This is a genomic window from Micromonospora sp. DSM 45708, from assembly GCF_039566955.1.
Classification (GTDB): Bacteria; Actinomycetota; Actinomycetes; order Mycobacteriales; family Micromonosporaceae; genus Micromonospora.
Genome location: NZ_CP154796.1, coordinates 3302822 through 3360492, shown reverse-complemented (window position 1 = coordinate 3360492; position 57671 = coordinate 3302822). Strand labels below are relative to the sequence as shown.

At 75.5% G+C, this 57671-nt stretch carries 30 protein-coding genes (1 of these 30 cut by a window edge); 20 read left to right on the top strand and 10 right to left on the bottom strand.

All coding sequences use genetic code 11. From position 1 onward, the window contains the following. Positions 1-161: 161 nt before the first annotated feature. The 5 genes from VKK44_RS14280 (at position 162) to VKK44_RS14260 (ending at position 4455) form a co-directional block, all read left to right on the top strand. Positions 162-1751 carry a DHA2 family efflux MFS transporter permease subunit gene (locus tag VKK44_RS14280; protein ID WP_343447453.1) on the top strand — a complete coding sequence of 530 codons (1590 nt, stop codon included), beginning with the start codon at positions 162-164 and terminating at the stop codon, positions 1749-1751. A gap of 135 nt (positions 1752-1886) precedes the next feature. Further along, on the top strand, positions 1887-2114 hold the full coding sequence (locus tag VKK44_RS14275; RefSeq protein WP_343447452.1) for a hypothetical protein: 228 nt from the start codon (positions 1887-1889) through the stop codon (positions 2112-2114). A 36-nt stretch (positions 2115-2150) separates the two neighbouring features. Continuing rightward, positions 2151-3233, top strand: a complete 1083-nt coding sequence (locus tag VKK44_RS14270) for a PIN domain-containing protein (protein ID WP_343447451.1) — start codon at positions 2151-2153, stop codon at positions 3231-3233. Positions 3234-3247: 14 nt separating this feature from the next. Continuing rightward, positions 3248-3721 (top strand): molybdenum cofactor biosysynthesis protein, encoded by a 474-nt coding sequence (locus VKK44_RS14265; protein WP_343447450.1) that lies wholly within the window; start codon positions 3248-3250, stop codon positions 3719-3721. A 167-nt stretch (positions 3722-3888) separates the two neighbouring features. Beyond that, complete coding sequence (locus tag VKK44_RS14260; protein WP_343447449.1) at positions 3889-4455, top strand: sigma-70 family RNA polymerase sigma factor; 567 nt, start codon at positions 3889-3891, stop codon at positions 4453-4455. A 118-nt stretch (positions 4456-4573) separates the two neighbouring features. On the opposite strand, the gene VKK44_RS14255 is transcribed toward VKK44_RS14260, so the two are convergent. After that, a complete protein-coding gene (locus tag VKK44_RS14255) occupies positions 4574-5311 on the bottom strand; it encodes a zf-HC2 domain-containing protein (RefSeq protein WP_343447448.1) in 738 nt (245 codons plus the stop codon). A gap of 473 nt (positions 5312-5784) precedes the next feature. Here VKK44_RS14255 and VKK44_RS14250 point away from each other — a divergent pair, with 473 nt between their 5' ends. Continuing rightward, complete coding sequence (locus tag VKK44_RS14250) at positions 5785-6429, top strand: dihydrofolate reductase family protein (RefSeq protein WP_343447447.1); 645 nt, start codon at positions 5785-5787, stop codon at positions 6427-6429. 241 nt (positions 6430-6670) lie between these two features. Further along, positions 6671-7927, top strand: a complete 1257-nt coding sequence (locus tag VKK44_RS14245) for a PP2C family protein-serine/threonine phosphatase (RefSeq protein WP_343447446.1) — start codon at positions 6671-6673, stop codon at positions 7925-7927. A gap of 1 nt (position 7928) precedes the next feature. On the opposite strand, the gene VKK44_RS14240 is transcribed toward VKK44_RS14245, so the two are convergent. Continuing rightward, on the bottom strand, positions 7929-8327 hold the full coding sequence (locus VKK44_RS14240; RefSeq protein WP_343447445.1) for an STAS domain-containing protein: 399 nt from the start codon (positions 8325-8327) through the stop codon (positions 7929-7931). A 161-nt stretch (positions 8328-8488) separates the two neighbouring features. Between VKK44_RS14240 and VKK44_RS14235 the strand changes: the two genes are divergently transcribed. Both VKK44_RS14235 and VKK44_RS14230 read left to right on the top strand, forming a co-directional pair. Next, entirely contained in the window at positions 8489-8905 is a 417-nt protein-coding gene (locus tag VKK44_RS14235; RefSeq protein ID WP_343447444.1) for an ATP-binding protein, read from the top strand. Positions 8906-8946: 41 nt separating this feature from the next. After that, positions 8947-9327, top strand: a complete 381-nt coding sequence (locus VKK44_RS14230; protein WP_343447443.1) for a VOC family protein — start codon at positions 8947-8949, stop codon at positions 9325-9327. Between the two features lies 1 nt (position 9328). On the opposite strand, the gene VKK44_RS14225 is transcribed toward VKK44_RS14230, so the two are convergent. From VKK44_RS14225 to VKK44_RS14205, 5 genes are all read right to left on the bottom strand, one after another. Next, positions 9329-10120, bottom strand: coding sequence for a shikimate dehydrogenase family protein (locus tag VKK44_RS14225; protein ID WP_343447774.1), 792 nt, complete (start codon positions 10118-10120; stop codon positions 9329-9331). After that, a complete protein-coding gene (locus tag VKK44_RS14220) occupies positions 10117-10689 on the bottom strand; it encodes an NADPH-dependent FMN reductase (RefSeq protein ID WP_343447442.1) in 573 nt (190 codons plus the stop codon). Before VKK44_RS14220 ends, VKK44_RS14225 begins: the two co-directional genes overlap by 4 nt. Beyond that, positions 10686-11663: an ROK family protein gene (locus tag VKK44_RS14215; RefSeq protein WP_343447441.1), complete on the bottom strand. Its 978-nt coding sequence runs from the start codon at positions 11661-11663 to the stop codon at positions 10686-10688. Before VKK44_RS14215 ends, VKK44_RS14220 begins: the two co-directional genes overlap by 4 nt. Positions 11664-11670: 7 nt before the next feature. Then, positions 11671-12024: a DoxX family protein gene (locus VKK44_RS14210; RefSeq protein ID WP_343447440.1), complete on the bottom strand. Its 354-nt coding sequence runs from the start codon at positions 12022-12024 to the stop codon at positions 11671-11673. Positions 12025-12087: 63 nt separating this feature from the next. Further along, positions 12088-12519, bottom strand: coding sequence for a type II 3-dehydroquinate dehydratase (locus VKK44_RS14205; RefSeq protein WP_343447439.1), 432 nt, complete (start codon positions 12517-12519; stop codon positions 12088-12090). A 182-nt stretch (positions 12520-12701) separates the two neighbouring features. Between VKK44_RS14205 and VKK44_RS14200 the strand changes: the two genes are divergently transcribed. From VKK44_RS14200 to VKK44_RS14180, 5 genes are all read left to right on the top strand, one after another. Further along, complete coding sequence (locus tag VKK44_RS14200) at positions 12702-13859, top strand: DegT/DnrJ/EryC1/StrS family aminotransferase (protein ID WP_343447438.1); 1158 nt, start codon at positions 12702-12704, stop codon at positions 13857-13859. Then, positions 13856-14977 carry a Gfo/Idh/MocA family protein gene (locus VKK44_RS14195; RefSeq protein WP_343447437.1) on the top strand — a complete coding sequence of 374 codons (1122 nt, stop codon included), beginning with the start codon at positions 13856-13858 and terminating at the stop codon, positions 14975-14977. The genes VKK44_RS14200 and VKK44_RS14195 overlap by 4 nt, the downstream gene beginning before the upstream one ends. A 34-nt stretch (positions 14978-15011) precedes the next feature. After that, entirely contained in the window at positions 15012-15701 is a 690-nt protein-coding gene (locus VKK44_RS14190; protein WP_343447436.1) for an HAD-IA family hydrolase, read from the top strand. A 134-nt stretch (positions 15702-15835) separates the two neighbouring features. After that, the gene (locus VKK44_RS14185; protein ID WP_343447435.1) at positions 15836-16975 is read left to right on the top strand and encodes a papain-like cysteine protease family protein; all 1140 of its coding nucleotides are present in this window, start codon (positions 15836-15838) and stop codon (positions 16973-16975) included. 9 nt (positions 16976-16984) lie between these two features. Beyond that, positions 16985-17560, top strand: coding sequence for a hypothetical protein (locus tag VKK44_RS14180; protein WP_343447434.1), 576 nt, complete (start codon positions 16985-16987; stop codon positions 17558-17560). 23 nt (positions 17561-17583) lie between these two features. Here VKK44_RS14180 and VKK44_RS14175 read toward each other — a convergent pair whose 3' ends face one another. Together VKK44_RS14175 and VKK44_RS14170 are read right to left on the bottom strand one after the other, a co-directional pair. Then, complete coding sequence (locus VKK44_RS14175; RefSeq protein WP_343447433.1) at positions 17584-18594, bottom strand: 3-dehydroquinate synthase family protein; 1011 nt, start codon at positions 18592-18594, stop codon at positions 17584-17586. Then, complete coding sequence (locus tag VKK44_RS14170) at positions 18591-19367, bottom strand: hypothetical protein (RefSeq protein ID WP_343447432.1); 777 nt, start codon at positions 19365-19367, stop codon at positions 18591-18593. The genes VKK44_RS14175 and VKK44_RS14170 overlap by 4 nt, the downstream gene beginning before the upstream one ends. Positions 19368-19551: 184 nt before the next feature. Here VKK44_RS14170 and VKK44_RS14165 point away from each other — a divergent pair, with 184 nt between their 5' ends. Genes VKK44_RS14165 through VKK44_RS14155 form a run of 3 tightly spaced genes read left to right on the top strand, consistent with a single transcriptional unit; the run spans position 19552 to position 36574 of the window. Then, positions 19552-34065 carry an SDR family NAD(P)-dependent oxidoreductase gene (locus VKK44_RS14165; RefSeq protein ID WP_343447431.1) on the top strand — a complete coding sequence of 4838 codons (14514 nt, stop codon included), beginning with the start codon at positions 19552-19554 and terminating at the stop codon, positions 34063-34065. Between the two features lie 29 nt (positions 34066-34094). Further along, on the top strand, positions 34095-35657 hold the full coding sequence (gene mhpA / locus VKK44_RS14160) for a bifunctional 3-(3-hydroxy-phenyl)propionate/3-hydroxycinnamic acid hydroxylase MhpA (protein WP_343447429.1): 1563 nt from the start codon (positions 34095-34097) through the stop codon (positions 35655-35657). A gap of 29 nt (positions 35658-35686) precedes the next feature. Beyond that, positions 35687-36574: a class I SAM-dependent methyltransferase gene (locus VKK44_RS14155; RefSeq protein WP_343447428.1), complete on the top strand. Its 888-nt coding sequence runs from the start codon at positions 35687-35689 to the stop codon at positions 36572-36574. A gap of 52 nt (positions 36575-36626) precedes the next feature. Here the strand turns inward: VKK44_RS14155 and VKK44_RS14150 are convergent, their stop codons facing one another. Beyond that, on the bottom strand, positions 36627-37382 hold the full coding sequence (locus VKK44_RS14150) for a thioesterase II family protein (RefSeq protein ID WP_343447427.1): 756 nt from the start codon (positions 37380-37382) through the stop codon (positions 36627-36629). A 230-nt stretch (positions 37383-37612) separates the two neighbouring features. Between VKK44_RS14150 and VKK44_RS14145 the strand changes: the two genes are divergently transcribed. The 3 genes in view from VKK44_RS14145 to VKK44_RS14135 are tightly spaced (at most 21 nt apart) and all read left to right on the top strand, a layout consistent with a single transcriptional unit that may run on beyond the window. Beyond that, complete coding sequence (locus tag VKK44_RS14145) at positions 37613-43048, top strand: SDR family NAD(P)-dependent oxidoreductase (RefSeq protein ID WP_458351643.1); 5436 nt, start codon at positions 37613-37615, stop codon at positions 43046-43048. A 21-nt stretch (positions 43049-43069) separates the two neighbouring features. Then, entirely contained in the window at positions 43070-56962 is a 13893-nt protein-coding gene (locus VKK44_RS14140; protein WP_343447424.1) for a type I polyketide synthase, read from the top strand. After that, positions 56959-57671: the 5' portion of a metallophosphoesterase family protein gene (locus VKK44_RS14135; protein WP_343447423.1), read on the top strand. The gene runs 169 nt beyond the window's last position; only the first 713 of its 882 coding nucleotides appear in the window; its start codon is at positions 56959-56961; the stop codon falls past the right edge of the window. Before VKK44_RS14140 ends, VKK44_RS14135 begins: the two co-directional genes overlap by 4 nt.

Genomic DNA, 57671 nt, shown 5'->3' with positions numbered 1-57671 from the left:
GGACGCACGGCCTTTCGCCCCTGGCAAAACCGGCCGCGCGATGTCGCACCCCGTGACTAGGCTCTCGTCCCGGACGTCGCCCACCGCACGTCCTCCCGCGCGTCCCATGACGCGCGGTGGCGCCACCGCCCTCGGACCGGACCGGAACCAGGAGACTGTCTGTGACCCAGCAATCCGTAGCGACATCGAACAAACTCGACGCCGCGGTGCTCAAGGTGGCCGGTGTCGTCGTGCTCGGCGCGGTCATGTCGATCCTCGACGTGACCGTCGTCAGCGTGGCCATCCCGACGTTCCAGCGCGAGTTCGACGCCTCCTACGCGCGTGTCGCCTGGACCATGACCGGCTACACCCTCGCGCTGGCCACGGTGATTCCGCTCAGCGGCTGGGCCGCGGACCGGTTCGGCACCAAACGGCTCTACATGGTGGCGCTGGCGTTGTTCACCATCGGCTCCGGGCTCTGCGCCACCGCCGACTCCATCGGCGAGCTGATCGCCTGGCGGGTGGTCCAGGGCCTCGGCGGCGGCATGCTCATGCCGCTCGGCATGACGATCATGACGCGGGCCGCCGGCCCGCACCGGATCGGCCGGTTGATGGCCGTGCTCGGCATCCCCATGCTGCTCGGCCCGATCGGCGGCCCGATCCTCGGCGGCTGGCTGATCGACACCGCGAGCTGGCACTGGATCTTCCTGATCAACGTGCCGATCGGTGTGGTCGCGCTCCTCTACGCCCAGCTCGCCCTGCCGAAGGACGCCCCCGAGCCCTCGGAGTCCTTCGACTTCCTCGGCATGCTGATGCTCTCGCCGGGCCTGGCCCTGTTCCTCTACGGCGTCTCCTCGCTGCCGGAGGCCGGCACGGTCGCCGACACCGAGGTCTGGCTGCCGATGGCGGCCGGCGCCGCGCTCGTGATCGCGTTCATCCGCTACTCGTTCCGGCCCCGGCACCCGCTGCTCGACCTGCGGCTGTTCCGCAACCGCAACCTGACCGTCGCCGCACTCACCCTGGTCGTGTTCATCATCGCGTTCATGGGCGCGGGCCTGCTGTTCCCGAGCTACTTCCTCCAGATCCGGGGCGAGAGCACGCTCAACGCCGGCCTGCTGATGGCGCCGCAGGGCATCGGCGCGATGCTCACCATGCCGATCGGCGGCATGCTCGCCGACCGGGTGCCGATCGGCCGGACGGCGCCCTTCTCGCTGGTGCTCATCGCGGCCGGGTTCTTCACCTTCACCCAGGTCGACACCGACACGTCCTACGTGCTGCTCTGCGGCTCGCTGTTCGTGATGGGCCTCGGCATGGGCGGCACCATGATGCCGATCATGACCTCGGCGCTGAAGACCCTGAACGCGGCCGAGGTGGCCCGCGGCTCGACGCTCGTCAACATCCTCCAGCAGATCGCCGGGTCGGTGGGCGCCGCGACGATGTCGGTGATCCTCACCAGCGAGCTGAACGGCTCCCGGTCGATCCCCGGCGTGACCGATCCGAGCACCGGCGCGCCGGTCACCGAAGCCCAGCTCGCCATCGCGGTGCAGCAGCAGCCCGAGCTGGCCCAGCAGTTCCCGGTGCCGCCGTCGCTGATCGAGCGCGGGCTCGACTTCGCGGCCAGCTCGTTCGCCACCACGTTCTGGGTCGCCTTCGGGCTGGCGGTGCTCACCTTCGTCCCGGCCGCCTTCCTGCCCCGCCGGCGGGAGCCGTCGCACCTGCTGCACGGCGAGCCGGGGGAGGAGCAGCGCCCGACGCCGGTGCCGATGCACTGATCCGCCCTGTCCCGTGGGGCCGGACGCCGACGGCGTCCGGCCCCACGGCGCTTCCGGTGGCCGATCCCGGATCGGCCACCGGCGGGCCGGGCAGCACCTAGGCTCGAACCCGGGAAACGGGGAGAGGTGGGCAGGGTGAGCGCAGGCGGCGGGGACCGGTCGGCGCGGCGGCGCACCCGGCTGCTGCTGGCGGGCCTGCTGGCCGTGGTCGGGCTGATCCTGCTGCTGCTCGGCCTCACCGTCGCCACCGGCACGGTCGCCGGGGTCGAGGTGGTGCTCGCGCTGGTGCTCCTGGTGGCCAGCTACGCCGTCCAGCGCGTCGCCCGCCGGCAGAGCGTCTACCGCGAAGACCGGCGGCGCTGACCGGCACGACGGTCCGACCCCGCTAGGCTGGCCGGCGTGGATCACGAAGACCGGATCGCGCTGTTCCTCGACTACGAGAACCTGGCGCTGGGCGTGCGCGACCATCACGGCGGTCGGTCGTTCGACCTCCGTCCGATCGCCGACGCCCTCGCCGAACGTGGCCGGGTGGTGGTGCGCCGGGCGTACGCCGACTGGTCGTACTTCGACGAGGACCGGCGGATGCTCACCCGGTCGCACGTCGAGCTGATCGAGATCCCGCAGCGGATGGGCTTCTCCCGCAAGAACGCGGCCGACATCAAGATGGCCGTGGACGCGGTCGAGCTGGCCTTCGAACGGGGCTACATCTCGACGTTCGTGATCTGCACCGGGGACAGCGACTTCACCCCGCTCGTGCACAAGCTGCGCGAACTCAACAAGCGGGTGATCGGCGTCGGGGTGGAGAAGTCGACCTCCGCGTTGCTGCCGCCGGCCTGCGACGAGTTCCTCTACTACGACCGCCTCGAAGGGGTGGACGTGCCGCCGCCCGTCGCCCGCCGGACGCGCCCGGCCCGGTCGGCCGGGCCGTCGGTGGCGGAGTCGCCGCCCGAACCGGTGGTGGAGACCGCGCCGGCCGAGGAGGAGTCGCCGCGCGACGTCGACACGCTCGCTGTCCTGCTCGTGCAGACCGTTGCCGGCGTGCAGGGCAGCGGCGGCGGCGAGGTGACCGCGTCGGGCCTGAAGCGCGCGCTCCTCCGCAAGGACCCCACGTTCAGCGAGTCCGACTACGGCTTCCGTACCTTCGGGGAGCTGCTGCGGCACCTGGCCGGGTCGAACGTGGTGGAGCTGGCCGCCGGCCCGGCCAAGGGTGACCCGGAGGTGTCGCTGCCCGAGCGGGGTGACCGGGAGGTCACGTTCGGGCTGCTCCGCGCCGTGGTGGCGGACCTCGCCGGCGAGGGCGGCGCGGTGGCGCTCTCCGGCCTGAAGGACCAGCTCCGGCGCGCCCGGCCGGACTTCAGCGAGAAGAAGCTCGGCTACCGCAGCTTCCTCCAGTTCTGCAAGGCGGCGGCCACCGACGGCGTGGTGGAGCTGCGGTGGAGCCCGGACGACGGCGACTACCTGCTCACCCCGCAGTCCTCCTGAGCACGGTCGTCGCCGTGCCGCGCATCGTCCAGTTGCTGGCCTCGCCGGTGCACCGCTACGTGGGCCGGCCGGCGGACGGGCCGGCCCCGGCGCCCCCCGGTGAGCTGGTCGAACAGGTGCGCCTCCGGGCCGGGCTGGGCATCGTCGGGGACCGCTACTTCGGTCGGCCGGCGCACCGCACCGCCAGCGTCACCCTGATCGCGCAGGAGTCGCTGCCGGCCGGCGCCGATCTCACCCAGCTCCGCCGCAACGTGCTGACCAGCGGCATCGCGGTGGACGAGCTGGTCGGTCAGGTGCTCACCCTGGACTCCGGCGACGGCCCGGTCCGCCTGCGGGTGCACCGGGCCGCGCCGCCGTGCGCCTGGCTGGACGTGGTGGTCGCGCCCGGCACCTGGAAGGCGCTGCGCCGCCGGGGCGGCGTCCGCTGCGCCCCGCTCACCGACGGCGTCCTGCGGGTCGGCCCGGTCACGGTCGCTGTCGGAGACTGACGGCACGTGGTCGGGAACTTTTCCCGCGCCCCGGCCGACCAACCTCGGGGTCACCCTGTCGTCGCAGTCGGTGGCCAGGTCACGGAGAGGACGCCAGGGATGAACCGAACGAGCCCCGCATCCGTACCGTCCGGCGTGACCGTGCCGGACCGGCGGGTGGGCCGCGGATGAGCCCGGACGCCGACGACGACCAGGTGACCCGGTGGGCGCGGCGGGCCGGCCGGGGCGACCAGCAGGCCGCCGCCGCGTTCGTCCGCGCGCTCCAGGGACCGGTGTGGCGGTTCCTCGTCCACCTGGCCGGGCCCGCCGAGGCCGACGACCTCGCGCAGGAGACGTTCCTGCGCGCGCTGCGCAGCCTGCCCGGGTTCGCCGGCCGGTCCTCGGCCCGGACCTGGGTCTTCACCATCGCCCGCCGGGTCGCCGTGGACCACGTACGGGCTGCGACCGTCCGCCCCCGGGTGGCCGCGCTGCCCGACTGGCAGACCGCCGCCGAGGCGGCCGGGGCGGTGACCGCCGGCGGGGACGACGGCGTGGCGCTACGCGGACTCATCGCCGGGCTCGCCCCGGACCGTCGGGAGGCGTTCGTCGCCACCCAGGTGCTCGGCCTCTCCTACGCCGAGGCGGCCGAGGTGTGCGGCTGCCCGGTCGGCACCATCCGGTCGCGGGTTGCCCGCGCCCGCGAGGACCTGGTCGCCGCCTGGGCCGGCGACACCCGGGGCCGCCGCGCCCGCTGAGCCACCCGGGCGACGACAGACCGAGCGCGGTGGCACCGGCCGGCCAGGGTGACCGGCCGGGCGCTCGCGGGTCAGGCGACCGCAGGCCCGCGCGGGGCACGGCCGGGCGCTCGCGGGGTCAGGCGGCGCGGCGGTCGCGGGCCTGCGCGGGGTACGGGCCCGGCGGCACCAGCCGCAGCGGCGTCGGCGCGGCCGGCTCCTCGGTCCGCAGCGTCCAGCGCGAGCCGGTCGACCGACCCCGTCCGGGCGGGGTGTCCCCGGGACGCCACCAGGGCCGGGACAGCACCAGCATCACCGCCCAGCCGACCAGCAGGAAGCCGTGGCTGACCAGCCGGGTCATCGCCACCTGCCCGGTGATCAGGTCGTTCACCGACAGCAGCACCAGCGTGGCGACGAACGCGCTGAGCATCGGCAACAGGCCGGACGGGGTGGACCGGCGCACCGCCACGTAGAGGAAACCGGCGCCCACCGCCACGTTCCACGCCGCCGACTCGTGCCACAGGTGCTGGCCGGAGGTGTGCGCGTGCGCGACCACCGCCTCCCGGCCGATCTGCGCCAGGCCCAGCACCAACTGCACCGCGCCGAGCAGGCCGAGCGCCGCGCGGAGCCCGAGCGCCACCCGCCGGCGTCGGCTCGGCCGGGGCGGCGGCGCGGCGGCCAGCACGGACGCCACCAGATCGGGCACCTGCGGGGCGAGACGGGTCCGGGCCCGGCGGGTGACCGCCGCGGCGGAGTCGAACCAGCCCCGGCAGCCGGCGCAGCCGGCCAGGTGCGCCTCGGCCGCCTCGCTCTCCGACCGGGACGCCTCACCGTCCAACTGGGCCGACAGGATCTCCCGCCACTGCTCACACGCCATGTAGGGATAGTCGTCCGGGCCGCCCGCCTGGTTCCCGGCGGGGTCCCGATCGGGTACGCGACTACCGGGGGTGGGCGCGGCTATGCGGCCCGGAACGGCGCCGGGGAGGGAGCGAGGTGACCCGCCCGTTCGTGAACTGGTCCGGGAGCCTCTCGTTCACCCCGGCGGAATGGGACGAACCGGCCGACGAGGACGAGGTCAGCGCGCTGGTCCGCCGGGCCGCGGCAGCCCGCTGACGCGGCTAACCTGAGCCGGTGACCTTCGACGCCACGCTCACGCCCGGGTGGCGGAGGCCGGGGTGCCGCTGTCGGTGGCCGGCCTGTACCCGTCGCTGCATCTCGACCTCGCCGACCCGGTTTGACGGCTGTGGTGTTCCACCGGCTGCTTTTCCCGGTCACCGGGAGCGATGAGTTCGGCGAGGGGCACCGGTCTACCTCCCCGACCGAGATGACCAGACGACCGGAGCACGGGCCATGGGACTGATCCACATCGAGCTGTTCGCCACCCTCGACCTCGTCGGGCAGTCGCCCGGCGGTCCCGAGGAGGACCCGGTGGGGTTCCCGTTCGGCGGCTGGCAGGCGCCGCTGCTGGACGAGGCCACCGGCGCGCAGGTCATGGCCGCGTACCAGGGCACGGACGCGTTGCTGCTCGGCCGGCGGACGTACGACATCTTCGCCGCCTACTGGCCGCACCAGGAGGGCGGCGAGGACAACGAGATCGCCACGCTGTTCAACCGCGTCCCGAAGTACGTGGCCTCCCGCGGTCGACCCGACCTGTCGTGGCAGGGGTCCACGATGCTCGGTCCGGACCTGGCGACGGCGGTACGCGAGGTCCGGGACCGGCACGAGCACGTGAAGGTGGTCGGCAGCCTGAACCTGGTGCAGACGCTGCTGCGCGAGAGGCTCTTCGACCGGATCGACCTCTGGGTGCACCCGATCGTGTTGGGCGTCGGCAAGAAGGTGTTCGACGGCGGCGCGGTGCCCACCAACGTCACGCTCATCGAACCGCCGGTCGCCAACCGGAAGGGCACCGTCTACCTGCGCTACGGGCTCGCCGACGGCACGCCGGGAACAGGTGACATGGGCGCGCCCGATCGCGGCTTTCGCCACGACGGCTGAGACGGAGGCCCGGGCTGTCGCGGGCGGCGCGTGACGGGTCGGGGACAGTGCAGCGCCGACGGTGCCGGTACGGTCCGGGGCATGGGTGCGATCAAGCCGTGGCACATCGCCACGCTGTGCTGTCTCCTCACGTCCGCCGCACTCGTCGGCGCCCTGGTGTGGTTCTTGGTGGTGCGTTCCGGTCGCCGCTAGACAACACCGGGATCGGTCCCGGCCGCCCGGGTCTCGTAGGCTCGGATTCGTGGACAGCAGTCGAGAGCCGATCCTGGCGCACATGCTGGAGGCGGCGGAGAACGCCTCACCGGTCGAGGCGGTCGAGGCGGTCACCCGGGAACTCGGCGCGGCCCTGGGGGCACGGAGCGTCACCTTCCTGATCGCGGACCTCAGCGGTCGGGCACTGGTCCGACTGGCCCACGTGCCGCTGGCCGGCGCCGGTGAGGGACGCCGGGACGGCCAGGAGGTCGCCACCGTGACGCCGTTCGACGGCGGCCCTGCCGAGCAGGCGTTACGCACCCAGACGGTGCAGGCCGTCGCGCGGTCCGACGGGTGGTCGGTGCTGGCGCCGGTGACCGATCGCGGTGAGGCGATCGGTCTGCTCGAGATGTTCCTGCCGGACGAGCCGGCCCCGCGCGCGTTGGCGGAGATCGCCCGCACCGCGCACGTGCTGGCGTTCGTGGTGATCGCCAACCGCCGGTACACCGACCTGTTCGAGTGGGGACAACGCACGACCCCGTTCACGCTGTCCGGGGAGATCCAACGTCGTCTGCTGCCCGGCTCGTTCACCTGCGAGGCCAGCGGCTTCACCCTGTCCGGCTGGCTGGAGCCCGCCGCGAGCATCGGCGGGGACACCTTCGACTACAGCGTGGCCCGTGACGTGCTGCACTTCAGCGTCACTGACGCGATGGGCCACGGGGTGACCAGCGCGCTGACGGCCACTCTGGGCGTGGGCAGCCTGCGCAACAGCCGCCGCCGGGGGGCCGGTCTGGTGGAGCAGGCGGTCGCCGCGAACATCGAGGTGGCCGACCACGCCACCGTTCGCGGCAGTTACCTCACCGCGGTCCTCGGCCGGCTCGACCTGCGTACCGGGGTGTGCACGCTGCTCAACGCCGGGCACGTGCCGCCGATGCTGGTTCGCGACGGGGACACGCGGACACTGTCGTCGCCGGCCAACTTTCCCCTGGGCATGTTCCCCGAGGCCGACTACCGCGCCGGTGAGGTCACGCTGGAACCGGGCGACCGCATGGTGGTGGTCACCGACGGCATGCGGGAGCGCAACGCGGCCGGCCTCGACCTGCCGGCCATCCTACGGTCGATCGCCGGCCTGCACCCGCGCGAGGCGGTCCGTGCGTTGGCCGACGCCGTGCTCGAGGTCAGCGGAGGGGCGCTGGCCGACGACGCCACGCTGTTCATCCTCGACTGGCACGGCGGGCACGACGAGGGTCGGCGGACCAGCGCCGGCGCCGACCAGGCCCGCGCCAGCAGCGGGTTGCCCGACTGACCTAGCGGCCGGTCGGGTCGTCGGTGGACGGCAGCGTGGCCTCGGCCTCCGCCACGTCGTCGTAGACCCGGATCGCCCGATCGACCGACGTGACCGCCAGGACGCTCCGCACCGGGGGTCGCACCGCGGCGAGGACCAACCGGCCCCCGGCCTCGCGCAACGCCTTGAACATCACCACCAGCGCGCCCAGCCCGCTGGAGTCCATGAATCCCACTCCGGCCAGATCCACCACCACCTGGCGGGTGCCGGCGTCGACGAGCCGTTGCAGCGCCTCGTGCAGCTGCGGGGACGTCGCCATGTCCAGTTCACCGCGCACCTCGAGCACGGTGCAACCCCGGCCGGGCCGGACCGACAACAGCAACCCCACGAAACCCTCCCGTACGCCGATGGTCCCGTTCACCCTATTCCGCCGGCCGGGGATCCGCCTCCGGGCGGCGTGGACCGGCCCGGCACCCGGAGCGCTCCCACCCCGGCGAGTTGAGGTAGTGTCGATCTCCGCCGGAGCATCCCGCCCGCGTGACGCCAGCAGTTCGGGGTCATGCCCGTCGGGGAAGGAGCCGGATGATGCGAATGCGCGTGACGCTGTCGCTCCCGGGTGAGCCGTCCTCCGTGACCCGTGCCCGCCAGGTGCTGGTGACCCTGCTGGGCCTCACCGACGCCACCGAGGACGCTCGCGGCCATCTCGCCCTGCTGATCACCGAGGCGTGCGCCAACGCGGTGCGGCACGGTGACACCCACAGCGCCGTCGACATCACGATCCGCATCGACGACGACGTCTGCCTGCTGGAGGTCGGCAATCGCGGCAGCACCCCCGACGGTGGCGTACTCACCGCCGGGCTTCCCGCCCCGCTCACCGTCGGCGGTCGCGGGCTGCCCCTGATCGCCGCGCTCGCCGACACGGTCGCCTTCGTCCCCGGGCCGTCGGACCAGGTGCTGATCCGCATCACGAAACACCTCACCGCGGCGGTTGCGGGATAACCCGGTGGCGTCCCGGGCGACCGTGGGTAAGAGTGGCGCGCATGGCATGTCGGATCAGTGAACTCGTGCTCGACTGCCGCGACCCCGAGGCGCTGGCGCGGTTCTGGTGCGAGGTCCTCGACTTCGTGGTGCTCGGCCGCGAGGGCGACGGCAGCATCGAGATCGGGCCGCGCGACGGGTTCGGCGGCCCGCAGCCGACGATCATCCTCAGCCCCACGGCCGAGCCGGAGCGGGCGAAACCCCGCCTGCACATCGACGTCAACGCCACCGACCGCGACCAGGACGCCGAACTCGAACGCCTGCTGAAGCTCGGGGCGCGCCCGGCCGACGTCGGCCAGACCGGCGAGGAGTCCTGGCACGTTCTCGCCGATCCCGAGGGCAACGAGTTCTGCCTGCTCAAGGCGCGTCTCGCGCCGCTGTAGGTCAGAGGCCGAAGAAGTCGAGGTAGCCGTCGATCTGGTGGGTCAGCATGGGCTCACCGGGATGCGCGGGCAGGCCCCGGTCGCGGGCGGCGCGCAGCAGCGTCGTCTCCGCCGGGGACATGATGATGTCCGCGACCACCGCCCGCGCCGGCAGCTCCGACACCGGGAACGGCGGCGGGTCGGTCGGGCGCAGCCCCACCGGCGTCGCGTTGACCGCGAGGTCGGCGTCGGCCAGTCGCGGCCGGGACGCCGCATGGACCCGGCCCGGGTACGCGGCCGACAGCCGTCCGCCGAGCGCGGCCAGCCGGGCCGGGTCGGTGTCGGCCAGGTGCAACGCGGCCACCCCGGCGTCGAGCAGGGCCACCGCGATGGCGCTGCCCGCGCCGCCGGCGCCCACCACGCAGACCCGCCGGCCACGCGGGTCGTGTCCGGCCGCGACCAGCCCGCGGACGAACCCGTCGCCGTCGAACGTGTCCGCCGACCAGGTGCCGTCCGCCTCGCGGCGCAGCGCGTTGACGCTGCCGGCCCGCCGGGCCCGGTCGGTGGCCCGGTCGGCGAGCTGGAGCAGGGCCGCCTTGTGCGGCACGGTGACCAGCATGCCGTGCAGGTTGCTCACCTGCCGTAGCCCGGCCACCACGTCCGGCAGCGCGGCGGCGGGCACGTGCACCGGCACCAGCACCGCGTCCGTGCCCCGCCGGGCCAGCACCGGGTTGAGCAGGCCGGGCGCGCGTACCTGCGCGATCGGGTCGCCGAGCAGCGCGTAGAGGCGGGTGGCGCCGCCGATCGCGGTCATCGCGCCGGCTGCGGGCGGCGCAGCGTCCGCAGCGCGCCCGCCCACGCCACCACCTCGTCGAGCATGGTGCCGACCGCTTCCCGCTGGTGCGGGCCGGGGCGGAAGTCGCGGAACGCCACGAAGTCGGTGTGCAGGGAGAGCGCCACCTGGGAACGGACCACCGGCACCGACACCTGCCCGAGCACCAGCCGCAGGTGCTCGGCGGCCCGGGTGCCGCCGTGCACCCCGTAGCCGACCAGCCCGGCCGGCTTGTGGTGCCACTCCTGGTAGAGCACGTCGATCGCGTCCTTGAGCATACCCGGGATCGAGTGGTTGTACTCCGGGGTGACGAAGACGAACGCGTCCAGCGCGCCGACGACCGCGCCCCACCGGCGGACCGCCGGCCGGCTCGACGGCGCCATCGACGGGGGCAGCGGCTCGGCGAAGTGGGGCAGCGGATGGTCCGCCAGGTCGACGAGTTCCGCGTCGACGTCCGTCCGCGCGGCGGCGATGTCGCACACCCAGCGCGCCACCGCGTCGGCCTTGCGGCCCGGGCGGGTGCTGCCGGCGACGACCCCGATCCTGATCATTGACTGGCCTCCCTGGTCGAGTTCCCGGTCCCGGCCGGGACCGGGGTGCTGGTCGGATGCGCGGCCGTGGACACGACCGGGACGCCCGCGAGGTCGCGGGCGAGGTGCAGCGCGCCGTGCAGCGAGGAGAGCCCGCCGAGCGCGGCGGCGGCGACCCGGGGCGCGGGCCGCCCCGGACGGCCGGCGGCGAGGTGCCCGACCAGTGGCACGAAACCGGGCAGGCCGGTGGCGAACCCGCCGCCGACGATCGCCAGGTCGGCGGCGAGCAGCTCGCCGAGGCTCACCACCGCGGCGGCCAGCGCGGCGCAGCTCGGTGCGATCGCCTCCACCGCCCACGGCCGGCCGTCGTCCAGCCCGGCGCGCAGCCGATGGTGGTCGACCGGCCCACCGCGGAGCCGGGCGGCGCGGCGCAGCGTGGCCGGCCCGGACGCGACCGCCTGGAGGCAGCCGGACCGTCCACAGTCGCACCGGTCCCCACCCAGGTCGACCACCATGTGCCCGACCTCGGCGGACGCGCCGGTCGGGGCGTTGCGCCCACCGAGCACGATCCCGCCGCCGACACCGGTGCCGACCCCGAGGTAGAGCACGTCGTCGCGGCCCGCGTGGCGGGCCTCGGCCAGCGCCGCCAGGTCGCCGTCGTCGGCGTACCCGGTCGGGGTGTCGGGGAACAGACGACGCAGCGTGCCGGCCAGGTCCAGGCCGACCCAGCTCGGCCGGCCGGGCCAGGCCACGACCGTGCCGGCCCGGTCGACGGTCGCCGGCATGGCCACGCCGACCGCGTCGACCGGACCGAATCCGACGCGCAGCGCGGCCACCTCGGCGGCCAGCACGGCCAGGTCGCCGGCCGGGTCCGCGCCGGCCGGCCAGATGACGATCCGCTCGTACGCGGGCCGGCCGGCCGCCTCGGCGCGCAGCGCGACCTTCGTGCCTCCGACGTCGACGCCCAGCAGCGCGGCGACCGGCCCGCCCGTCACGGCCGCCTCAGTGCTTCAGCAGGTGCAGGAACGCCAGCGCGGCCGAGGCGAACGCGAAGAACAGCGGCACCATGACCACCTTGCCGTCGTCCTTGGCGCGCAGGTGGTAGGCCACGGCGGCGATCAGCAGCACGGTGATCGCCACCGCGGCGACCACGCCGAGCTGCCAGAACTTCAGGCCCAGCAGCAGCCCGGCGACGCCGGCCAGCTCCAGCAGGCCGATGACGCGGGTCAGCCCGGCGGAGACGCCGAGGTGCGACATCCGCTGGCGCATCTGCGCGTTGCCGGTGAGCTTCTGCACGGCCAGCGGAATCAGGACGATGGCCAGCAGGATGGTGAGAACGATGATCGCGACGGTCACGGGGTTCCTCGGGGGTCGGGTCGTCGCGGCGGACGACCGGTACGGGTGCGACGGGGTGGACGGTCAGGGCACGGTCGCGACGAGCGCGCGGGCCGCCAGCCGGTAGCCGAGCGCGCCGAGGCCCACGATCACCCCCGCGGCCAGCGGGGCGAGCACCGAGTCGTGCCGGAAGCTCTCCCGGGCCCACACGTTGGACAGGTGGACCTCCAGCCACGGGTGGGGATAGTTGGCCAGCGCGTCGCGCAGGCTCCAACCGGCGATCATCAACGCGCCCGGGTTCACGATCGCGCCCACCGTCTCATAACTGTCCTGGATGGTACGGATCATCTCGCCCTCGCAGTCGTGCTGCCTCGCGACGACCCGCCACCCCCGCCCGGCGACCTCCTCGCCGACCGCCCGCTCGATGTCCGCCAGCGTGTCGGTGCCGTAGATCTCCGGTTCCCGTCTGCCGAGGATGCCCAGGTTCGGGCCGTTGAGCAGGAGCACCTCGGGCACGTTGCACCTCACCGGAGAAGGACGACGACAGGTCATCGGAGTATCGGCCCCGCCCCCGGCGCGGACCCCGCCGGCAGGGGGCGGTTAGGGGCGGCTAGGGGCCGTTAGGGGAGGTCAGCGCCGTGCCGGCTCGGTTAGCGTCCTGCCGGGCCGTTCCAATCTGGATCAGGGAGTGGGACATCATGAGTGATCTGTCGGCACCGGAGTTCCCCGAGTGGCCGCAGTTCGGCGACGAGGAACGGACCGGCCTCATCCGGGCCTTGGAGCAGGGCCAGTGGTGGCGCGTCGGAGGCAACGAGGTCGACACGTTCGAGGCCGAGTTCGCCGCGTACCACGGGTCGTCGCACGCGCTGGCCGTCACCAACGGCACGCACGCGCTGGAGGTGGCGCTGGAGGTCCTGGGCGTCGGACCGGGCACCGAGGTGATCGTCCCGGCCTTCACGTTCATCTCGTCGTCGCTGGCCGCGCAGCGCCTCGGCGCGGTGGCCGTGCCGGTCGACGTGGACCTGGACACCTACTGCGTCGATCCGGACGCGGTGGCCGCCGCCATCACCGACCGGACCCGGGTGGTGATGCCCGTGCACATGGCCGGGCAGTTCGCCGACATGGACGCGCTCGACAAGATCACCGCGGACGCCGGTGTCGCGCTGCTCCAGGACGCCGCGCACGCGCACGGCGCGCAGTGGCAGGGCAAGCGGGTCGGTGAACTCGGCTCGGTCGCCGCGTTCAGCTTCCAGAACGGCAAGCTGATGACCGCCGGCGAGGGCGGCGCGGTGCTCTTCCCCGACGAGGAGAGCTACGAGAAGGCGTTCCTGGTGCACAGCTGCGGCCGGCCCCGCACCGACCGCGACTACCTGCACCGCACCACCGGCTCGAACTACCGGATGAACGAGTTCAGCGCCGCCGTGCTGCGCGCCCAACTGTCCCGGCTGGACGGTCAGATCGCGGTGCGCGAGCAGCGCTGGCCGCTGCTGGCGAGCCTGCTCGCCGAGATCCCCGGCGTGGTGCCGCAGGGCCGCGACCCGCGCGGCGACCGCAACCCGCACTACATGGCCATGTTCCGGATCCCCGGCATCACGTCGGAACGCCGCCGGGTCGTGGTCGACGAGCTGATCGCCCGGGGCATCCCGGCGTTCGTCGCGTTCCGCGCCATCTACCGCTGCGACGGCTTCTGGCTGGCCGGCGCGCCGGACGAGACGGTCGAGCAGATCGCCGAGCGGTGCCCGAACGTCGAGCAGATCCACGCCGACTGCGTCTGGCTGCACCACCGCACGCTGCTCGGCACCGAGGAGCAGATGCACCAGATCGCCGCCGTGCTCGCCGACGTGCTGGCCGGATGACCGGGCCGCAGCCGGCCGCCGCGCCGGGGCGTACCGTCCGGGTCGCGGTGGCCGGTCTCGGCTGGGCCGGGCGGCAGATCTGGCTGCCCCGGCTCGCCGCGCACCAGCGGTTCACGGTGACCGCCGTGATCGACCCGGACGCCGCCGCCCGGGACCGGGCCCGCGCCGCGCACGGCGTGCCCGACGCGTACGCCGACGTGGCCGACCTGCCCACCGACGCCGCCGACCTGGTGGTGGTGGCGGTCCCCAACCACCTGCACGCCGCCGTCGCGGCCCGGCTGCTGCGCCGGGGCGTACCGGTGTTCCTGGAGAAGCCGGTCTGCCTCACCTCGGCCGAGGCCGACGAGCTGGCCGACGCCGAGCGCGCCGGCGGCGCGGTGCTGCTGGCCGGCAGCGCCGCCCGCTACCGCGCCGACGTGCGGGCCCTGCTGCGGGCCGTGGTCGACCTCGGGCCGGTCCGGCACGTCGACGTCGCCTGGGTACGCGCCCGGGGCGTGCCCGACGCCGGCGGCTGGTTCACCAGGCGGGTCCTCTCCGGCGGCGGCGCGCTCGTCGACCTGGGCTGGCACCTGCTCGACACGGTGCTGCCGCTGCTCGGCCCGGCGCCGATCGCGCACGCGGTGGGCAGCGTCTCCGACGACTTCGTCAACGACGGTGCCGCGCAGGCCGCCTGGCGCGGCACCGCCGGGCCCGGTGGACGCGGCGACGTCGAGGACACCGCCCGCGCGTTCCTGCTCACCGCCGACGGCGCGTCCGCCGCGCTGCACGCCTGCTGGGCGTCGCACGAGGCGACGGACCGCACCACCATCTCCGTGCACGGCACCCGCGGCTCGGCGACGCTGCGCTGCACGTTCGGGTTCAGCCCGAACCGGCTCGGCGCGCCGGAGCTGACCCGTACCCGCGACGGCGAGACGGTCGCCCTGCCGCTGGCCGCCGAGACCATCGGCGCCGAGTACGACCGGCAGCTCGACGCGCTGCCCGGCCTGCTCGCCGACCCGGCGAACCGGGGCGTGGCCGCCGCCGACGCCCGCCGCACCATCGACGCCATCGAACGCGTCTACCGCTGCGCCCGGCCCACCCCGCCGGTGCCCGCGCTGGCGGGAGCGCGCGACCGGTGAGAACCACCGGGCGACCTCACCTTCGGGAGCAGCCATGAGCCAGCCGCCGTCGACCGCCGGCGCCGCCGTCCTCGCCCCGCGTCCGGGCCCCATCCGGGCGGTCGTGTTCGACCTCGACGGCGTCGTGGTGGACAGCTCGGCGGTGATGCGCGAGGCGTTCAGCGTCGCGTACGCCGAGGTGGTGGGCGGCGGGCCGGCGCCGTTCGAGGAGTACAACCAGCACATGGGACGGTACTTCCCGGACATCATGCGGCTGATGGGACTGCCGCTGGAGATGGAGGCGCCGTTCGTCCGGGAGAGCTACCGGTTGGCGCACCGGGTGCCGCTGTTCCCCGGCGTCCGGGAGACGCTGGAGGCGCTGCACGAGCGCGGCGTCCGGATGGCGGTCGCCACCGGCAAGAGCGGTCCCCGCGCCCGGTCCCTGCTGGACCTGCTCGGCGTGCTCGCGCTCTTCGACCACGTGATCGGCTCGGACGAGGTGCCCCGCCCCAAGCCGGCGCCGGACATCGTGCTGCGCGCGTTGGAGCTGCTCGACATGCCGCCGGGCGCGGCCATGATGGTCGGTGACGCGATCACGGACCTGACCAGCGGCCGGGACGCCGGGGTGACCACGGTGGCCACCACCTGGCACGGCGGGGACGTGACCGCGTTGCTGGCCGCCGGCCCCGACCTGGTCGCGCACAAGCCCGAGGAACTGCTGACGCACTGCCCGGCGGCGCGCTGAGGCTCGGCCCGCAGCTTCCCTGTCGTCCGGGCATGCCGACCGTCGCGGCGGGTGTCAATGCCTTGCCGGAGTTCGTGTAAAAGATTTAATGCAAAAACACTCGCTTGTGCTGATCTTCGCATCGATCGATACTGATGACCGAACGTGAGGCCTCGCATACATCGAGTGAGCCCTCACCTCGTCGCCGTGTCGCCGTCCTCTGCCTCTGCGCCACGGATCTCGGCCTGCTCACGAGCAGTCTCAAGACGGAGAGGAGGGCGGATATGCCCTTGTCGTTGGCGGACCTCAAGAAAATCGGGGACACGCCCATCACGATCGAATCGACGACCTACCCCGAAGTGTGCCTGCGCATGGACGGGACCGGAGTGCCCACCACCATGGCGGGTGGCGGGACGGTCAACTGCAACTTCCGCGCCGCGGACCAGGAGAAATTCAAACTCCGTGATCACGGCAACGATACCTTCTCGATCGAGTCGATCGCTTTTCCCGGCGTATTCCTGCGAATGGTCGCCGCCGACGTCAACTCCCAGACCCCCACCGGTGGTGTGGTCAACTGCCAGCTCAACGCCGACGGCGGCGGTCACGAGACGTTCAAGTTCCGCGCCCAGGCCGATGGTTCCTACTCCATCGAGTCGCTCGGCTTTCCGAACGTCTTCCTGCGCATGACCGGCACCGGCGTGACGACTCACACGGCCCAGGGAGGTGGGAAGGTCGACTGCCACTTCAACGCCAACGGCGGCGCAGAAGAGAAGTTCAAAATCAGCATGGCCGCGCAAAGCCTCGACTTCTCCAACGCCCAGTTGCAGTCGCAGACCATGTGGTGCTGGGCGGCGAGCTCGGTCAACATCGCGAGGTTCTACAACCCGAACACCACCCAGACCCAGTGCGCCCAGGCCAACGCACAGTTCGGCCAGGACAAATGCTGCAACGCCGCCGACGCCGGTGGTGCGGCCTGTAACCGGGGATCCTGGCCGACCGATGCCCTGACGCGGATGCGCCACCTCAAGGAGGAGCTGTTTCGGGCACTGACGCCCGTGGAGGTCGCGGCCGAGTTGGCGAAGTCGCAACCGGTCGGGGTCGACACGCATTGGCGGAACGGCGGAGGCCACATCGTCGTGATCCGGGGACGGTGGGAGTCGGACGGCACCGAATGGCTGAGAATCCACGATCCCTGGGATGGGTTCGTGGACGTGACATTCGATAGCTTCGTGAACAACTACACCGCTGCCGGCGGGGTCTGGTCCCGCAGCTACCGGACCGTGCGTCAAGCATGAGGAGCTGAGATGCCACTACACGTTCCCGAGCCACCGCACGGCCAGGCCGACCAGGTGAAGTCGAAGCTTCACAGGTTCGCCGACGAGGGTAGATTCACCGGCAAGGCGTTACGCGGCGCCCGGAAAGAACAGCTCGACGTGTCCACCCCCCACCAGGTCTTCACGATGGGGCTCGACGACGTCCTCGCCGGGGGCGGTGTCGACCGGACGCAGCCCGCGGGTTGGCGCTATCTGATCGAGGACAGCGGGCAACCGATTGCCAGCGCCGAGACCTCGGCCGGCCCGGAGGGTACGCAGGAGGTGTCGAAGTTCACCGAGGGGCCGTTCGTGGCCGCCACCGACAAGGCCATGAAAATCGTCCGGAGGCTGCCCAAGCTGGCCGCCGCCGGCTTCGAGCTGCGGCTGTTGCGCATTCCCGCCGTGTACCAGATGGCACTGTGGCTGCACTCCGCGGAAGAAGACCTGCTGGTGCCGTTGGAACCGTCGCCCATCGGCAAGGAGGGCAAGGCCATGCCGGCGGGCGAGTTCTTCAGCGACCTGGCCGAGCTGGCACGCGCCACGTCCTTCCGGACCGAACCGAACTGATCGCGTCTCCGATCCCGTACCACCTACATCCCGGCAAGGGCGGCGCGGACCTCGGTCTCCGGCACGTCGGGGACCAGTTCCGGGCCGCCCCCGCCGTCCAGCACGAAGGTCAGGCCGGCGGTGGACTTCTTGTCGCGGCGCATGAACGCGATCAGCTCGTCGTGCGTCACCCCGGACGGCAACGCGGTGGCCAGGCCGTAGCCGGCGACCACCTCGTGGTGCTCGGCCACCCGCGCCGGAGTGATCCGACCGAGCCGGCCGGCCAGCCGCCCGGCGAACACCGTGCCCACGCCGACCGCCTCGCCGTGCCGCAGCCGGAAGTCGGTGGCCCGCTCCAACGCGTGACCGAGCGTGTGACCGTAGTTGAGGATGTGCCGCAGCCCGGCGTCGCGCTCGTCGGCGGCGACCACCCGGGCCTTGAGCGCCACGCACGCGGTGATCTGCTCGGTCACCGTCCGGCCGCGCAGGTCACCGGCGCCGATGAAGTGCGCGCGGGCGATCTCGCCGTAGCCGTTGCGCCGCTCCACCGCCGGCAGCGTGTCCAGGTAGTCGGTGTCGCAGAGCACCGCGCGCGGCTGCCAGTAGACGCCGACCAGGTTCTTGCCCTCCGGCAGGTTCACCGCCGTCTTGCCACCGACGCTGGCGTCCACCTGGGCCAGCAACGACGTCGGCAGGTGCAGCACCGCGACGCCCCGGTGGTAGAGGCCGGCGGCCAGGCCGACCACGTCGGTGGTGGTGCCGCCGCCGCAGGAGACCACCGCGTCGGCACGGGTCAACCCGAACTCGGCGAACGCCCGGCACAGCGCCTCCACGGTGGCCAGCGACTTGTCGTGCTCGCCGTCGCGGGCCGGCACCACCCGGTGCGGCACGCCCGGGTCGGGCGTCCACTCCGGCGGCCGGGCCGACACCACCACGACCCGGCGGGCCCCGACGCGCGCCACCTCCGCGGCCAGCCGGTGGCGCACACCGGGACCGACGAGCACCGGGTACGCGCGGTCACCCAGCGCCACGTCGACCCGTTCGACGGCGGTCATCCGACTCTCCCACCTGTTGCGGGGACGGTGTGCCCGGCCAGCCGCAACGCCAGCGCGGCCAGCGAGTCGACGGCCGGGTCGATGCCCCAGCGGCGGTGGCTGAGCTGGGCGTGTTCGGCGATCAGGAAACCGCGTGGCGCGGCCGGATGGTCCTCGGCGACCACCTCGGTCACCCGGTCCAGGTAACGGCGCCAGGCCGCCGACACCGGATCGTCGGCGAGCGGCAGGTCGGCGGCGGCCAACACGATCTTGTCGGCGCCGGCGTGCGCCTGCGCGGCGAGGTCCCGGCGCTGCGCCCCGGTCAGCACGCGACTGCGGTCCTGCCAGTGCAGGAACAGGAAGGACGCCCGGTCGCCGGCCGGCAACAGCCCGCACAGGTGCCGCAGGTGCGCCACCGCGAGCGGCAGCTCCAGCCCGGCCAGCCACGGCGGCTCCCCGCCGAGCAGGCCCAGCGCCACCTCGCTGCCGGCGTGGGCGAGCGGTCCGCCCCGGGCCGGGTCGCGCACCGCGTACGCCGGGGGCGCCGGCCGGGCCGACGGGCCGAGCCGGTCCCGTGCCAGGTCCAGCGCGGCGGACCCGGCGTGCAGGCCCAGCCGCAGCCGGGCCGGGCCGGGGGCGTCGAGCCGGTCGAAGAACCAGCAGCCGCCCGGGTCGGCGGCGCGCAGCTCGGCCACCAGCCCCGCCAGCACCGTGCCGACCAGCTCGGCCGCCCGCGCGTCGACGCATCCCGCGCCGGGCACGGCGAGGTCGGCGAACAACCAGGAGCGTTCCATGGCACCTCGACTGTCGGCGGTGGTACGCGGCGTCCTCGGGGCGTGCCCATCATCACCGCGCCGGCCCGCCGGAGAGCCCGCGCGCGGCCGGGAACCGGGGTCCGGTTAGGGGGCGACAGGGGTAGGTCACCGCCGGGCCGCTGGCCAGACTTGGGCCGTTACGGCGAAGGACGGATGTGCTGACATGCTTCGGAGTGACCTGGTCCAGCCGTTGCCCGAACTGCTCCGGGCCCACGCCGGCCGGCTGCCGGACCAGGTGGCGTTCCGCGACGCGGACCGGGCGGTGTCCTGGGCCGCGCTGGAGGCGGTCACCCGCCGGCTGGCCGGGCACCTGGTCGACGCGGGCGTCGGCCGGGGCGAGCGGGTCGCGTTCTGCCTGGGCAACCGGGTGGAGACGGTGGAGACCTGGCTGGCCGTGACCCGGGCCGCGGCGGTCGGCGTACCGCTGAACCCGCGCAGCACGGACGCCGAGCTGGCCCACCTGCTCGACGACTCCGGCGCGGTGCTGGTGGTCACCGACCCGCAGCACCTCGACCAGCTCCTGCGGCTGCGCGCGGACCGGCCCGACCTGCGCATCTGGGTGACCGGCGACGGGCCGTACCCGGAGCCGGCGACGGCCTGGCCGGCGCTGGTCGACGCGCCGCCGGCCGCCGACGCCCGCGACGACCTCGGCCTGGACGAGGTCGCCTGGATGCTCTACACCTCCGGCACCACCGGCCGGCCCAAGGGCGTGCTCTCCACCCAGCGCACCTGCCTCTGGTCGGTGGCCGCCTGCTACGTGCCGGTGCCCGGCCTGACCTCCGCCGACCGGGTGGTCTGGCCGCTGCCGCTGTTCCACAGCCTCTCCCACATCGGCTGCGTGCTGAGCGTGACCGCGGTCGGCGCGAGCGCCCGCCTGGTCGACGGCTTCGCCGCCGCCGACGTGCTGCGCGCGGTCGCCGAGGACGAGGCGACCGTGCTGGCCGGCGTGCCCGCCATGTACCACCACCTGGTCGACGCCGCGCGCGCCGACGGGTTCCGCGCGCCCGCGCTGCGGGTGTGCCTGGTCGGCGGCGCGATCACCACCGGCGAGCTGCGCCGCGCGTTCGAGGACGTCTTCGACGCGCCGCTGCTCGACGCGTACGGCAGCACCGAGACGTGCGGCTCGATCGCGGTGACCCGCCCGGACGAGCCCCGGGTCGAGGGCTCCTGCGGCCGGGCCGTGGACGGCGTGCAGGTGCGCCTGGTCAGCCCGGACACCGGCCGCGACGTGCCGACCGGCGACGAGGGCGAGGTGTGGGTACGTGGCCCGAGCGTCATGCTCGGCTACCACGGGCTGCCCGAGGCCACCGCGGCGGCGCTGCGCGACGGCTGGTACCGCACCGGCGACCTGGCCCGCCGCGACGCCGACGGGAACCTCTTCGTCACCGGCCGGCACCGGGAACTCGTCATCCGGGGCGGGGAGAAGGTGCACCCGGTCGAGGTGGAGGACGTGCTGCGCGCGGTGCCCGGCGTAGCCGACGTCGCGGTCACCGGCCGCCCGCACGAGGTGCTCGGCGAGGTGCCGGTCGCGTACGTGGTGCCCGCGCCGGAGGGCTTCGTGCCGGCCGCCGCGTACGCCGCCTGCCGCGAACGGCTCGCGTACCACAAGGTGCCGCAGGAGCTGTACGAGATCGACGCGGTGCCGCGTACCGCCTCCGGGAAGGTCACCCGGCGGCTGCTGGGGGAGATGCCGGCCCGGCTACGTGCGGTCAACGGCGCGCACCACGAGGCGCTGACGCGGCTCACCTGGCGTCCGCTGGAACCGGTCGACCGCGTCCCCGGCCGGCGCTGGGCGGTCGTCGGGCCACAGGCCGGGGCGGTCGCCGCCGCGCTGACCGCCGAGGGCGAGGACGTCCACACCGGCGCCCACTCCACCGACACCGGCGCGGACGTGCTGGTGCTGGCCGGCGTCGACCCGGCGGCGCTGCCCGGCTGGCTCGACGACGCCCGGCACGCCGCCGCCCGGGTGGTGGTGCTGACCACCGGCGCGGTGGACGCGTCCACCGCCGACACGCCCGACGACCCCGACCTGGTCCCGGCCGCCGCCGTCGCCTGGGCCCGGATGCGCTGCCGGCAGGCCGCCCGACCGGGCCGGACCGTGCTCGTCGACGCCGACGCCGACCCCGGCTCGGCCGCGTTGCTGCCGTCCGTGGTGGACGCCGGCGCCGCCCAGGTCGCGCTGCGCGCCGGCACCGCCCGGTACGCGGTGCCCGCGCCGGCCGCCGCGCCGGCAAGGGAACACGCCGCCACGGTGCTCGACCCGGCCGCGCCGGTGGTGCTGGCCGGCGCGGACACCGCCGAGCGGGCGGCGCTGGCCCGACACCTGACCGGCGCGTACGGGGCCCGGTCGCTGCGGCTGCTGCCGGTCGACGGCCCCACCACCGACGTCTCGACCCGGGACGGGGAACCGGTCGGCGCGGCCGTGCTGCGGGTCGCCGACGCCGACCTGACCGACCCGGACCGGACCGCCCGGCTGCTCGACCTCGCCGGCCGGCTGGACCGGGACACCCGGCACGCCGGCGCCACCGCGTACACCGTGCTGGTCCCCGCCGACCTGCTGCTCGGCGTCGCCGGACGGGAACCGGCGGCGGGCGCGGTCGCCGCGCTGCACGCGCTCGTCGCCCGCCGGCACGCGGCCGGGCTGCCGGCCCGGCTGATCGGCGTCACCGGACCGGCGCGGGCGGAGGCCGCCGCGTTCGACGCCGCGCACGACGGCGACGACCTGGTGCTGGTGGCCGGCCTGGCCGAGCGGGTGGCCGCCCACCCGGCCTGGCGCGGCCCGGCCCGGCCCGACGACGACGCGGACCTGCTGCGCCGCCGGCTCGCGGCGCTCACCACCGCCGACGGCGACCGCCTCCTGGCCGACCTGGTCCGTGCCGCCACCGCCGAGGTGGCCGGGCTGCCCGGCCCGGGCGCGGTCCGGCCCGGACGGGCGTTCACCGAACTCGGGTTCACCTCGGTCCGCGCGGTCGCGCTGCGCGACCGGCTGAACCGGGCCACCGGCGCCCGGCTCTCCGCCACCGCCGCGTTCGACCACCCGACGCCCGCCGCGCTCACCCGGCACCTGGCCACGCTGCTGCGCGGCGCCGGCCCGACCGACGCCGCCGCCCGGTCCGGTCCGGTCGCCGCCGACGACCCGGTGGCCATCGTCGCCATGGCGTGCCGGCTGCCCGGCGGCGTCACCGGCCCGGACGAGCTGTGGGAGCTGCTCGAATCCGGCGGCGAAGGGCTCACCGGCTTCCCCACCGACCGGGGCTGGGACCTGGCGCACCTGTTCGCCGACGACCCCGACCGGGCCGGCACCTCGTACGTGCGGGTGGGCGGGTTCCTGGCCGGTGCCGGGGACTTCGACGCCACCCTGTTCGCGATCAGCCCGCGCGAGGCGCTCGCCATGGACCCGCAGCAGCGGCTGCTGCTGGAGACGTCCTGGGAGCTGTTCGAGCGCGCCGGGATCGACCCGACCGGGCTGCGCGGCAGCGCCACCGGCGTGTTCACCGGCGTGATGCACCACGACTACGCGGCCAACGTCGGTCAGGCGCCGCCCGGCACCGAGGGCTACCTCGGTGTCGGCACCGCCGGCAGCGTGGTCTCCGGGCGGGTCGCGTACGCGCTGGGCCTGGAGGGGCCCGCGGTGACCGTGGACACCGCCTGCTCGTCGTCGCTTGTCGCGCTGCACCTGGCCGCGCAGGCGCTGCGCGCCGGGGACTGCGCGCTCGCGGTGGCCGGCGGCGTCGCGGTGATGGGCACCCCGCAGGCGTTCGTCGAGTTCAGCCGCCAGCGCGGACTCGCGCCGGACGGCCGGTGCAAGGCGTTCGCCGAGGCTGCCGACGGCACCGGCTGGTCCGAGGGCGTGGCCGTGCTGCTGCTGGAACGGCTCAGCGACGCCCGCCGCCACGGCCATCCGGTGCTGGCGCTGCTGCGCGCCAGCGCGGTCAACTCCGACGGTGCGTCCAACGGGCTCACCGCCCCCAACGGGCCGGCCCAGGAACGGGTCATCCGGCGGGCGCTGGCCACCGCCGGCCTCGGGCCGGGCGACGTGGACGCGGTCGAGGCGCACGGCACCGGCACCCGGCTCGGCGACCCGATCGAGGCGCAGGCGCTGCTCGCCACGTACGGGCAGGACCGCCCGGCGGACCGTCCGCTGCTGCTCGGCTCGCTCAAGTCGAACCTCGGACACACCCAGGCGGCGGCCGGCGCGGCCGGGGTGATGAAGATGGTGCTCGCGCTGCGCCACGGCACGCTGCCGCGCACGCTGCACGTGGACGCGCCGAGCCGCGAGGTCGACTGGTCGGCCGGCGCGGTCGAGCTGCTCACCGACGCCCGGCCGTGGCCCGACGTCGACCGGCCCCGCCGCGCCGGGATCTCCTCGTTCGGCATCAGCGGCACCAACGCCCACGTCGTCGTCGAGGCGGCCCCCGCCACGCCGACCCCACCGCCGGTCACCCGCGAGGCCCCGGCCGGCGTCGTGCCGTGGCTGCTGTCCGCGGCGAGCCGGGAGGGCCTGCGTGACCAGGCGGCCCGGCTGTTGAGCCGGCTCGACCGGATCGACGCCGACCCGGCCGACGTGGCGTACGCGCTGGCCACCACGCGGGCGGCGCTTGACCACCGGGCGGCGCTGCTGATCGGCGACCCGGCCGACGCCCGCGCCGGGTTGACGGCGCTGAGCCGCGGCGACACCGACCCGGCCGGCGTGCTCACCGGCCGCGTCTCCGACGGCCGGCTCGCCGTCCTCTTCGGCGGGCAGGGCGGACAGCGCGCCGGCATGGGCCGGGAGCTGCACGCGGCGTACCCGGTCTACGCGGAGGCGTTCGACGCCGCCGCCGCCGAACTGGACCGGCACCTCACCGGGCACCCGGTCGCCGACGTGGTCCTCGCCCCGGACGGCGACGCGCGGGCGGCGCTGCTCGACGAGACCCGCTACACCCAGCCGGCGCTGTTCGCCGTCGAGGTGGCGCTGCACCGGCTGCTCGAATCCTGGGGCGTCCGCCCGGACCTGCTGCTCGGCCACTCCATCGGCGAGATCGCCGCCGCGCACGTGGCCGGCGTGCTCACGCTCGCCGACGCCGCCGCGCTGGTCGCCGCGCGGGGCCGGCTCATGCAGGCGTTGCCGGCCGGCGGCGCGATGGTCGCGGTGGAGGCCGACGAGACCGAGGTGGCCCCGCACCTGACCGACCGGGTCGGGCTGGCCGCCGTGAACGGGCCGACCAGCGTGGTGCTCTCCGGCGACGCCGACGCGGTCGAGGCGGTCGCCGCGACGCTGCGCGCCGCCGGCCGCCGCACCAGCCGGCTGCGGGTGTCGCACGCGTTCCACTCGCCCCGGATGGCGCCGATGCTCGACGCGTTCCGGGAGGTCGCCGCCGGGCTGACCTACCGCGCGCCGCAACTGCCGGTGGTGTCCACGCTGACCGGCGCGCCTGTCGACGCGGCCCGGCTCACCTCGCCCGAGCACTGGGTGGCGCACGTCCGCGACACCGTGCGCTTCGCCGACGGCGTCCGCGCCCTGCACGCCGAGGGCGCCACCACGTTCCTGGAGATCGGCCCCGGCGGCGTGCTCACCGCGATGGCCGCCGACTGCCTCGCCGACGCCAGCGACGACCTGGCGTTCGTGCCCACGCTGCGCGCCGGCACACCCGAACCGGCGGCGCTGCTCACCGCCGCCGCCCGGCTGCACGTCCGGGGCGCGCCGGTGGACCGGGCCGCGCTGGCCGGCCCCGGCCCGCACGTGCCCGTCGCGCTGCCCACCTACGCGTTCCGGCACCGGCACTACTGGCTGCCCGCCACACCCGGCGCGCCGACCGGCGACGCCGGTCACCCGCTGCTCGCCGCCGTGCTGCCGGTCGCCGGCACCGGCCAGGTGCTCGCCACCGGACGGTTCACCGCCACCCGGCCGGCCACCCCGGACGGCACCGCGCCGCTGCTGCCCGCCGCCGCGCTGCTCGACGCGCTCGGCCACCTCGGGGAGCGCCTCGACACGCCGGTCCTGGCCGACCTGCGGATGCCGGCACCGGCCCCGCTGCCCGCCGGCCTCGCGGTCGACCTCCAGATCGACGTCGCCGCCCCGGACGCCGCCGGCCGCCGCGCCGCCCGCTGCCACGTCCGCGCCGGCGAGCACGAGCCGTGGCGGGCGGTCGCGGACGCGGTGCTCGCCCCGGTCGACCCGCTCGCCGGGCCCGGCGTACCGGCCCCGGCCTGGCCGCCGGCCGGCGCCCGCCCGGTCGAGGCGGCGCATCCGCTGCTGCGGGCCGCCTGGACCGCCGGGGACCGGCTGCACCTCGACGTACGGCTGCCCGACGACGCGGCCGACCCGGACGCCGAGCGGTACGGCGTGCACCCGGACGTGCTCGACGCCGCGCTGGGCCTGCTCCCACTGGCCGGGTTCGCCCCGCCGGCCGGGCCGGGGGAGCGGATCGTGCCCACCGACTGGACCGGTGTGCGCCGGCACGCCACCGGCGCGTACGCGTTGCGGGTCAGCCTCGCCCCGGCCGGCGCGGACGCGGTGACGCTGACCGCCGTCGACGACGCCGGTCGGCCGGTGCTCGACGTCGACCGGATCGCGCTGCGGGCCGTGACGCTGCCGTCGGCCGCCGCCGCACCGGCGCCGGAGACCGGCCCGGCCGGCCTCTACACGGTGGACTGGCGGCCCGCCCCGACCGGCCCGGTGCCCACCTGGACGCTCGCCGACGCGGTCCCGGCGACCGGGCCGCTGCCGCCGGTGCTGGTGCTGCGTCTGCCCGACGGCGATCCGGACACCAGCGTCGCGCAGCGCGCCGACGCGATCGGCCTGGACCTGCTCGGCGTGCTCCACCGCTGGCTCGACGACCCGCGCGCCGCCGACACCCGGCTGGCGGTGGCGGTCCGCGACGGCGACCCGGCGCACGCCCCGGCCGCCGGCCTGCTCCGGGTGGCCCGCGCCGAGCACCCCGACCGGTTCCTGCTGCTGCACCTGGACACCCTCGACGACGCCACGGTCCGCGCCGCGCTGGCCGCCGCCGACGACGAACCCGAGGTCGCGGTCCGCGACGGCCGCGCGCTGCTGCCCCGGCTCCGCCCGGCCACCGAGCCCGACGCCGCCGCCCGACCCGCGCTGGCCGGCGGCGCGGTGCTGCTCACCGGCGGCACCGGCGGCATCGGCCGGCACGTCGCGGTCCACCTCGCGCAGGCGTACGGCGTGCGGGAGCTGGTGCTGCTCAGCCGCACCGGCCGGCCCGCAGCGTGGACCGACGAGCTGGCGGCGACCGGCGTCGACGTCCGGGTGGTCGCCGCCGACGTGGCCGACCGGGACGCGCTCGCCGCCGTGCTGGCCCCGCTCGCCGACCGGCTGGTGGCCGTCGTGCACGCCGCCGGCGCCACCGACGACGCGCTGCTCACCGACCTCGACCCGGACCGCTGGGCCGGGGCGCTGCGGGCCAAGGTGCACGGCGCCTGGCACCTGCACGAGCTGACCGCCGGCCTCGACCTGGCCGCGTTCGTGCTGTTCTCCTCCGCCTCGGCCACGTTCGGCAGCCCCGGCCAGGGCAACTACGCCGCCGGCAACGCGTTCCTCGACGCGCTCGCCGCGCACCGGCGCGCCCTCGGGCTGCCCGGCACCGCGCTCGCCTGGGGCCTGTGGGCCGAGACCGACGGGATGGCCGGCCGACTCACCGCCGCCGACCTGGCCCGGCTCGCCCGCACCGGCACCCGTCCGCTGGACGCCGCCGCCGGGCTGGCGCTGTTCGACGCCGCGCTGCGCGCCGAGCCGGCGACGCTGGTGCCGATCGGCCTGGACCTGGCCGCCGTCCGCGCCACCGGGGAGGTGCCGGCGCTGCTACGGGCGCTGCTGCCGCCGGCCCCGCGCCGGGCCGTCGTCGCCGAGCCCGGCACCGGCGCCGGCACCGGCTTCGCCGACCGCCTGGCCGGCCTCGGGGAGCCGGACCGGGCCGCGCTCCTGCTCGACCTGGTCCGCACCCGCTGCGCCACGGTCGTCGGGCACGCCGGGCCGGAACAGATCGAGCCGCGCCGGCCGTTCAAGGAACTCGGCTTCGACTCGCTGATGGCGGTGGAGCTGAGCAACCGGCTCTCCGCCGCCACCGGCGTCCGGCTCGCCCCGCACGCCGTTTTCAACCACCCCACCCCGGAGCTGCTCGCCGCGCACCTGCACGCGCGGCTGCTCGGCACCGCCGCCACCGAGGTCGCCGACGCCGCCACCGTCGCGCTGGACGAGCCGGTCGCGATCGTCGCGATGGCCTGCCGGTTCCCCGGCGGAATCGGCTCCCCGGAGGAGCTGTGGCGGCTGCTCGACGCCGGCGGCGAGGTCATCGGCGACCTGCCCACCGACCGGGGCTGGCCGCTGGCCGACCTGTACGACCCGGAGCCCGGCACGCCCGGCCGCACCTACACCCGGGCCGGCGGCTTCCTCACCGGCCTCGCCGACTTCGACGCCGCGTTCTTCGGCATCAGCCCGCGCGAGGCGCTCGCCATGGACCCGCAGCACCGGCTGCTGCTGGAAACCTCGTGGGAGGCGCTCGAACGGGCCGGCATCGACCCGGACACGCTGCGCGGCAGCCGTACCGGCGTGTTCGCCGGCACCCACGGCCAGGACTACGCCGACCGGATCGCCCCCGGCGCCACCGCCGACGACGGTGAGACCGTCGCCGACGAGGGGCACCTGCTCACCGGCACCGCCGCCAGCGTGCTCTCCGGGCGGGTCGCGTACGCGTTGGGGCTGGAGGGGCCGGCGGTCACCGTGGACACCGCCTGCTCCGCGTCCCTGGTGGCGCTGCACCTGGCCGCCCAGGCGCTGCGTCAGGGCGACTGCGACCTGGCGCTCGCCGGTGGCGTGTCGGTGCTGTCCAGCCCGGCCGGGCTGACCGGGTTCAGCCGCCAGCGCGGGCTCGCCCCGGACGGCCGCTGCAAGGCGTTCGCCGAGGACGCCGACGGGTTCGGCATGTCCGAGGGCGTCGGCGTGCTGGTGGTGGAACGGCTCTCCGACGCCCGCCGGCGCGGCCACCCGGTGCTGGCCGTGGTCCGCGGCTCGGCGGTCAACTCCGACGGCGCGTCCAACGGGCTGACCGCCCCCAACGGGCCGTCCCAGGAACGCGTGATCCGGGCCGCGCTGGCCGCCGCCGGGCTCGACCCGGCCGACGTGGACGCGGTCGAGGCGCACGGCACCGGCACGCCCCTCGGCGACCCGATCGAGGCCGAGGCCATCCTCGCCACCTACGGCCGCCGCCCCGACGGCGTCCCGCCGCTGCTGCTCGGCTCCGTGAAGTCGAACCTCGGCCACACCCAGGCCGCGGCCGGCGTCGCCGGGATGCTCAAGGTCATCCTCGCCATGCGGCACGGCCGGCTGCCCCGCACGCTGCACGCCGCGCACCGCACCAGCCGCGTCGACTGGGCGGCCGGCGCGGTCGACCTGCTCACCGAGGCCCGGCCGTGGCCGCGTACCGACCGGCCGGCCCGCGCCGGCGTCTCCTCGTTCGGCATCAGCGGCACCAACGCGCACGTGGTGGTCGAGGCCGTGCCGGCCGAGCCGGCCGTCGACGCCGCGCCGCCGGCCGGGCCGGCGGCGTTGCCGTGGCTGCTCTCCGCGCGTACCCCGGAGGCGTTGGCCGGGCAGGCCCGCCGGCTGCGGGACCACCTCGCCGACCGGCCCGAGCAGCCACCGCTGGACGTGGCCTGGTCACTGGCCACCACCCGGGCCGGCTTCGACCACCGGGCCGTGCTGGTCGGCGGCCCGGCCGAGATCGCCGCCGGCCTGGACGCGCTCGCCGCCGGCGAGCCCGCCACCGACCTGGTACGCGGCGACGTCACCGCCACCGGCAAGGTGGTGTTCGTCTTCCCCGGACAGGGTTCCCAGTGGGCCGGCATGGCGCTGGACCTGCTCGACGAGGCGCCCGTGTTCGCCGAGCGGATGGCCGCCTGCGACGCCGCGCTGCGGCCCTGGCTGGGCCATCCGCTGCGGGACCTGCTGCGCCAGGCGCCCGGCACGCCCGACGCCGAGCGGGCCGACGTGGTGCAGCCGCTGCTCTTCGCGGTGATGGTGTCGCTGGCCGAGCTGTGGCGCTCGTACGGCGTCCAGCCCGCCGCCGTGGTCGGCCACTCGCAGGGCGAGATCGCCGCCGCCTGCGTGGCCGGCGTGCTCTCCCTGCCGGACGCCGCCCGGCTGGTGGCGTTGCGTGCCCGCGCGTTGCGCAAGCTGGCCGGCGCCGGGGTGATGGCCGCCGTGCCGCTGCCCGTCGGCACGGTCCGCGAGCGGATCGCCCGGTACGGCGACCGGCTCGCCGTGGCCGCGGTCAACGGTCCGGCGAACGTGGTGGTCTCCGGCGAGCCGGACGCGGTCGACGCGTTCGCCGCCGAACTGGAGACCGACCGGATACGGCTGCGCCGGCTCGCGATCGACTACGCCTCCCACTCCCCGCAGGTGGAGCGCATCCGCGCCGAACTGGCCGAGGCCGTCGCCGGCGTCACGCCCGGACCGGCGGCGGTGCCGCTCTACTCGACCACCGACCTGTGCTGGCTCGGCGGCGAGGAGATGGACCCGGACTACTGGTACCGCAACCTGCGCCAGCCGGTCGAACTGGCCGACGCGGTGCGCGCGCTGACCACCGAGGGGCACCTCACGTACGTCGAGTGCAGCCCGCACCCGGTGCTCACGCCCGGCATCGAGCAGACGCTCCAGGAGCACGACCACCCGGCGGTGGTGGTCGGCTCGGTGCAGCGCGGCCGGGGTGACCGGGCCCGGTTCCTGCTCTCCGTGGCCGCGCTACACGTGCGCGGCGTGCCGGTGGACTGGCAGCCGGTGCTGGCCGGCGGACGCCGGGTCGACCTGCCCACGTACGCGTTCGCGCACCGCCGCTACTGGCCCCGCCCGGTCACCGGGACCGCCGACGTGGGCGCGGCCGGGTTGGCCGCCGCCGGGCACCCGCTGCTCGGCGCGTCCGTGCCGCTGGCCGACGGCCGGGGACACCTGTTCACCGGCCGGCTCTCGGTCGCCGAGCAGCCCTGGCTGGCCGACCACCGGGTCGCCGGCCGGGTGCTGGTGCCCGGCACCGGGCTGGTCGAGCTGTGCCTGCGCGCCGGCGACGAGGTCGGCTGCCCGGCCCTCGACGAGTTGGTCATCGAGGCGCCGCTGACGCTGCCCGAGGACGCCGCGACCCAGGTGCAGGTCGCGGTCGGCCCGGCCGCCGACGACGGCCGCCGGCCGGTCACCGTGCACTCCCGGCCCGCCGCCGGCCCGGCCGACGCGCCGTGGACCCGGCACGGCAGCGGCACGCTCTCCGCCGCCGAACCCACCCCGGCGACGCCGGCCGGGCCGCCGCCGGACGCCCGCGCCGTCGACCTGACCGGCTTCTACGACCGCCTGGTCGACGAGGGGTACGGCTACGGCCCGGCGTTCCAGGGCCTGCGCGCGGTCCGGACCGGCGACGACGAGGTGTACGCCGAGGTGGAGCTGCCGGCCGGCCCGCGCGCCGACGCCGACCGGTACGCGCTGCACCCGGCGCTGCTCGACGCCGCGCTGCACGCCGCGCACTTCGGTGGTCTCGCCGACGCCGGCGGTGACCGGATCCTGCTGCCGTTCGCCTGGAACGGGCTCACCCTGCACGCCACCGGCGCCACCACGCTGCGGGTACGGCTGCGCCGGGTCGGCCCGCACGCGTTCGCGTTGTCCGCCACCGACCCGGCCGGCGTGCCGGTGGTCGAGGCGGCGTCGCTGGCCATGCGTCCGATCTCCCGCGCCGAGCTGGGCGCCCGCGACGACGCGGTCACCGACGCGCTGTTCCACCTGACCTGGCAGCCGCTGCCGACCTCGCCGCCGTCGACGCCGGCCCGGATCGCGGTGCTCGCCGCCCCGAGCACCGACGCCACCGACCCGTCCGCCGTGGCCGACCTGCCCGGTCCGGCCGACCTGTCGCGCCACGCCGACGGGTCCGCCGCGTCCGACCTGCCGCACCACGCGGACCTGGCCGCGCTGGCCGCCGCGGTCGACGCCGGCGCCCCGCCGCCGGACGCGGTGCTCGCGCCGCTCACCGCCGGCACCGGTGCGCACCGGACGACCGGCCCCGCCGCCCCGGACCGGGCGCGAAAGTTCACCGGTGACGCGCTCGCGCTGGTGCAGCGCTGGCTGACCGAGCCGCGCTGGGCCGAGACGCGGCTGGTGCTGCTCACCTCCGGCGCGGTCGGTGTGCACGGGCCCGGCGAGGTCGACGACCCGGACGCCGCCGCCGCGTGGGGCCTGGTCCGCTCCGCCCAGTCCGAACACCCGGACCGGTTCGTGCTGCTCGACGCCGACACCGGGCCCGACGCGGCCACCCTGACCGCCGTGCTCGCCGCCGACGAGCCGCAGGTGGCGCTGCGCGACGGCGGCGCGTACGTGCCCCGGCTGGCCCGCCGCGCCGACGCGCCCACGCTCGCCCCGCCCGCCGACGCGACCGCCTGGCGGCTGGACGTGCCCCGGCGGGGCAGCCTCGACCACCTGGCGCTGGTGCCCACCGACGCGGCCGACGCGCCGCTCGGCGCATCCGACGTGCGGGTCCGGGTCCGCGCCGCCGGCCTGAACTTCCGCGACGTGCTCAACGCGCTCGGCCTCTACCCGGGCGACCCCGGCCCACCCGGCGGGGAGGCCGCCGGAGTCGTCGTCGAGGTCGGCGCCGAGGTCACCGACCTGCGCCCCGGCGACCGGGTGCTCGGCGTGTTCACCGGCTGCTTCGGCCCGGTCGCGGTCACCGACCGGCGGCTGCTCGCGCCGGTGCCGGACGGTTGGACGTTCGCGCAGGCCGCGACCGTGCCGGTGGTGTTCCTCACCGCCTGGCGGGGACTGGTCGGGCTGGGCCGGCTGCGGGCCGGGGAATCCGTGCTGGTGCACGCCGGCGCCGGTGGCGTCGGCATGGCCGCGGTGCAGATCGCCCGCCACCTGGGCGCGGAGGTCTTCGCCACCGCCAGCGAAGGCAAGTGGCCCGCGCTGCGGGAGCTGGGCGTGCCCGCCGACCACCTGGCGTCGTCCCGGACGCTCGACTTCGAGGCGCGTTTCCTCGACGTCACCGGCGGTCGGGGCGTGGACGTCGTGCTCGACTCGCTGGCCCGCGAGTTCGTCGACGCGTCGCTGCGGCTGCTGCCGCGCGGCGGCCGGTTCCTGGAGATGGGCAAGACCGACCTGCGTGACCCGGCCCGGGTCGCCGCCGACCACCCCGGCGTCGACTACCAGGCGTACGACCTGACGCAGGTGGCGCCGGACGAGATCCAGCGGATGCTCACCGAGCTGCTGGCGCTGTTCGCCACCGGCGCGCTGCGCCCGCTGCCGGTGCGGGCCTGGGACGTCCGGCAGGCCCCGGACGCGTTCCGCTACGTCAGCCAGGCCCGGCACGTCGGCAAGGTGGTGCTCACCATGCCCGAGACGTGGGACCCGGACGGCACGGTGCTGCTCACCGGCGGCACCGGCCTGCTGGGCGGCCTGGTGGCCCGCCGGCTCGTCACCGGGCACGGCGTCCGGCACCTGCTGCTGACCAGCCGGGGCGGCCCGGACGCGCCCGGCGCGGCCGAGTTGACCGCCGAGCTGACCGCGCTCGGCGCCACCGTCGCCGTCGCCGCCGCCGACGTCGCCGACCGGGACGCGGTGGCGCGACTGCTGACCGCCGTGCCGCAGGCGCATCCGCTCACCGCCGTGGTGCACCTGGCCGGCGTGTTGGACGACGGGGTGGTCACAGCGCTCACCCCGGAACGCCTCGACACCGTGTTCCGCCCCAAGGTCGACGCCGCCCGTCACCTCGACGAGCTGACCCGCCACCTCGACCTCGCCGGATTCGTGCTGTTCTCCTCCGGCGCCGGCGTGTTCGGCGTGCCCGGCCAGGGCAACTACGCCGCCGCCAACGCCTGGCTGGACGCGCTGGCCCGGCGGCGGCGCGGCGCCGGACTGCCCGCCCGCGCGTACGCCTGGGGGCTGTGGGCGCAGGCCAGCACGCTGACCGCCGGCGTGGACCGGGCCGGCACCACCCGGGACGGGCAGCTCGCGATCCCGTCCGACCTGGGCATGGCGCTGTTCGACGCCGGCCTCGCCGCACCGGAGGAACACCTGGTGCCGACCCGCGTCGACCGGGCCGCGCTGGCCGGCCGGCCGCACGTGCCGGCGCTGATGCGTGGCCTGGTCCGCGTCGACCGGCCGAAGGCCCGCGCCGCCACCACCGGCGGCGGCGACCTGGCCGGGCGGCTGCGCGCGCTCACCGGCGCGGAACAGTCCGCGCTCCTGCTCGACCTGGTCCGGGCCACCGCCGCGGCGGTGCTCGGCCACGGCAGCCCGGACGCCATCCGGGAGGGGCAGGCGTTCCACGAGCTGGGCTTCGACTCGCTGACCGCGGTCGAGCTGCGCAACCGGCTCACCGAGGCCACCGGGGAACGGCTGCCGGCCACCGCCGTCTTCGACTACCCGGACCCGGCGGCGCTGGCCGGGTACCTGCGTTCCCGGCTGGTGCCCGACGGCGCGCAGGCCGCCCCGGCGGTGCTGGCCGAGCTGGAACGCCTGGAACGGGCCCTCGCCGAGACCACCGTCGAGGCGGAGCTGCACACCCAGGTGGCGGCGCGGCTGGAGGTGCTGGTCGCCAAGTGGCGCACCATGCGCGGCGCCTCCGCCACCGACGACGACCTGGACCTCGACCGGGCCAGCGACGACGAGATCTTCAGCCTGATCGACACGGAACTCGGGCTGTGACGGCCCAGGCGGACCAACGAGGGACGGCGATGACCGACGTACTGATCGTGGGCTACGGCCCGGTGGGCCAGGTGGCCGCGATCCTGCTGGCGCAGCGCGGCTTCACGGTGCGGGTGCTGGAGAAGTGGACCACCCCGTACAGCATGCCGCGCGCCGTCTCCTACGACGGCGAGGCCAGCCGGATCCTCGCCGCCTGCGGCGTCGCCGACCGGCTCGGCGACGTGACCGAACTGTCCGGCGAGTACACCTGGAAGAACGGCTTCGGCCGCACGCTGCTGCACGTGCGCGCCGCGCCGGACGGCCCGTCCGGCTGGCCCGACTCCACGTCGTTCTACCAGCCCGGCGTGGAGGAGCGGCTGGCCGAACGCGGCGCGGAGCTGCCCGGCGTGCGGGTGCAGCGGGGCGTCGAGGTGACCGGCCTGACCGACCACGGCGACCGGGTCGAGGTGACCGCCGTGGACGGCGACGGCGACCAGCACACCTACACCGCGTCCTGGGTGCTCGGCTGCGACGGCGCGAACAGCTTCGTCCGGGGCTGGCTCGGCTCAGGCGTCACCGACCTGGACTTCACCCACGACTGGCTGGTCTGCGACGTGGTGCTGCACACCCCGCGCGAGTTCACCCCCAACAACCTCCAGATCTGCGACCCGGCGCGCCCGCGTACCGCCGTCTCCGCCGGGCCGCACCACCGGCGGTGGGAGTTCATGCGGGTGCCGGGGGAGACGCTGGAGGAGTTCCGCACCGAGGCCAGCGCCTGGCGGCTGCTCGGCCTGTTCGACATCACCCCGGACAACGCCCGGCTGGACCGGTACGGCGTCTACACCACCCAGGCGTGCTCCGCCGACCTGTGGCGGCGCGGCCGGGTGTTCCTGGCCGGCGACGCCGCGCACGTCATGCCGCCCTTCCTCGGGCAGGGCATGAGTTCCGGCTTCCGCGACGTGGTCAACCTGGCGTGGAAGCTCGACCTGGTACGCCGGGGCCGGGCCGGGGAGGCGCTGCTCGACACGTACCAGGTGGAACGGCGGGCGCACGTGCAGCACGCGATCCGGATGTCGATGGACTCCGGCGCGGTGATCTGCGAGACCGACCAGAAGAAGGCCGCCGGTCGGGACTCGGTGATGCTGGCCGCGCTGCGCCGGCGTACCCAGCAGCGGCACGTCCGCTCGCTGCGCGAGGCGATCGTCGACGGGGTGCTGCACCGCGCCGACGACCAGACGCCCACCCCGCGCGCCGGCGAGCCCGCGCCGCAGGGCCGGGTGACCGTCGACGGGCGCACCGGCGGCTTCGACGACGTGGTGGGCGTCGGCTTCGCGCTGCTCACCCGGGAACCCGCCACGCTGGACGCCGACGCGGTCGCGTTCCTCGACGACCTCGGCGCGTACCGGCTGGTGGTGCGGCCGGCGGACGACGGCGCGGCGGCGGGCGAGCTGGCCGACCTCGACGGCGTCTACTCGACCTGGCTGGGCGGCGCGGACGCCGCGCTGATCCGGCCGGACTTCTACCTCTTCGGGGTGGCCGCCGGCCCCGACGCCGCCGCCACCCTGGTGGCCGACCTGCGCCGGCAGGTCTCCGCCCCCGCCCTGCAACCCTGACCACCCCTGCGCAGCCCTGAGGAGCTGACATGTTGGAGAACCTCCGCACCCTCGGCCGGGTCATCCGGACCATGACCACCAAGGACCCGGTGACCCGGGTCCGCCGGTTCTACGAGATCCAGTCGCCGGACGTCGAGTTCGCGGCCCGCACCTCCCGCTACATGAACGTCGGCTACTGGGAGGAGGGCGTCACCAGCATCGACGTGGCCGGCCAGGCGCTGGCCGACAAGCTCGCCGACGCCGCCGGGTTCAAGCCCGACGACACCGTGGTCGACGTCGGCTTCGGCTACGGCGACCAGGACTTCGCCTGGCTGCGGGACCGCCGGGTGGCGAAGGTGCACGGCATCAACGTGACGCCGCGGCACGTCGAGCACGCCCAGGAGCGGGCCCGCCGCGAGGGCCTGGCCGACCGGGCCGACTTCCAGCTCGGCACCGCCACCGCGCTGCCGTTCCCGGACGCCAGCGTGGACCGGGTGGTGGCGCTGGAGTCGGCGTTCCACTTCCACCCGCGCAGCGCGTTCTTCGCCGAGGCGTTCCGGGTGCTGCGGCCGGGCGGCACGCTGGCCACCGCCGACATCATTCCGCTGAGCAACGACACCGCGCGCATGTCGCTCAACTCCGGCCCGCTCAGCTTCGTCAAGTTCAGCCTGCCTGACGAGAACTGGCACGACCGTAAGACCTACGGCGAGCAGCTCGCCGCCGCCGGCTTCGGCGCCGTGGAGGTGCACTCCATCGCGGACCGCACCTGGGAGGGCTGGCGCCGGTTCCAGTCCGCCCGCCCGTCCGACCCGGCGTTCCGCGCCGCCGCCGACGGCAGCGCGGTCAAGGGAATGGCGAACCACTGGCGCGACACCGAGCTGATCAAGAAGGAGCTGGGTCTGCTCGACTACGTCATCGCGGTGGCGCAGAAGCCGTGAACCGCCGCGGTCCCCGCCGCCCGGACCGGGCGGCGGGGACCGGCGTGGCGACTCAGCGGACCGCCGTGCCGGTCAACGCACCCGAGAGGGTACGCAGGATCGCCGGCTGGTGGGACGCCAGGAAGAAGTGCCCGCCCGGGAAGACGTGCAGGTCGAACGCGCCGGTGGTGTGCTCCGACCACGCCCTCGCCTCGTCCACAGTGGTCTTCGGGTCGGCGTCCCCGGTGAACACCGTGACCGGGCAGCTCAGCTTCGGCCCCGGCGCGTATCGGTAGGTCTCCGCCGCCCGGTAGTCGCTGCGGATCGCCGGCAACGCGGCACGCAGCATGTCCGGGTCGCCGAGCACCGCCGAGTTGGGGCCGCTGAGCTTCTTCACGTCGGCCAGCAGGCCCTCGTCGTCGAGCAGGTGCACCGTCTCGTCCCGGTGGCACGACGGGGCCCGGCGGCCGGACGGGAACAGGTGCGCAACCGGCCCGCCCTCCGCCTCGAGCAGCCTCGCCACCTCGAAGCCCAGCGTCGCGCCCATGCTGTGCCCGAAGAACGCCAACGGTCGGTCCCGCCAGGGCCGCAGCACGTCGGCCAACTGCCGGGCCAGCTCCCCGATGCTCGGCACGCAGGGCTCGTGCCGGCGGTCCTGCCGGCCCGGGTACTGGATGCTGAGCACCTCCACCGCCGGTGACAGCGCCCGGGACACCGGGAAGAAGAAGCTCGCGGAGCCCCCGGCGTGCGGCAGGCACACCAGCCGGGGGGCACCGTCCGGGGCCGGATGGAACCGGCGAACCCACAGGCCGTTGTCGTGGTCGGTCATCGTCACGCGGTCCTTCCGGCGGTGGCGCCCGCGACCCGGGCGCCAGGGCGGTCCACCGGACGGTAACCGCGTCGCCGCCGGCCCGGCCACCCCCTAGCCCGCCGGGCGTACGGGTTAGGGGTTGTCGCAGCTCAGCGCGACGCCATAGCTTCCCCGCAGAGGGGACCCGTGGCTCCCGGATGACGCGTGCGCGCCGGACAACGGCAGGTCCCCGCCGACCGAGGGTCAGGTTGATGGACACCGAAGAGAAGCTCCGGGAGTATCTGAAGAGGGTCACCACCGACCTGCGGCGGACCCGGCAACGGCTCCGCGACGTGGAGGACTCCGCCCGCCAGCCGATCGCCGTGGTCGGCATGGCGTGCCGCTTTCCCGGCGGGATCACCTCGCCGGACGTGCTGTGGGACCTGGTGGCGGCCGGCGGGGACGCGATCGGCCCGTTCCCCGACGACCGGGGCTGGGACCTCGCCACGCTCTACGACCCGGACCGGGAACGCCCCGGCACGTCCTGCGTGCGCGACGGCGGCTTCCTCACCGACGCCGCCGGCTTCGACCCGGCGTTCTTCGGCGTCTCGCCGCGCGAGGCCCTCGCCATGGATCCGCAGCAGCGGCTGCTGCTGGAGGTGTCCTGGGAGGCGTTCGAGTCCGCCGGTGTCGACCCCACCGGGCTGCGCGGCGGACGCGTCGGCGTGTTCGCCGGCCTGACCCACGCCGACTACGCGGCCGGTGCCGCCGACGTGCCCGACGGGGTCGCCGACTACCTCGGGCTGGGCAGCGCCGGCAGCGTCAGCTCCGGCCGGGTGTCGTACGCGTTCGGGTTCGAAGGGCCGGCCGTCACGGTCGACACCGCCTGCTCCTCGTCGCTCGTGGCGCTGCACCTGGCCGTGCAGTCGCTGCGCGCCGGTGAGTCCGACCTGGCCCTGGCGGGCGGCGTGACCGTGTTGCCGACCCCGTCGATTTTCGTGGACTTCACCCGGCAGAACAACCTGTCCCGGGGCGCCCGCTGCCGGGCGTTCGCCGACGCCGCCGACGGCACCGCGCTCGGCGAGGGCATCGGCGTGCTCCTGGTCGAGCGTCTCGCCGACGCCCACCGGCTCGGCCACCGGGTCCTCGCCGTGGTGCGGGGTTCGGCGGTGAACCAGGACGGGGCGTCGAACGGGTTGACCGCGCCGAACGGTCCGTCGCAGCAGCGGGTGATCCGGGCGGCGCTGGCGGACGCCCGGTTGTCCGCCGCGGAGGTGGACGTGGTGGAGGCGCACGGCACGGGCACCACGTTGGGTGACCCGATCGAGGCGCAGGCGTTGCTGGCCACGTACGGGCAGGAGCGGGAGCAGCCGCTGCTGCTGGGGTCGATCAAGTCGAACATCGGCCACACCCAGACCGCCGCCGGCGTGGCCGGGGTGATCAAGATGGTGCAGGCGATGCGGCACGGCACGGTGCCGGCCACGCTGCACGTGGACGCGCCGTCGACCAAGGTGGACTGGACGGCCGGCGCGGTCGAGCTGGCCACGTCGGCGCGGGACTGGCCGGCCGCCGACCGGCCCCGCCGCGCGGCGGTGTCGTCGTTCAGCATCTCCGGCACCAACGCCCACGTGATCCTGGAAGCGCCCACCCCGGCCGAGGACGAGCCGCCGGCCATCCTCGACGCGGCGACGTTGCCGGTGCTGCCGTGGCTGGTGTCGGGGCGGTCGCCGGACGCGCTGGCGGGTCAGGCGGCGCGGCTGCTCGACCACGTGCGCGGGCACGCCGACCTGTCGCCGGCCGACGTCGGCTTCTCGTCGGCGACCACGAGGGCCGCGTTGGCGCACCGGGCCGTGGTGGTCGGCACGGACCGCGACGCGCTGCTGGCCGGCTTGGCCGCGCTGGCCGAGGGCGGTGCGGCTCCCGGACTGGTGACCGGTGAGGTGGGTTCGGGTCGGCGGGTGGTGTTGTTCACCGGTCAGGGTGCGCAGCGCGCCGGTATGGGTCGGGAGTTGTATGCGGCGTTTCCGGTGTTCGCGGACGTGTTCGACCGGGTGTGTGCCGGGTTCGTGGGCCGGTTGGACCGTTCGTTGCGGGACGTGGTGTTCGACGGCGGTGACCTGGTGGACCGGACGGTCTACGCGCAGGCGGGGCTGTTCGCGGTGGAGGTGGCGTTGTGGGAGTTGCTGTCGTCGTGGGGGGTGCGGGCGGACTATCTGGCGGGGCATTCGATTGGTGAGGTGACGGCCGCCCATGTGGCGGGTGTCCTGTCGTTGGCGGATGCGTGCGTTTTGGTGGCGGCGCGTGGGTCGTTGATGCAGGCGTTGCCGGCTGGTGGCGGGATGTTGGCGGTGGGCGCGTCGGAGGCCCAGGTTCGGGAGTTGGCGGCTGGTGTGGATGTGGCGGCGGTGAATGGTCCGTCGTCGGTGGTGCTGTCCGGGTCGGTGGAGGATCTGGAGCGGATCGCGGGGGAGTGCACCGCCGAGGGTTGGCGGGTGAAGCGGTTGACGGTCAGTCACGCGTTCCACTCGCGGTTGATGGAGCCGATGCTGGCGGACTTCCGGGCCGCGATCAGTGGTCTGGACTGGCGGGCCCCGCGTGTGCCGATCGTGTCGAACCTGACCGGTCGGCTCGCCGACCCCGCCGAGATCGCGGGTCCGGACTACTGGGTGCGGCACGTCCGCGACGCGGTGCGGTTCGCCGACGGGGTGGCCACGCTGCACGAGTTGGGTGTGGGCACGTTCCTGGAGGTCGGCCCGGACGCCACCCTGACGGCGATGGCCGCCGACACCCCGGCCGACCGGCCCGTGCACCACATTCCGGCGTTGCGGCGCGACCAGGACGAGGTCACCGCGCTCACCACGGCGGTAGCTCGGCTGCACGTGGCCGGCACACCGGTGGACTGGGCGGCCTGGTTCACCCGGGACGGGCGGCGGCCGGCCACCGTCGACCTGCCCACCTACGCGTTCCAGCACCAGCGGTACTGGATCGACGCCCGCACCGCCGGCCACGACGCCGCCGGCCTGGGCGCCCGCGACGCCGGTCACCCGCTGCTCGACACCGCGCTCGCCACCGCCGCCGGTGACGTCCGCGTCCACGGCGGCCGGCTGTCCGCGCGTACCCAACCCTGGCTCGCCCACCACGTCGTCCGCGGCCGGATCGTCGTGCCCGGCACCGCGCTGGTCGAAATGGCGCTGCACGCCGGCGCGCAGGCCGGCTGCGACACCGTCGAGGAACTGACGCTCGCCGCGCCGCTCGTCCTGCCCGACGACGGGGCCCGCACGCTCCAACTCCAGCTCGCCGCGCCCGACGAGCACGGCCGACGCCGGATCACCGTCCACTCCCGCCCCGCCGACGACCCGCACGCCGACTGGACCGCCCACGCCGACGGGGTCCTCGCCCCCGGCGCGGACGAGACCGCCGAGCCGCTGACCGCCTGGCCACCGCCCGGCGGCGTCGCCGTGCCGGTCGAACCGATCTACACCCGGCTCCGCGACCTCGGCGTCGCCCACGGGCCCACGTTCCGCGGGCTGCGCGCCGCCTGGCGTACGCCCGACGGGGTCTTCGCGGAGGTGGAACTGCCCGACGGCACCGCCACCACCGGCTACGCGCTGCACCCGGCGCTGCTCGACGCCGCGCTGCACGTCGTCGGCCTCGCCGACGACCCCGCCGCCGACGACGCCGGCGCCCGGCTGCCCTGGGCCTGGAGCGGCGTCACGCTCACCGCCGAGGGCGCCACCCACCTGCGGGTACGGCTCACCCGCAGCGGCCCGGCCAGCACGCTCACGCTCGCCGACGCGGCCGGCGCGCCGGTGGCCCGCATCGACGCGCTGGTGTCCCGCCCGCTCGCCGCCGACCAGCTCGACCCCGGCACCGCCGAACTGCCCCTCTACGACCTGCGCTGGAACCCGGTGCCGCTGCCGGCCCGACCGGCCACCGGAATCGCGCCGCTCGACCCGGGGACCGGCCTCGCCGGGACCGCCGACGACGCCCGGCTGGTGCTCGTCCCCGCCGGGCACACCGCGCCCGACGACCCGCTCGCCGGCACCCGCAGCCGGCTCGCCGACACGCTCACCCTGATCCAGGACTGGCTGGCCGACGACCGGTACGCCGGCCGGCGGCTCGTCGTGCTCACCCGGGGCGCGGTACCCGTCGACGGTGACGTCACCGACCTGGCCGGCGCCGCCGTCTGGGGGCTGGTCCGCGCGGCGCAGCTCGAACACCCCGGCCGTTTCGTCCTCGCAGACCTGGCCGGTGACGACGACACCGACCTGCTCGCCCGCGCGCTCGCCACCGACGAACCCCAGTTCGCGCTCCGCGCCGGCCGGCTGCTCGTCCCGCGCCTCGCCCCGGCCGAACCCGACCCGACCGGCGCCGTGGACCTCGTCCCCGACGGCACCGTGCTGATCACCGGCGCGACCGGCGCGCTCGGCGGCGTCGTCACCCGCCACCTCGTCACCCACCACAAGATCCGGCACCTGCTGCTGGTCAGCCGGCACGGCGCCGACGCCCCCGGCGCGGCCGACCTGCTCGCCGACCTCACCCGCCTCGGCGCGCGGGTCAGCCTCACCGCCGCCGACGTGGCCGACCGCGAGCAGGTCGCCGGGCTGCTCGCCGCCGTGCCCGCCGAACACCCGCTCGCCGGCGTGGTGCACGCCGCCGGCGCGCTCGACGACGCCGTGGTCACCGCGCTCACGCCGGACCGCACCGACGCGGTGCTGCGCCCCAAGGCCGACGCCGCCTGGCACCTGCACGACCTCACCCGCCATCTCGACCTGCCCATGTTCGTGCTGTTCTCCTCGATCGCCGGGCCGCTCGGCGCCCCCGGGCAGGGCAACTACGCGGCGGCGAACGCGTTCCTCGACGGCCTCGCCCACCACCGCCGCGCCGCCGGGCTCGCCGCCACGTCACTGGCCTGGGGACCCTGGGCGGAAACCGGCGGCATGACCCGCGACCTGGGCACCGCCGGCCGGGACCGGCTCGCCCGCCAGGGCATCGTCCCGCTCACCACCGACCGGGCGCTGGCCCTCTTCGACGCCAGCCGGCGCGGCCGGCAGCCGCTGCTGCTCCCGGTCCACCTCGACCTGGCGGCGCTGCGGGCCCGCACCGGCCGCGACGAGCTGCCGGCGTCGCTGCACGGCCTCGCCGGTGGGCCCGCGCGCCGCGCCGCCGCGACGACCACCGGCGGCCTCGCCGACCGGCTCGCCGGGGCGTCCGCCGAGGACCGGGCGCGCCTGGTCGCCGAGCTGGTCACCGGCCAGGTCGCCGACGTGCTCGGGTACGCCTCACCGGCCGCCGTCGGACCCGACCGCTCCTTCACCGAACTCGGCTTCGACTCGCTCACCGCCGTCGACCTGCGCAACCGGCTCACCACGCGGACCGGGCTCACGCTGCCCGCCACACTGGTCTTCGACCACCCCACCCCGGCCGCGCTGACCGGGCACCTGCTGGCCCGGCTCGGCCCGGCCGCGACCGCGCCCACCGTCCTCGACGAGCTGGACCGCCTCGAAGCCGCGTTCGCCGCCACCGGAGCCGACACGCTCGCCGAACTGACCGCCGACGACGAGACCCGTACCGCCGTCGCGGCCCGGCTCCGCGCCCTGCTCGCCCGCTGGGACGGCGACGGCGGCGACGTGGCCGCCAGCCTCGACGACGCCAGCGACGACGAACTGTTCGACTTCATCGACAGCCGCTTCGGCCGGTCCTGACCCGCGACAGGTGAATTCCCGATGGCGAACGAAGCCAAGCTCCGTGAGTACCTCAAGCGCGTCACCGCCGACCTGCACGAGACCAGCGAACGGCTGAGGGCCGCCGACGCCAAGGACCACGAACCGATCGCCATCATCGGAATGAGCTGCCGCTACCCGGGCGGCGTCCGCTCACCCGAGCAGTTGTGGGAACTGGTCGCCGCCGGCGGCGACGGCATCACCGGCTTCCCCACCGACCGGGGCTGGGACACCGAGCGGGCGTACGACCCGACCGGGGAGCGGCGGGGCAGCACGTACGCCCGCGAAGGCGGCTTCCTGCACGACGCCGGGAACTTCGACCCGGAGCTGTTCACCATCTCCCCGTACGAGGCGCTGGCCATGGACCCGCAGCAGCGGCTCATGCTGGAGGCGTCCTGGACGGCGATCGAGGACGCCCGGATCGACCCGCTGTCGTTACGCGGAAACCGGGTCGGTGTCTTCGCCGGCATGATGTACCACAACTACGCGGCCGGGCTCGACGACGTGCCCGACACGGTCGACGGGTTCATCGGCGGCGGCACCGCCAGCAGCGTGCTCTCCGGCCGGGTCGCCTACACGCTCGGCCTGGAGGGCCCGGCGCTCACCGTCGACACCGCCTGCTCGTCGTCGCTCGTCGCGCTGCACCTGGCCGTGCAGTCGCTGCGCTCCGGCGAATCCGCGTTGGCCCTCGCGGGCGGCGTCACCGTGATGACCACGCTGGAGACGTTCGTCGACTTCAGCCGGCAACGCGGCCTCGCCCCGGACGGCCGGTGCAAGTCGTTCGCCGACAGCGCCGACGGCACCGGCTGGTCCGAGGGCGTCGGCGTGCTGCTGCTGGAACGCCTCTCCGACGCCCGCCGCCACGGCCACCGCGTGCTCGCCGTGGTGCGCGGCTCGGCGGTGAACCAGGACGGCGCGTCGAACGGGTTGACCGCGCCGAACGGGCCCGCCCAGCAGCGGGTGATCCGGGCGGCCCTCGCCTCGGCGCGGCTGTCACCTGTCGAGGTGGACGTGGTGGAGGCACACGGCACCGGCACCACGCTCGGTGACCCGATCGAGGCGCAGGCGCTGCTCGCCACGTACGGGCAGGAGCGGTCCACGCCGCTGCTGCTCGGCTCGGTGAAGTCGAACCTGGGCCACACCCAGGCCGCCGCCGGCGTCGCCGGCATCATCAAGATGGTCCTCGCCATGCGGCACGGACTCGTGCCGCGCACGATCCACGTCGACGCCCCCTCGTCCCACGTCGACTGGTCGGCGGGCGCGGTGGAGCTGACCACGTCGGCGCGGCCCTGGCCGGCGGTGGACCGGCCGCGTCGGGCGGCGGTGTCGTCGTTCGGCATCTCCGGCACCAACGCCCATGTGATCATCGAGGCGCCGGAGCCCGAGCCGGCGCCGGAGGCGCTGCCGGACGGGCCGGCGCCGACCACCCCGTGGGTGCTGTCGGCACGCTCGGCGGAAGCCCTCGCCGGCCAGGCCGCGCGGCTGGCCGATCACCTGCGGGCGCACGGCGAGCTGTCCCCGGCCGACGTGGGCTGGTCGCTCGCGACGACCCGCGCCGCCCTGGAACACCGCGCGGTGGTGCTCGGCGCGGACCGGGAGTCGCTGCTCACCGGCTTGTCCGCGCTGGCCGAGCGCGGAGCGGCGTCCGGTGTGGTGACCGGGGAGGCGTCGCCGGGTCGGCGGGCGGTGCTGTTCACCGGTCAGGGCGCGCAGCGCACCGGCATGGGCCGGGAGTTGCACGGGGCGTTCCCGGTGTTCGCGGACGCGTTCGACAGGGTGTGCGCCGGGTTCGAGGGTCGCCTCGATCGTTCGTTGCGGGAGGTGGTGTTCGACGGCGGCGACCTGCTGGATCGGACCGTCTACACGCAGGCCGGGTTGTTCGCGGTCGAGGTGGCGTTGTGGGAGCTGCTGTCGTCGTGGGGCGTGACCGCCGACTTCCTCGCCGGCCACTCGATCGGTGAGGTGACCGCCGCGTATGTGGCGGGGGTGTTGTCGCTTGAGGACGCGTGTGCCCTGGTGGCGGCGCGCGGGTCGTTGATGCAGGCGTTGCCGGCCGGTGGCGGGATGCTGGCGGTGGGCGCGTCGGAGGCCCAGGTCCGGGAGTTGGCCGTCGACGTGGATGTGGCGGCGGTGAACGGTCCGTCGTCGGTGGTGCTGTCCGGGTCGGTGGCCGATCTGGACCGGCTGGTGCGGGAGTGCGGGCAGCGGGGTTGGCGGGTCAAGCGGTTGACGGTCAGCCACGCGTTCCACTCCCGGCTGATGGAGCCGATGCTGGCCGACTTCCGGGCCGCGATCGCCGGCTTGGACTGGCGGGCCCCGCGTGTGCCGATCGTGTCGAATCTGACCGGTCGACTCGCTGATCCCACCGAGATCGCCGGTCCGGACTACTGGGTGCGGCACGTCCGGGAGGCGGTCCGGTTCGCCGACGGCATCGCCACGCTGCACGAGCTGGGCGTGAGCACGTTGCTGGAGGTGGGGCCGGACGCGACGTTGACGGCGATGGCCGCCGACACCCCGGTCGACCGTCCCGTGCACCACATCCCGGCGTCGCGCCGGGACCAGGGTGAGGCCGGCGCGCTCACCACGGCACTGGCCCGGCTGCACGTGACCGGCACCCGGGTCGACTGGGCGGCCTGGTTCAGCCGGGACGGGCGGCGGCCGGCCACCGTAGACCTGCCCACCTACGCGTTCCAGCACCGGCGGTACTGGCTCGACGCCCGCACCCGCCACCACGGCGGCGACCCCGACGACGACACGGCGTTCTGGCAGGTGATCGAGAACGAGGACGTGGACGGCCTCGCCGCCGCGCTCGCCGTCGACCCCGACACGCCGCTCGCCGACGTGCTGCCGGCGCTCTCCGCGTGGCGACGCCGCCGGGAGAGCGAAGCCACGCTCGACTCCTGGCACTACCGGGTCACCTGGCAACCACTGCCGGACCCCACCGGCCCCGACGTCGGTGACCTGCTCCTCGTCGTACCGGCCGAGGCGGACGGGCCGGGCCGGCGCTGGGCCGACGCGCTGACCGGGCCCGGCGTCCGGGTCCTGACCGTGCCGGCCGACCGGGGTCGCGCCGACCTCGCCCGGGAACTGCGCACGTCGCCGGCCGGGACCGTGCTGTCACTGCTCGGCCTGGCCGCCGGCACCCACCCGGACAGCGTCTCCGTGCCGGCCGGGCTCGCCGGCACGGTCACGCTCGCCCAGGCGCTCGGCGACACCGGCAGCACCGCCCGGCTCTGGGTCGCCACCCGCGACGCCGTCGCCGTCGACCCCACCGACCCGGCCGTCGACCCCGACCAGGCGCTGCTCTGGGGACTCGGCGGCGCGCTGCGCGCCGAACACCCGTACCGCTGGGGTGGCCTCGTCGACCTGCCGCCGATGCCCGACCCGCGTGCCGTACCCCGGTTGCGCCGGCTGCTCGGCGGCGAGCCGGCCGAGGACCAGGTGGCGGTACGCGCGGCCGGCGCGTACGCCCGACGGTTGGTCCGGGACGCCCGACCCGGCGTCGCGGCGCGGAGCTGGACCCCGCGCGGCACCGCGCTCGTCACCGGCGGCACCGGCGCGCTCGGCGCGCACGTCGCCCGGGCCCTCGCCGCCGCCGGCGTCGCGCACCTGCTGCTGATCAGCCGACGCGGCCCCGACGCGCCCGGCGCGGCCGAGCTGCGCGACGCGCTGACCGCACAGGGCGCCCGCGTCACGATCGCGGCCTGCGACGCCGCCGACCGGGACGCGTTGCGTGACCTGCTCGCCGCCGTCCCCGCCGACGCGCCGCTGCGCACCGTCGTGCACACCGCCGCCGCCCTCGACGACACCGTCACCGACGCGCTCACCCCGGACCGGATGGCCACCGCGCTGCGCGCCAAGGTCGACGCGGCCCGCCACCTCGACGAGCTGACCCGCGACCACGACGTCACCGCGTTCGTGCTCTTCTCCTCCCTCGCCGGCACCATGGCCGGCCCCGGCCAGGGCAACTACGCGCCCGGAAACGCCTGGCTCGACGCGCTCGCCCACCGCCGCCGCGCCGAGGGGCTGCCCGCCACCGCCGTAGGCTGGGGACTGTGGGCCGACGGCGGCGTCAGCGCCGGCGAGTTCGAGCGCCGGATGGCCCGCGGCGGCGTCCGCGCCATGGCCCCCGACCGCGCGATCCGCGCGTTCCACCGGGCGCTCGACCGGGACGAGACCCACCTCGTCGTCGCCGACGTCGACTGGGACCGGCTCGCCGCCGCCCCCGGCCAGCGACCCGACCCGCTGCTCCGCGACCTGCTCACCACCACCCCCGTCGCCGCCGACGAGGACCGTTCCGCCGTGCTGCGGCGTCGGCTCGCCGGCCTCACCCCGGCCGAACAGCAGGACGCCCTCGGCGAGCTGGTCCGGAGCGAGATCGCCGCCGTCCTCGGCCACGGCGGCGCCGACCAGGTGCCGCACCGGCGCGCGTTCCGGGACCTCGGCTTCACCTCCCTCACCGCCGTCGAGCTGCGCAACCGACTCGCCGCCGCCACCGGTCTGACGCTGCCCGCCACGGTGGCGTTCGACCATCCCAACCCCGAGGACCTGGCCGCCCACCTGCGCGCCGAGCTGGCCGGCGGGCCGGCCGGGACCACCACCACGGCGGTACGCCCGGTCGACGACGACCCGATCGTCATCGTCGGCATGGGCTGCCGCTTCCCCGCCGGGGCCGGCTCCCCGGAGCAGTTCTGGCGGATGCTCGCCGACGGCGTCGACGCCATGACCGACCTGCCGCGCGACCGGCACTGGGACCTGGCCGCGCTGCCGCCGGACGTCACCCGGGGCGCGTTCCTGGACGACGCCGGCGCGTTCGACGCGCACTTCTTCGGCATCTCGCCCCGCGAGGCGGTCGCCATGGACCCGCAGCAGCGGCTGCTGCTGGAGACGTCCTGGGCGGCGATCGAGGACGCCCGGATCGACCCGCAGACGCTGCGCGGCAGCCGGGTCGGCGTCTTCGCCGGCACCAACGGGCAGGACTTCGACCACCTCATCCGGTACGGCGGCGAGCACCTCGCCGGCTACGGTGCGACCGGCGCCTCCGCCAGCGTGCTCTCCGGCCGCGTGTCGTACGCGCTCGGCCTCGAAGGGCCGGCGCTGACCGTGGACACCGCCTGCTCCTCGTCGCTGGTGGCGCTGCACCTCGCGGCCCAGTCGCTGCGTGCCGGCGAATGCGACCTGGCGCTCGCCGGTGGCGTGACCGTGATGGCCACTCCCGGAGCGTTCGTCGAGTTCTCCCGTCAGGGCGGACTCGCCGCCGACGGGCGGTGCCGGTCGTTCGCCGAGGGCGCCGACGGCACCGGCTGGGGTGAGGGCGTCGGCGTGCTGCTGGTGCAACGACTCTCCGACGCGCGACGCGACGGCCGGTCGATCCTCGCCGTGGTGCGGGGTTCGGCGGTGAACCAGGACGGCGCGTCGAACGGGTTGACCGCGCCGAACGGTCCGTCGCAGCAGCGGGTGATCCGGGCGGCGCTGGCGGACGCCCGGTTGTCCGCCGCGGAGGTGGACGTGGTGGAGGCGCACGGCACCGGCACCACGTTGGGTGACCCGATCGAGGCGCAGGCGTTGCTGGCCACGTACGGGCAGGAGCGGGAGCAGCCGCTGCTGCTGGGGTCGGTGAAGTCGAACCTGGGGCACACCCAGGCCGCCGCCGGGGTCGCCGGGATCATCAAGGCGGTCCTGGCCATGCGGCACGGCGTGGTGCCGGCGACGCTGCACGTGGACGCGCCGTCGTCCAAGGTGGACTGGTCGGCGGGTGCGGTGGAGCTGGCCACGTCGGCGCGTCCGTGGCCGGCGGTGGACCGGCCGCGTCGGGCGGCGGTGTCGTCGTTCGGCATCTCCGGCACCAACGCCCACGTCATCCTGGAAGCGCCCACACCGGTCGAGGACGCATCCACGCCGGACGCGGTAGCCCCGCTGCCGGTCACGCCGTGGATGCTGTCGGCCCGCTCGGCTCCGGCGCTCGCCGGACAGGCGGCCCGGCTGCTCGACCACCTGCGCGAGCACCCCGACGCCGCGCCGGCCGAGGTGGGTTGGTCGCTGGTCGCCACGCGCGCCGCGATGGAGCACCGGGCGGCCGTCGTCGCTCCGGACCGGGACTCGCTCCTCTCCGGCCTGGCCGCGTTGGCCGACGGGCATGCCGCCGCCGGCGTGATGACCGGTGAGGTGGGTTCGGGTCGGCGGGTGGTGTTGTTCACCGGTCAGGGTGCGCAGCGCGCCGGTATGGGTCGGGAGTTGTATGCGGCGTTTCCGGTGTTCGCGGACGTGTTCGACCGGGTGTGTGCCGGGTTCGTGGGCCGGTTGGACCGTTCGTTGCGGGACGTGGTGTTCGACGGCGGTGACCTGGTGGACCGGACGGTCTACGCGCAGGCGGGGCTGTTCGCGGTGGAGGTGGCGTTGTGGGAGTTGCTGTCGTCGTGGGGGGTGCGGGCGGACTATCTGGCGGGGCATTCGATTGGTGAGGTGACGGCCGCCCATGTGGCGGGTGTCCTGTCGTTGGCGGATGCGTGCGTTTTGGTGGCGGCGCGTGGGTCGTTGATGCAGGCGTTGCCGGCTGGTGGCGGGATGTTGGCGGTGGGCGCGTCGGAGGCCCAGGTTCGGGAGTTGGCGGCTGGTGTGGATGTGGCGGCGGTGAATGGTCCGTCGTCGGTGGTGCTGTCCGGGTCGGTGGAGGATCTGGAGCGGATCGCGGGGGAGTGCACCGCCGAGGGTTGGCGGGTGAAGCGGTTGACGGTCAGTCACGCGTTCCACTCGCGGTTGATGGAGCCGATGCTGGCGGACTTCCGGGCCGCGATCAGTGGTCTGGACTGGCGGGCCCCGCGTGTGCCGGTGGTGTCGAATCTGACCGGTCGGCTCGCTGATCCCACCGAGATCGCCGGTCCGGACTACTGGGTGCGGCATGTGCGGGAGGCGGTGCGGTTCGCCGACGGGGTGGCCACGTTGCACGAGTTGGGTGTGGGCACGTTCCTGGAGGTGGGGCCGGATGCGACGTTGACGGCGATGGCCGCCGACACCCCGGTCGACCGACCGGTGCACCACATCCCCGCAATGCGGCGGGACCAGGGTGAGGTCGGCGCGCTCACCACGGCACTGGCCCGGCTGCACGTGACCGGCACGTCGGTGGACTGGGCGGCGTGGTTCACCGGGGACGGGCGGCGGCCGGCCACCGTCGACCTGCCCACCTACGCGTTCCAGCGCACCCGGTACTGGCCGGAGACCGCGCCCACGGCACGGACCGGCGGGAGTGACCTCGACGAACGGTTCTGGACGGCCGTCGAACGGGAGGACCTCACCGGCCTCGGCGACGAGCTGCGGCTCACCGCCGACCAGCCGCTGCGGGACCTGCTGCCGGCGCTGGCGCGCTGGCGGCGGGCAGGACGGGCCCGCGCCACCGTCGACTCCTGGCGCTACCGGGTGGACTGGCGGCCACTGGCCTCCGTACCCCCGCCGGTCCTGACCGGGACGTGGCTGGTGCTGACCACGGCCGAGCATGTCGATCACCCGCTGGTCGCCGGCCTGGCCGCGCACGGCGTCCACGTCGTGCCGGTGCTGCTCGACGCGCCCACCGACCGGCGGGAGACGGCCAGCCGGCTTCGCGCCGCCGCCACCGGCGGCGACGTCGCCGGGGTGCTGACGCTGCTCGACCCGCGGCCCGAGGCGGCGCTGGCCACCGCACAGGCGTTCGCCGACAGCGACGTCACCGGCCGGCTGTGGTGGGTGACGCGGGGTGCGGTGGCGGTGAGCGCCACGGACGCGCCGGTTGATCCGGTCGCGGCGGGGACGTGGGGGCTCGGTCGGGTGGCGGGGTTGGAGGAGCCGGGTCGCTGGGGTGGTCTGGTGGATCTGCCGGTCGTGCTGGACGACCGGGCGGTGCGTCGGGTGTGTGGCGTGTTGGCCGGTGGTGGTGAGGATCAGGTGGCGGTGCGGTCGTCGGGCGTGTTCGCCCGGCGGTTGGTGCGTGCCTCCGGTGATCCCGTGCGGCGGGAGTTCCGGTTCTCCGGGACGGTGTTGGTGACCGGTGGTACGGGTGCGTTGGGTGCGCGGGTCGCGCAGTGGGTGGCCGATAGCGGTGCTGAGCATGTGGTGCTGACCAGCCGGCGTGGGCCGGACGCGCCGGGTGCGGCGGAGTTGGCCGAGCGTCTGGGTGCCGGGGGTGTCCGGGTGACGGTGGCGGCGTGTGACGTGGCCGACCGGGTGGCGTTGGCCGGGCTGCTCGACGGCCTGGCCTCCGACGGCGAGCCGGTCCGCGCGGTCGTGCACGCCGCTGGCGCACCGCAGTTCACCCCGCTGGCCGACGTCACCGCCGACGAACTGCGCGACGTGCTGCGCGCCAAGGTCGACGGCGCGGCCCACCTGGACGCGTTGCTGCCCGACGTGGACGCGTTCGTGGTGTTCTCCTCCATCGCCGGCGTGTGGGGCTCCGCCGGACAGGCCGGCTACGCCGCCGCGAACGCCGCCGCCGACGCGCTCGTCGCCCGCCGCCGCGCCCGCGGCGCCGCCGGCACCGCCGTGGCCTGGGGGCCGTGGGCCGGTGGCGGCATGGCGGAGGGCGGCGAGGCACGCGAACACCTGGCCCGACGCGGGCTGCCCGCCATGGACCCGGACCTGGCGATCACCGCCCTCCAGGGCGCGCTGGACCGGGACGACAGCACCGTGGTCGTCGCGGACGTCGACTGGGACCGGTTCGCCGCCGCGTTCACCGCGCTGCGCTCCAGCCCGCTGCTCGACGAACTCCCCGAGGCCCGACCCGCCCAGGCCGCGCCCGCCGAGGGCCCGTCCCCGCTCGCCCGCCGGCTCGCCACGCTCACCCCCGCCGAGCGCGCCGGCCACCTGCTCGACCTGGTCCGCGCCCAGGCCGCGGCGGTGCTCGGCCACCCGGCCGCCGACGCCGTCGCGGCGGACCGGGCGTTCCAGCAGCAGGGCTTCGACTCGCTCACCGCCGTCGAGCTGCGGAACCGGCTCACCGCCGAAACCGGCCTGACGCTGCCCAGCACGCTCGTCTTCGACCAGCCGACCCCGTCCGCCCTGGCCGCGTACCTGGCCGCCACGCTGACCGGCGAGCCGGCGGACACGACCGCCGCGGACGCGGCCCCCGCGGTCGACGGCGACCCGATCGTCGTCGTCGGCATGGCCTGCCGCCTCCCCGGCGGCGTGACCGGCCCGGACGAGTTGTGGGAGCTGCTCGCGGCCGGACGGGACGGCATCGCCGACTTCCCGCTCGACCGGGGCTGGGACCGGTTCCTCGCCGGCCGCCTCTCCGACACCTCGTTCCCCCGGCAGGGCGGGTTCGTCTACGACGCGGCGGCGTTCGACGCCGACTTCTTCGGCATCTCCCCCCGCGAGGCCCTCGCGATGGACCCCCAGCAGCGGCTGCTGCTGGAGACGTCCTGGGAAGCGGTGGAGTCGGCCGGCATCGACCCGGTCCGGCTCCGCGGGGAACGCGTCGGCGTCTTCGCCGGCGCCAGCTTCCAGGGGTACGCCTCGACCGCGATGGGTCGCGCCCAGGACGTCGGCGGGCACCTGCTCACCGGCACCGCCACCAGCGTGCTGTCCGGCCGGGTGGCGTACGCGCTCGGCCTCGAAGGGCCGGCGGTGACCGTCGACTCGGCCTGCTCGTCGTCGCTGGTGGCGCTGCACCTGGCCGCCCAGTCGCTGCGCAGCGGGGAGTGCACGCTGGCGCTGGCCGGCGGCGTGACCGTGATGGCCTCGCCGGCCACCTTCGTCGAGTTCTCCCGCCAGGGCGGGCTCGCACCCGACGGGCGGTGCCGGTCGTTCGCCGAGGGCGCCGACGGCACCGGCTGGGGTGAGGGCGTCGGCGTGCTGCTGGTGCAACGACTCTCCGACGCGCAGCGGGCCGGCCGGCGGATCCTCGCCGTGCTGCGCGGCTCGGCGGTGAACTCCGACGGCGCCTCGAACGGGCTCACCGCCCCGAACGGGCCCGCCCAGCAGCGCGTCATCCGGGCCGCGCTCGCCTCGGCGCGGCTCACCGCCGCCGACGTGGACGTGGTGGAGGCACACGGCACCGGCACCACGCTGGGTGACCCGATCGAGGCGCAGGCGTTGCTGGCCACGTACGGGCAGGACCGGACCGCACCGCTGCTGTTGGGCTCGATCAAGTCCAACATCGGGCACATCCAGGCGGCGGCCGGCGCGGCGAGCGTCATCAAGGCGGTGCTGGCGCTGCGGCACGGCGTGGTGCCGGCGACACTGCACGTGGACCGACCCTCGACCAAGGTGGACTGGTCGGCCGGGGCGGTGGAGTTGGCCACGTCGGCGCGTCCCTGGCCGGTGGTGGACCGGCCGCGTCGGGCGGCGGTGTCGTCGTTCGGCATCTCCGGCACCAACGCGCACGTCATCCTTGAGGAAGCACCGTCGGTCGAGGCCGAGCAGGACCGTGCCGCCGTGGCGTTGCCGGTCGTGCCGTGGCTGCTGTCGGGCCGGTCGGCGGAGGCTCTCGCGGGCCAGGCGGTCCGGTTGCGCGACCACCTGCGCGAGCACCCCGACGTCGCGTCGGCCGAGGTCGGATGGTCGTTGGCGACCGGGCGGGCCGGGTTGACGCATCGCGTGGCGGTGGTCGGTGCGGATCGGGACGCGTTGCTGGCCGGCCTGTCGGCCGTCGTCGAGGGCGCCTCCGCGCCCGGCGTGGTGGCCGGTGAGGTGTCGTCGGGTCGGCGCGTGGTGTTGTTCACCGGTCAGGGTGCGCAGCGCGCCGGTATGGGTCGGGAGTTGTATGCCGCGTTCCCGGTGTTCGCGGACGTGTTCGACCGGGTGTGCGCCGGGTTCGAGGGCCGGTTGGGCCGGCCGTTGCGGGACGTCGTGTTCGGCGGTGACGAGCTGTTGAATCAGACCGTCTACACGCAGGCGGGCCTGTTCGCGGTGGAGGTGGCGTTGTGGGAGCTGCTCTCATCGTGGGGGGTGACCGCGGACTATCTGGCGGGGCATTCGATCGGTGAGGTGACGGCCGCCCATGTGGCGGGTGTCCTGTCGTTGGCGGACGCGTGCGCTCTGGTGGCGGCGCGTGGGTCGTTGATGCAGGCGTTGCCGGCCGGTGGCGGGATGCTGGCGGTGGGCGCGTCGGAGGCGCGGGTCCGGGAGTTGTTGGCGTCCGGCGTCGGTGGTGACGCCACGGCCGATGCCGGCGCTCGGACGGCCGGCGGTGCCGGCTCGGAGTCGGGAGCCGGCCTGGGGGCGGCGTCCGGTTCCGGGGTGGATGTGGCGGCGGTGAACGGCCCGTCGTCGGTGGTGCTCTCCGGCGCGGTCGAGGATCTGGACCGGCTCGCGGGGGAGTGCGCGGCCAAGGGTTGGCGGGTCCGGCGACTCACGGTCAGTCACGCGTTCCACTCGCGGTTGATGGAGCCGATGCTGGCGGACTTCCGGGCCGCGATCACCGGCTTGGACTGGCGGCAGCCGCGTCTGCCGATCGTGTCGAATCTGACCGGTCGGCTCGCGGATCCCACCGAGATCGCCGGTCCGGACTACTGGGTGCGGCACGTCCGGGAGGCGGTCCGGTTCGCCGACGGCATCGCCACGCTGCACGAGCTGGGTGTGGGCACGTTTCTGGAGGTGGGGCCGGACGCGACGTTGACGGCGATGGCCGCCGACACCCCGGTCGACCGTCCCGTTCACCACATCCCGGCGTTGCGCCGGGACCAGGACGAGATCACCGCGCTCACCACCGCCCTGGCTCACCTGCACGTGACCGGCACAGGAGTGGACTGGGCGGCCTGGTTCACCCGGGACGGGCGGCGGCCGGCCACCGTCGACCTGCCCACCTACGCGTTCCAGCGCACCCGGTACTGGCTGTCCGACGAGGACACCCCCCAGCCGGTGCCAGCCGGCGGCGGCGAGGCGGACGACCGGTTCTGGGCCGCCGTCGAACAGGCCGACCTCACCGGCCTCGACCCGGAGTTCCGCACCGAGCGGCCGGTCGCCGACCTGCTGCCGGCGCTCGCCCGGTGGCGGAACGCCGGCCGGCGACGCGCCACCGCCGACTCGTGGCGCTACCGCGTCGACTGGGCGGGCGTACCCGAGCCGACCGCGACGCTGACCGGGACGTGGCTGCTGCTGATGCCGTACGCCGGCATCGACGACACGCTGGTCGCGGCGCTGACCGACGGGATGACCTCGGCCGGCGCGAGCGTGCGGCCGGTACGGCTCGACGGGCCGGACGACGACCGGGAACTGCTCGCCAAGGCGCTGCGCGACGCCGACCCGGCCGCCGGGTTGGTGTCGCTGCTCGCGCTCGGCGGCGCCGGTGCCGGCGCGGCGCTGGCCACCGTGCAGGCCGTCACGGAGGCCGGCCTCTCCGGTCCGGTGTGGTGGGTGACGCGGGGTGCGGTGGCGGTGAGCGCCACGGACGCGCCGGTTGATCCGGTCGCGGCGGGGACGTGGGGGCTCGGTCGGGTGGCGGGGTTGGAGGAGCCGGGTCGCTGGGGTGGTCTGGTGGATCTGCCGGTCGTGCTGGACGACCGGGCGGTGCGTCGGGTGTGTGGCGTGTTGGCCGGTGGCGGTGAGGATCAGGTGGCGGTGCGGTCGTCGGGCGTGTTCGCCCGGCGGTTGGTGCGTGCCTCCGGTGATCCCGTGCGGCGGGAGTTCCGGTTCTCCGGCACGGTGCTGGTGACCGGTGGGACCGGTGCGTTGGGTGCCCGGGTGGCGCAGTGGGCGGCCGACGCCGGTGCGGAACACGTGGTGTTGACCAGCCGGCGGGGGCCGGACGCGCCGGGCGCGGCCGACCTGGCCGACCGCCTGCGTGCCGGTGGCGTGCGGGTGACGGTGGCGGCGTGTGACGTGGCCGACCGGGTGGCGTTGACCGGGCTGCTCGATGGCCTGGTCTCCGACGGCCAGCCGGTCCGCGCGGTCGTGCATGCCGCCGGCGCCGCCCAGGCCACCCCGCTCGCCGCGATGACCGGCGCGGAACTGGCCGACGTGCTGCGCGCCAAGGTCGACGGCGCGGCCCACCTGGACGCGTTGCTGCCCGACGTGGACGCGTTCGTGGTGTTCTCCTCCATCGCCGGCGTGTGGGGCTCCGCCGGGCAGGCCGGCTACGCCGCGGCCAACGCGTACCTCGACGGCCTCGTCGCCCGGCGACGCGCCCGCGGCGCGGCCGGCACGGCCGTGGCCTGGGGGCCGTGGGCCGGCGCCGGCATGGCCCAGGGCGACCAGCGCGACCAGCTCGCCCGGCGCGGCCTGCCCGCGCTCGACCCGGACCTCGCGGTGACCGCCCTCCAGGGCGCGCTGGACCGGGACGACACCGCGGTTGTCGTCGCCGACGTCGACTGGGAGCGGTTCGCCGCCTCGTTCACCGCCCGCCGGCCCAGCCCGCTGCTCACCGGCATCCCCGAGGCCGCCGCCGACCGCGCCGCCACCCCGGCCGCCGACGCGGACGCGCCGGCGGCGCTGCGCGACCGCCTCGCCGCCGCCGGCCCGGCGGAACGGGACCGGATCCTGCTCGACCTGGTACGCGCCGAAGCCGCCACCGTGCTCGGGCACCGCACCCCGGCCGCGGTCCGGGCCGGACGCGGCTTCCTGGACCTCGGCTTCGACTCGCTCACCGCCGTCGAGCTGCGCAACCGGCTCACCGCCGGAACCGGCCTGGCGCTGCCCACCACGCTGGTCTTCGACCACCCCACCCCGGCCGCGCTCGCCGAGCACCTGGGCCGGGAACTGCGGCCCGGCACCGACGGCGTCACCGCCGAGATCGACCGCCTGGCGCGGCTGCTCGACGCGGTGCCCGGCGACCGGCGCGACGCGCAGGTCACCCACCGGCTGGAGGAACTGCTGGCCCGCTGGCGGGGCGACGCCGCGACGCCGCCCGCCGCCCCGGTCGCCGACGACCTGGCCGACGCCGGCGAGGACGACATCTTCGCCATCATCCAGCGAGAGTTCGGCAAGTCGTGACCAGCGCCGGAGCTAGGGGTACGCCCGCGGCTAGGGGTGGCCGGCTGCTCGCCATCAGTGACCTGCACGTCGGGTACGCCGAGAACCGTGAACTGGTCGAACGGCTGCGCCCCGACGGCGACGACGACTGGCTGATCGTCGCCGGGGACGTCGGCGAGTACCTGCACGACGTCGAATGGGCGCTCGGCCTGCTCGCCCGGCGCTTCGCCCGGGTGGTGTGGGCGCCCGGCAACCACGAGCTGTGGACGCCCCGCGACGACCCGGTGCAGTTGCGCGGCGAGGCCCGTTACCGGCACCTGGTGGCGCTGTGCCGACGACTCGGCGTCCTCACCCCCGAGGATCCGTACCCGGTGTGGGACGCCGACGGCGACCCGGTGCTGGTGGTGCCGCTGTTCGTCGGGTACGACCACTCGTGGCGGCCACCGGGCACCTACAACCGGGCCCAGGCGCTGGCGTTGGCGTACGAGACGGGGGTGGTGTGCACCGACGAGATCCTGCTGCATCCGGACCCGTACCCGAGCCGGGACGCCTGGTGCCGGGCGCGGGTCATCCGCACCGAACGGCGGCTGGACGCCGAGCGCGCCGGGCTGCCCACCGTGCTGGTCAACCACTACCCGCTGGTCCGCGAGCCGACCCGGATCCTGCGCCACCCCGAGTTCGCCCAGTGGTGCGGCACCGACCTCACCGCCGACTGGCACCTGCACTACGA

Bases quoted from the DNA above. Each gene is read 5' to 3' on its own strand.
- VKK44_RS14260 (WP_343447449.1), top strand. From the start codon at position 3,889: ATGAGCCCGGACGCCGACGACGACCAGGTGACCCGGTGGGCGCGGCGG.
- VKK44_RS14255 (WP_343447448.1), bottom strand. From the start codon at position 5,311: ATGGCGTGTGAGCAGTGGCGGGAGATCCTGTCGGCCCAGTTGGACGGT.
- VKK44_RS14250 (WP_343447447.1), top strand. From the start codon at position 5,785: ATGGGACTGATCCACATCGAGCTGTTCGCCACCCTCGACCTCGTCGGG.
- VKK44_RS14235 (WP_343447444.1), top strand. From the start codon at position 8,489: ATGATGCGAATGCGCGTGACGCTGTCGCTCCCGGGTGAGCCGTCCTCC.
- VKK44_RS14230 (WP_343447443.1), top strand. From the start codon at position 8,947: ATGGCATGTCGGATCAGTGAACTCGTGCTCGACTGCCGCGACCCCGAG.
- VKK44_RS14225 (WP_343447774.1), bottom strand. From the start codon at position 10,120: ATGACCGCGATCGGCGGCGCCACCCGCCTCTACGCGCTGCTCGGCGAC.
- VKK44_RS14220 (WP_343447442.1), bottom strand. From the start codon at position 10,689: ATGATCAGGATCGGGGTCGTCGCCGGCAGCACCCGCCCGGGCCGCAAG.
- VKK44_RS14200 (WP_343447438.1), top strand. From the start codon at position 12,702: ATGAGTGATCTGTCGGCACCGGAGTTCCCCGAGTGGCCGCAGTTCGGC.
- VKK44_RS14195 (WP_343447437.1), top strand. From the start codon at position 13,856: ATGACCGGGCCGCAGCCGGCCGCCGCGCCGGGGCGTACCGTCCGGGTC.
- VKK44_RS14190 (WP_343447436.1), top strand. From the start codon at position 15,012: ATGAGCCAGCCGCCGTCGACCGCCGGCGCCGCCGTCCTCGCCCCGCGT.
- VKK44_RS14185 (WP_343447435.1), top strand. From the start codon at position 15,836: ATGACCGAACGTGAGGCCTCGCATACATCGAGTGAGCCCTCACCTCGT.
- VKK44_RS14180 (WP_343447434.1), top strand. From the start codon at position 16,985: ATGCCACTACACGTTCCCGAGCCACCGCACGGCCAGGCCGACCAGGTG.
- VKK44_RS14175 (WP_343447433.1), bottom strand. From the start codon at position 18,594: ATGACCGCCGTCGAACGGGTCGACGTGGCGCTGGGTGACCGCGCGTAC.
- VKK44_RS14170 (WP_343447432.1), bottom strand. From the start codon at position 19,367: ATGGAACGCTCCTGGTTGTTCGCCGACCTCGCCGTGCCCGGCGCGGGA.
- VKK44_RS14165 (WP_343447431.1), top strand. From the start codon at position 19,552: ATGCTTCGGAGTGACCTGGTCCAGCCGTTGCCCGAACTGCTCCGGGCC.
- mhpA (WP_343447429.1), top strand. From the start codon at position 34,095: ATGACCGACGTACTGATCGTGGGCTACGGCCCGGTGGGCCAGGTGGCC.
- VKK44_RS14155 (WP_343447428.1), top strand. From the start codon at position 35,687: ATGTTGGAGAACCTCCGCACCCTCGGCCGGGTCATCCGGACCATGACC.
- VKK44_RS14150 (WP_343447427.1), bottom strand. From the start codon at position 37,382: ATGACCGACCACGACAACGGCCTGTGGGTTCGCCGGTTCCATCCGGCC.
- VKK44_RS14140 (WP_343447424.1), top strand. From the start codon at position 43,070: ATGGCGAACGAAGCCAAGCTCCGTGAGTACCTCAAGCGCGTCACCGCC.